The sequence below is a fragment of the Pseudoalteromonas sp. NZS100 genome (genome assembly GCF_015864815.1).
Classification (GTDB): Bacteria; Pseudomonadota; Gammaproteobacteria; order Enterobacterales; family Alteromonadaceae; genus Pseudoalteromonas; species Pseudoalteromonas distincta.
Genome location: NZ_JADYWM010000026.1, coordinates 1 through 46,061 on the forward strand (window position 1 = coordinate 1; position 46,061 = coordinate 46,061).

Annotated in this window: 41 protein-coding genes; 30 read left to right on the forward strand and 11 right to left on the reverse strand. The window is 39.0% G+C overall.

What is annotated here, in order from left to right:
• A partial coding sequence (locus tag I6E69_RS18760) for an integrase core domain-containing protein (protein ID WP_197121913.1) occupies window positions 1-540 on the forward strand: 540 nt, incomplete at its 5' end.
• A gap of 86 nt (window positions 541-626) precedes the next feature.
• Here the strand turns inward: I6E69_RS18760 and I6E69_RS18765 are convergent.
• Window positions 627-965: a zinc ribbon domain-containing protein YjdM gene (locus tag I6E69_RS18765; RefSeq protein ID WP_197121935.1), complete on the reverse strand. Its 339-nt coding sequence runs from the start codon at window positions 963-965 to the stop codon at window positions 627-629.
• 304 nt (window positions 966-1,269) lie between these two features.
• On the opposite strand from I6E69_RS18765, the gene I6E69_RS18770 reads away from it, so the two are divergent.
• From I6E69_RS18770 to I6E69_RS18780, 3 genes are read left to right on the forward strand one after another with little or no spacing between them, the layout of a single operon-like run.
• Window positions 1,270-2,664 (forward strand): RimK family protein, encoded by a 1,395-nt coding sequence (locus I6E69_RS18770; RefSeq protein ID WP_182694985.1) that lies wholly within the window; start codon window positions 1,270-1,272, stop codon window positions 2,662-2,664.
• 4 nt (window positions 2,665-2,668) lie between these two features.
• Window positions 2,669-3,781, forward strand: coding sequence for a GNAT family N-acetyltransferase/peptidase C39 family protein (locus I6E69_RS18775; protein ID WP_197121915.1), 1,113 nt, complete (start codon window positions 2,669-2,671; stop codon window positions 3,779-3,781).
• A gap of 8 nt (window positions 3,782-3,789) precedes the next feature.
• A complete protein-coding gene (locus I6E69_RS18780) occupies window positions 3,790-4,302 on the forward strand; it encodes an MgtC/SapB family protein (RefSeq protein ID WP_002960746.1) in 513 nt (170 codons plus the stop codon).
• A gap of 54 nt (window positions 4,303-4,356) precedes the next feature.
• Here the strand turns inward: I6E69_RS18780 and I6E69_RS18785 are convergent, their stop codons facing one another.
• Complete coding sequence (locus I6E69_RS18785) at window positions 4,357-5,367, reverse strand: GlxA family transcriptional regulator (protein ID WP_197121917.1); 1,011 nt, start codon at window positions 5,365-5,367, stop codon at window positions 4,357-4,359.
• Window positions 5,368-5,493: 126 nt separating this feature from the next.
• On the opposite strand from I6E69_RS18785, the gene I6E69_RS18790 reads away from it, so the two are divergent.
• Both I6E69_RS18790 and I6E69_RS18795 read left to right on the forward strand, forming a co-directional pair.
• Window positions 5,494-7,401 (forward strand): beta-ketoacyl synthase, encoded by a 1,908-nt coding sequence (locus I6E69_RS18790; RefSeq protein WP_096792990.1) that lies wholly within the window; start codon window positions 5,494-5,496, stop codon window positions 7,399-7,401.
• A gap of 181 nt (window positions 7,402-7,582) precedes the next feature.
• A complete protein-coding gene (locus I6E69_RS18795; protein ID WP_197121919.1) occupies window positions 7,583-8,608 on the forward strand; it encodes an energy transducer TonB in 1,026 nt (341 codons plus the stop codon).
• A 62-nt stretch (window positions 8,609-8,670) separates the two neighbouring features.
• Here the strand turns inward: I6E69_RS18795 and I6E69_RS18800 are convergent, their stop codons facing one another.
• Both I6E69_RS18800 and I6E69_RS18805 read right to left on the reverse strand, forming a co-directional pair.
• Window positions 8,671-9,855, reverse strand: coding sequence for a DUF1624 domain-containing protein (locus I6E69_RS18800; RefSeq protein ID WP_197121921.1), 1,185 nt, complete (start codon window positions 9,853-9,855; stop codon window positions 8,671-8,673).
• A 149-nt stretch (window positions 9,856-10,004) separates the two neighbouring features.
• Window positions 10,005-10,421 (reverse strand): MgtC/SapB family protein, encoded by a 417-nt coding sequence (locus tag I6E69_RS18805; RefSeq protein ID WP_002960738.1) that lies wholly within the window; start codon window positions 10,419-10,421, stop codon window positions 10,005-10,007.
• A gap of 513 nt (window positions 10,422-10,934) precedes the next feature.
• Between I6E69_RS18805 and I6E69_RS18810 the strand changes: the two genes are divergently transcribed.
• Window positions 10,935-11,309 carry a hypothetical protein gene (locus tag I6E69_RS18810; protein WP_008134020.1) on the forward strand — a complete coding sequence of 125 codons (375 nt, stop codon included), beginning with the start codon at window positions 10,935-10,937 and terminating at the stop codon, window positions 11,307-11,309.
• Here I6E69_RS18810 and fghA read toward each other — a convergent pair.
• Together fghA and I6E69_RS18820 are read right to left on the reverse strand one after the other, a co-directional pair.
• A complete protein-coding gene (gene fghA, locus I6E69_RS18815) occupies window positions 11,263-12,105 on the reverse strand; it encodes an S-formylglutathione hydrolase (RefSeq protein ID WP_138488989.1) in 843 nt (280 codons plus the stop codon). The two genes, I6E69_RS18810 and fghA, sit on opposite strands and share 47 nt — an antisense overlap.
• Before the next feature lie 72 nt (window positions 12,106-12,177).
• Window positions 12,178-13,299, reverse strand: coding sequence for an S-(hydroxymethyl)glutathione dehydrogenase/class III alcohol dehydrogenase (locus I6E69_RS18820; RefSeq protein ID WP_002960732.1), 1,122 nt, complete (start codon window positions 13,297-13,299; stop codon window positions 12,178-12,180).
• Window positions 13,300-13,433: 134 nt separating this feature from the next.
• Between I6E69_RS18820 and I6E69_RS18825 the strand changes: the two genes are divergently transcribed.
• The 8 genes from I6E69_RS18825 to hflX all read left to right on the forward strand — a co-directional run bounded on the left by I6E69_RS18825 (window position 13,434) and on the right by hflX (window position 21,877).
• Entirely contained in the window at window positions 13,434-14,306 is an 873-nt protein-coding gene (locus tag I6E69_RS18825; RefSeq protein WP_182755463.1) for a LysR family transcriptional regulator, read from the forward strand.
• Window positions 14,307-14,453: 147 nt separating this feature from the next.
• Complete coding sequence (locus tag I6E69_RS18830; RefSeq protein WP_024595632.1) at window positions 14,454-15,671, forward strand: lipoprotein-releasing ABC transporter permease subunit; 1,218 nt, start codon at window positions 14,454-14,456, stop codon at window positions 15,669-15,671.
• Window positions 15,664-16,362, forward strand: coding sequence for a lipoprotein-releasing ABC transporter ATP-binding protein LolD (gene lolD, locus I6E69_RS18835; protein WP_007375330.1), 699 nt, complete (start codon window positions 15,664-15,666; stop codon window positions 16,360-16,362). The genes I6E69_RS18830 and lolD overlap by 8 nt, the downstream gene beginning before the upstream one ends.
• Window positions 16,352-17,596 carry a lipoprotein-releasing ABC transporter permease subunit gene (locus tag I6E69_RS18840; protein ID WP_197121923.1) on the forward strand — a complete coding sequence of 415 codons (1,245 nt, stop codon included), beginning with the start codon at window positions 16,352-16,354 and terminating at the stop codon, window positions 17,594-17,596. Before lolD ends, I6E69_RS18840 begins: the two co-directional genes overlap by 11 nt.
• 14 nt (window positions 17,597-17,610) lie before the next feature.
• A complete protein-coding gene (locus I6E69_RS18845) occupies window positions 17,611-18,021 on the forward strand; it encodes a hypothetical protein (protein ID WP_197121925.1) in 411 nt (136 codons plus the stop codon).
• Window positions 18,022-18,131: 110 nt separating this feature from the next.
• Window positions 18,132-18,605 (forward strand): DUF1456 family protein, encoded by a 474-nt coding sequence (locus tag I6E69_RS18850; protein WP_002960721.1) that lies wholly within the window; start codon window positions 18,132-18,134, stop codon window positions 18,603-18,605.
• 372 nt (window positions 18,606-18,977) lie between these two features.
• A complete protein-coding gene (gdhA, locus tag I6E69_RS18855) occupies window positions 18,978-20,330 on the forward strand; it encodes an NADP-specific glutamate dehydrogenase (protein WP_149602774.1) in 1,353 nt (450 codons plus the stop codon).
• A 197-nt stretch (window positions 20,331-20,527) separates the two neighbouring features.
• Window positions 20,528-21,877 carry a GTPase HflX gene (gene hflX, locus I6E69_RS18860; RefSeq protein WP_002960718.1) on the forward strand — a complete coding sequence of 450 codons (1,350 nt, stop codon included), beginning with the start codon at window positions 20,528-20,530 and terminating at the stop codon, window positions 21,875-21,877.
• 152 nt (window positions 21,878-22,029) lie between these two features.
• Here hflX and I6E69_RS18865 read toward each other — a convergent pair whose 3' ends face one another.
• Both I6E69_RS18865 and I6E69_RS18870 read right to left on the reverse strand, forming a co-directional pair.
• Window positions 22,030-23,763: an AMP-binding protein gene (locus I6E69_RS18865; RefSeq protein ID WP_197121927.1), complete on the reverse strand. Its 1,734-nt coding sequence runs from the start codon at window positions 23,761-23,763 to the stop codon at window positions 22,030-22,032.
• A 185-nt stretch (window positions 23,764-23,948) separates the two neighbouring features.
• Window positions 23,949-24,395 (reverse strand): DUF3010 family protein, encoded by a 447-nt coding sequence (locus I6E69_RS18870; RefSeq protein ID WP_033029405.1) that lies wholly within the window; start codon window positions 24,393-24,395, stop codon window positions 23,949-23,951.
• Between the two features lie 354 nt (window positions 24,396-24,749).
• Here I6E69_RS18870 and thrS point away from each other — a divergent pair, with 354 nt between their 5' ends.
• From thrS to I6E69_RS18920, 10 genes are all read left to right on the forward strand, one after another.
• On the forward strand, window positions 24,750-26,660 hold the full coding sequence (thrS, locus tag I6E69_RS18875; protein WP_024606251.1) for a threonine--tRNA ligase: 1,911 nt from the start codon (window positions 24,750-24,752) through the stop codon (window positions 26,658-26,660).
• Window positions 26,661-26,719: 59 nt separating this feature from the next.
• Window positions 26,720-27,280 carry a translation initiation factor IF-3 gene (gene infC / locus I6E69_RS18880; RefSeq protein WP_002960714.1) on the forward strand — a complete coding sequence of 187 codons (561 nt, stop codon included), beginning with the start codon at window positions 26,720-26,722 and terminating at the stop codon, window positions 27,278-27,280.
• A gap of 211 nt (window positions 27,281-27,491) precedes the next feature.
• Window positions 27,492-27,692 carry a 50S ribosomal protein L35 gene (gene rpmI, locus I6E69_RS18885; protein WP_002960713.1) on the forward strand — a complete coding sequence of 67 codons (201 nt, stop codon included), beginning with the start codon at window positions 27,492-27,494 and terminating at the stop codon, window positions 27,690-27,692.
• Window positions 27,693-27,707: 15 nt separating this feature from the next.
• Window positions 27,708-28,067, forward strand: a complete 360-nt coding sequence (gene rplT, locus I6E69_RS18890; RefSeq protein WP_002960711.1) for a 50S ribosomal protein L20 — start codon at window positions 27,708-27,710, stop codon at window positions 28,065-28,067.
• A gap of 423 nt (window positions 28,068-28,490) precedes the next feature.
• The gene (locus tag I6E69_RS18895) at window positions 28,491-30,308 is read left to right on the forward strand and encodes a M14 family metallopeptidase (protein WP_197121929.1); all 1,818 of its coding nucleotides are present in this window, start codon (window positions 28,491-28,493) and stop codon (window positions 30,306-30,308) included.
• Window position 30,309: 1 nt separating this feature from the next.
• Window positions 30,310-30,951 carry an MBL fold metallo-hydrolase gene (locus I6E69_RS18900; RefSeq protein ID WP_197121931.1) on the forward strand — a complete coding sequence of 214 codons (642 nt, stop codon included), beginning with the start codon at window positions 30,310-30,312 and terminating at the stop codon, window positions 30,949-30,951.
• A 106-nt stretch (window positions 30,952-31,057) separates the two neighbouring features.
• Window positions 31,058-31,516, forward strand: coding sequence for an Lrp/AsnC family transcriptional regulator (locus tag I6E69_RS18905; protein WP_002960703.1), 459 nt, complete (start codon window positions 31,058-31,060; stop codon window positions 31,514-31,516).
• Between the two features lie 129 nt (window positions 31,517-31,645).
• The gene (locus tag I6E69_RS18910) at window positions 31,646-33,202 is read left to right on the forward strand and encodes a SulP family inorganic anion transporter (RefSeq protein WP_149592477.1); all 1,557 of its coding nucleotides are present in this window, start codon (window positions 31,646-31,648) and stop codon (window positions 33,200-33,202) included.
• A 249-nt stretch (window positions 33,203-33,451) separates the two neighbouring features.
• Window positions 33,452-34,528, forward strand: coding sequence for a sensor histidine kinase (locus I6E69_RS18915; protein WP_024596641.1), 1,077 nt, complete (start codon window positions 33,452-33,454; stop codon window positions 34,526-34,528).
• Window positions 34,521-35,345, forward strand: a complete 825-nt coding sequence (locus I6E69_RS18920) for a LytTR family DNA-binding domain-containing protein (protein ID WP_039489820.1) — start codon at window positions 34,521-34,523, stop codon at window positions 35,343-35,345. The genes I6E69_RS18915 and I6E69_RS18920 overlap by 8 nt, the downstream gene beginning before the upstream one ends.
• Window positions 35,346-35,409: 64 nt before the next feature.
• Here I6E69_RS18920 and pyk read toward each other — a convergent pair whose 3' ends face one another.
• A complete protein-coding gene (pyk, locus tag I6E69_RS18925) occupies window positions 35,410-36,846 on the reverse strand; it encodes a pyruvate kinase (protein ID WP_039489818.1) in 1,437 nt (478 codons plus the stop codon).
• Window positions 36,847-37,223: 377 nt separating this feature from the next.
• Here pyk and gndA point away from each other — a divergent pair, with 377 nt between their 5' ends.
• Window positions 37,224-38,597, forward strand: coding sequence for an NADP-dependent phosphogluconate dehydrogenase (gndA, locus tag I6E69_RS18930; RefSeq protein WP_039489817.1), 1,374 nt, complete (start codon window positions 37,224-37,226; stop codon window positions 38,595-38,597).
• 68 nt (window positions 38,598-38,665) lie between these two features.
• Here the strand turns inward: gndA and ansA are convergent, their stop codons facing one another.
• Window positions 38,666-39,676 carry an asparaginase gene (gene ansA, locus I6E69_RS18935; RefSeq protein ID WP_002962901.1) on the reverse strand — a complete coding sequence of 337 codons (1,011 nt, stop codon included), beginning with the start codon at window positions 39,674-39,676 and terminating at the stop codon, window positions 38,666-38,668.
• 82 nt (window positions 39,677-39,758) lie between these two features.
• Window positions 39,759-41,624 (reverse strand): signal peptide peptidase SppA, encoded by a 1,866-nt coding sequence (gene sppA, locus I6E69_RS18940; RefSeq protein ID WP_039489813.1) that lies wholly within the window; start codon window positions 41,622-41,624, stop codon window positions 39,759-39,761.
• A 219-nt stretch (window positions 41,625-41,843) separates the two neighbouring features.
• Here sppA and I6E69_RS18945 point away from each other — a divergent pair, with 219 nt between their 5' ends.
• From I6E69_RS18945 to I6E69_RS18960, 4 genes are all read left to right on the forward strand, one after another.
• On the forward strand, window positions 41,844-43,805 hold the full coding sequence (locus tag I6E69_RS18945; protein WP_197121933.1) for an FAD-dependent oxidoreductase: 1,962 nt from the start codon (window positions 41,844-41,846) through the stop codon (window positions 43,803-43,805).
• Between the two features lie 93 nt (window positions 43,806-43,898).
• On the forward strand, window positions 43,899-44,582 hold the full coding sequence (locus tag I6E69_RS18950) for a DoxX family protein (protein WP_039489809.1): 684 nt from the start codon (window positions 43,899-43,901) through the stop codon (window positions 44,580-44,582).
• Between the two features lie 129 nt (window positions 44,583-44,711).
• Window positions 44,712-45,260, forward strand: a complete 549-nt coding sequence (locus tag I6E69_RS18955) for an NAD(P)H nitroreductase (RefSeq protein ID WP_138489000.1) — start codon at window positions 44,712-44,714, stop codon at window positions 45,258-45,260.
• 203 nt (window positions 45,261-45,463) lie between these two features.
• On the forward strand, window positions 45,464-45,841 hold the full coding sequence (locus I6E69_RS18960) for a hypothetical protein (RefSeq protein ID WP_002962892.1): 378 nt from the start codon (window positions 45,464-45,466) through the stop codon (window positions 45,839-45,841).
• Window positions 45,842-46,061 lie beyond the last annotated feature (220 nt).

A 46,061-nucleotide genomic window follows, 5' to 3' on the forward strand; every position in this document is an offset into this window, starting at 1 on the left:
TCTCAAGATACATTTTACGTCGGTAATCTCAAAGGCGTTGGGCGTATCTACCAACAAACCTTCGTTGATACATACAGTAAAGTAGCGTTCGCTAAGCTCTACACCACGAAAACACCAATTACTGCGGCTGACATACTCAACGACAAAGTACTACCGTACTTCGAACAGTACGAGCTTCCAATGCTACGTATTCTAACCGATAGAGGCACTGAATATTTTGGCAAAGTCGAACATCATGATTACCAGTTATATCTCGCTATTAATGATATCGATCATACAAAAACCAAAGCTATGTCACCGCAAACAAATGGTATCTGCGAACGCTTCCACAAAACGATACTCAATGAGTTCTATCAAGTTACATTCCGTAAAAAGCTATATAGCTCATTAGAGGAATTGCAAAAGGATCTGGACGAATGGATGATTTATTACAATAATGACCGAACTCATCAAGGAAAAATATGCTGTGGCAGAACGCCACTAGAAACTTTATTAGATGGAAAATTGATCTGGGCTGAGAAAAATTTAGCTCAAATCTAGACTGACAGTCACCGATTAAAAAACGGGTAACTGTCAGATCAAGTCTGAGCTAGTACAAATTAGTATTGTATTGCTAAGTATTTATCTCAATTAACTTTTTTCACAAACTTCGCTGTTACCATCATTTCGCCAATGCCTTCTACTTTACAATCAAGCTCGTGATCTTTTTTATCAAGCACTCTTCTAACTACCGCTTTGGTGCCAATTTTAATTACTTGCGAGCTGCCTTTAATTTTTAAATCTTTGGCTACTGTCACTTTATCGCCATCATTAAGTAATGTGCCGTTGGCATCTTTAACTAAAATAGCGTCTTCATCGTTTGTATTATTTGGGTTCCACTCATGGGCGCACTCGGGGCAAATAAGCAGTTGTTGGTCCTCGTAAACATATTCACATTGGCATTTTGGGCAAGCAGGCAGCGACATTTTTAAACTCTCATAAGGTATTGTTTTGCGCATTTTAATCTGCATTTATAGGAAAATATAGTTAATCAATATTTTTCATCTTCACGCTAAAAATATCTCGTTTGTGCGTTTTTAAAAAAGGGCATATAAAGCACATGTCGCTTAAGCAATTTAAGCGCTAACTCGTACAGTAGGTACCTGTTAAAGCACCCATCATATTAAGTGATTCGCGCAATGCCCACTTAGTACGATGGGTGTTTCTATTTATAATGCTTAGTATTTTACTAAGCATGCTTTTTATATTTTGACTTAACTAGGAAAAGTCGTGTTTAAAACCTTAATTGTGGTTGATAACAACGAGCAAACGCTTGCTCAATCGTTCGAAAATGTAATTACGTTTAATACCTACTTACGTGATTACCCAAAACATAACGAACCAAAAACACGCATTATTAATCTGTGCGACTCAAGCCAATACTTGAGCAAAGGTTACTATTGCTCATTACTTGCAGAGGCGCGCAAGCACCAAGTTTTACCCAGTGTAAAAACCATTAATGCTCTTCGTAGTGGCCAAGCTCCTATGTTAAATGTGGGCCAAATAGACGGCACACTTTACTTTGGTAATGCCCAAAACGATTTACAATCAAAAGCGGCAAAGTCGGTATTTAAACAATACCCGGCGCCTATTTTATTTGTTGATGAGCAAGGCTTATTACAACAAGGCTCGATGTCGTCTTTAAGCGAGCAGCAGTACAGCGAATTTGTAGCAAAGCTAGATAACTTTACTAAAACACAGTGGCGTATTAGTTCGGTGCAACGTCGTTTTAGATGGGACATGGCAATACTTGTTGATCATAACGAAAAAGTACCACCGAGTGATAAAGACGCCATTGCACGTTTTATTAAAGCAGCGGCTAAACACGGTATTTATGCACAAGCATTAAGCTTTGACGAAATTGATAACATTGCCCAGTTTGATGCGTTATTTATTCGCCAAACTACAGCGATTGACCACCCAACGTATCGCCTTGCAAGCAAAGCGCAAAGCCTTGGTTTAGTGGTTATTGACGATGCTGAGTCTATTTTACGTTGTTGTAATAAAGTGTATTTACACGATGCATTTAATTATCAAAAAGTGCCAAGTTTAAAAACGGTTGTAGTGGCTGATCAAGCAAATGAAACGCTTGAGCAATTAGAAGAAGCGTTTACGTATCCGCTTGTTTTAAAAATGCCTGAAGGGTCGTTCTCAAAAGGTGTGTTTAAAGTTTCAAACCGTGATGAGCTTGCCGCTAAGCTTACAGAGCTGTTTGAATATAGCGCATTAGTGCTTGCACAAGAGTACATGTATACCGAATATGATTGGCGAGTGGGTGTGTTAAATGGCCGTGCAATTTATGCATGCCGCTATTTAATGGCGCGTAACCATTGGCAAATTTATAACCACGACGCTAAACGGTTTTTCTCTGGTGGCTTTGAAACTCTACCAACCTTTGAGTTACCAAAAGCGGTATTAGATGCAGCATTAAAAGCATGTAAAACAGTGGGTAGGGGTTTATATGGCGTAGATGTTAAAGAGCATCAAGGCAAAGCATACGTGCTTGAAGTTAACGACAACCCAAGTATTGATCACAAGGTAGAAGACGGCTATTTAGGCGATGAGCTATACATGATCATTATGGATGAGTTTAAACAACGCTTAGAAGCACGAGGTCGTGGGTAATAACATGAGCAACCTTGTTATTCGAAAGGCGTTTAGCAGTGATTTAAATGCACTGATTGACGTTGAAAATGCTTGCTTTAATAACGATAAATTGAGCCCGCGCAGTTTAAAGCGCTGGCTAAGTGCTAAGCACGGTATTTTACTCGTTGCCCAAAATGGCGAGCAAATATGCGGCTATGGGCTAGTGTGGTGCCATAAAGGGACGCGTTTAGCGCGTTTATATTCGCTTGCTGTTTTACCCACAATGCAAGGTAAGGGCGTTGCAAAGGCATTGCTTACCAGCCTAGAAAAAGAAACGTGTGAGCGTGGGCGTATTTACCTTCGTTTAGAAGTGGCTGTAAATAACGAAGGTGCGATAGGGCTTTATAAAAGCTTAGGTTACAGAGTGTTTGGTCAATACAGCGATTATTATGATGACCACAGTGACGCACTACGAATGCAAAAAAACATTCGACAAACGAGTGAGTTAAAAGTGGCGCGTTTAACGCCGTGGTATCAGCAAACTACCGAGTTTACGTGCGGACCTGCTGCCCTATTAATGGCAATGGGGGCACTTGAGCCAACAACTGAGCTTAGCCAATCACATGAGCTGGCACTTTGGCGTGAAGGTACTACCATTTTTATGACATCGGGTCATGGTGGTTGCCATCCGTTTGGTTTGGCACTTGGGGCTAATAAGCGGGGCTTTAAAAGCGAAGTAATGGTTAATACCATAGAGCCTTTGTTTTTAGATGGCGTACGCAACGAAAACAAAAAAGTGGTACTTGCCACCGTGCATCAGCAATTTGTAGATGGTATTGCACAGGCAAATATACCGCTTACGCATAAAGATGTAGAGCTTGAGCATATTGAGCAGTGGCTGAGTAAAGGCTTTAGTGTGCTGTTATTAATTAGTACATACAGTTTTGATGGTAAAAAATCGCCACACTGGGTGTGTGTTACGCACCTTGATGAGCACTGCGTGTATGTTCACGATCCATTTTGTGAGCCTGGAAACGATAAACAGCTCGCAATAGATTGCCAATATGTACCTATTGCACGAAGTGATTTTAGTAAAATGTCAGCGTTTGGTAGCCAACGTTTAAGAACGGCGGTGGCTATAGCTAATAAAATATAAGGTTAACAGTGACTTTTTTAGATTTAATTGATGTAGCCCCGTATTCGTGGGCAGCTATTGGTACTGCGGCTTTTTGTGGTGCTATTATTGGTATAGAGCGCCAGTTGCGTGGTAAACCTGTAGGCATTCGGACATCAGCCCTAATAACGCTGGGCACGTATTTGTTTTTATCCACTGCGTTTAATTTACAAGGGGATGTAATAGATCATTCTCGTGTAGTGGGGCAAATAATTACAGGTATTGGTTTTTTAGGGGCAGGCGTTATGCTCGCAAAAGATGGTGCGGTAGTTGGCGTTACATCAGCTGCAACCATCTGGGTGCTTGCATCAATAGGCGTTATGATAGCGACCGAAAACCTTGGCGCTGCAATAAAACTCTCGGTGCTAGTGGTCGGTATTTTATACGGTGTAGACGTACTCGAAGCTAAATTTAAAAGCTTAAGCAAAGGCGTACACACTAAAGTAAAAAACTATCAAAAGCGCTATTATCGAAAAGAATTTAACGAATCAGAACGCCACTAAAAGTGGCGTTTTTTAGTGCTATTGAAATTAGTACTATTCGAACAAGCACTATAATTAGCCAAACAACTTTCTCCTAACTACTTTTCTGTAACCACTGGGTGTTTGGCTTAATACTTTTTTAAACACGCGTGTTAAATGCCCTTGGTCATTATATCCAACTTCTAAAGCCACTTCTTGAATTGATAAATTTGATGATGCTAATAACTCTTTTGCGCCTTCTACACGTAGTTGTTGCCAATACTCAATTGGGCTTTGGTTAGTGGCGGCTCTAAAACGGCGGGTAAAAGTACGATAGCTTAAGCTAAATTGGGCAGCAACTTCTTGCAAGTTTAGCTCGGTGGCTAAATTTGTTTTTAGCCAAAACTGAATTTGCGCAATTAGCTCATCGGGGTGGCGGTCTACTGCACCTTCTAAGTAGCGTTGATCTTCGTAGGGTTTACGTATTTCGTGCGAAAAATTACGCTCTACATGCTGCGCGGCAGCTTTTGTGTAGTATTGGCTAATAATATGTACGATCACATCTGCAAGGGCATTAAGACTGGCCACCGTATACATTCGCTCTGACTGGGTTATAAAAAAGTCGGGCTTTAAGCGTACCTGCGGGTAGTCATGGCTAAATTGTTTGGCGTAATGCCAATGGGTGGTAGCAGGGTGGCCATCAAGTAAGCCAGCCTCTGCTAATAAACAGTTGCCAGTACCTACACCAATTATATGGCTGCCTTCGCTAAAGCTTTCACTTAGCCAATCAACTATTTCTTGATTTGTACGTACTACAGGGCGCGGATTTCGCCAAATACCCGGCACTATAATCAAATCGCTGTAGGGCGCGTTAGTTGTTATGCAATCAGGATTTATAGCAAGGCCTGCGCGGGTGGGTATAGATTCAGCACTTTTAGCCACTAAATTTATAGCAAGTGGCCTAAAGCTTTGCTTATCAAGATGCCCTTTAGCAAAGGCCTCGCCGGCTCTTAGCATTTCTATAGGCAGCGTTAAACTAGTCACTAACAAATGCGGATATACCGCTATAGCAATGTTTAGTGGTGGATTAGTGTGTTTATCAGTCATATAAATGCTCCGACCAGTACCTTTTGGCCTTTTGTGCTGAATATTTGGCTATTAAAGCACAATGTGTGGTGCATAATCCATTTAAACTGCCTCTTCTCCTTATAACACGTTTCTAAAAGGTAAATTATGACAGCATTACCCGTTATAGTAGGCATGGGTGGCATTAACGCCGCTGGCCGTACTTCTTTTCATCAAGGTTATCGCCGTATCGTGTTAGATAGTTTAAATGCTCAAGATCGCAGTGAAACATTTTTAGGCCTCGCCACACTGATGAATCTAGTAAGCGTTGTAAACGGCCAATTACAAGATACACAAGGTAATAATGTTGAGCAAAGCGACATAGAAGCACGCTTTGGTGAGCAAATTATTGCTGGTACACTTATTCGTAAAATTGAAAAAGAACACTTTGATGCCGATGCCACACCGTGGCAGCAAAAAATGACACTAACCGCATCAAGCGATAACGCAATTGTGTTTGAAACGCGTGCTCGCGACTTACCTGCACCTGTTCCAGCTAGTTGGCAAGTTGAAGAGCTTGAAGGCAAAAAAGTTAAAGTAACTATTGCAGCCGACTTAGACGTAAAGCACGACTCAACACGCGATAACCCAATTAAATCTGCTGGGCAATTTCCGACTGGGTTTGATCCGTCTGTTATGTATAACAGCCGCTATCAGCCTCGTGGTTTGCAAGCCACTATTTTTGCAGCTACTGATGCTATTAAATCAACAGGGCTTGATTGGCAGCATATTATGAATAGCGTAGAGCCAGATAAAATTGGTACCTATTCAGCATCGGTAATTGGCCAAATGGACGACAAAGGTCTAGGCGGTTTAGTAAAGGCGCGCCAACAAGGCGACCGTGTTAGCACTAAGCAGTTAGCACTGGGCTTAAATACAATGTCTACCGATTTTATTAATGCCTATGTTACGGGCAATGTAGGGACTACGTTTTCGACCTCGGGCGCATGTGCAACGTTTTTATATAATTTACGTGCAGCGGTTAATGATATACAGGCAGGGCGTACACGCGTTGCGGTTGTCGCAAGTGTTGAGTGTGCTATTACACCAGAAGTTGTAGAAGGCTTTGGTAACATGAGTGCACTTGCTAATGTTGAAGGGCTGCGTCGTTTAGATAACTTATCAAATGATGAAGAACCAGATTACCGTAATAGCAGCCGCCCATTTGGCGATAACTGTGGCTTTACATTAGGTGAGGGCGCGCAAGTTGCTATTTTAATGGATGATGCTTTAGCCCTTGAGTTGGGCGCTGATATTATGGGCAGCGTACCGGATGTGTTTGTAAATGCAGATGGCGTTAAAAAGTCGATTACATCACCTGGACCCGGTAACTATATTACAATGGCAAAATCAGCCGCACTTGCTAGCAGCTTATTAGGTAAAGAAGCACTGCAAGAACGTAGCTTTATTTTAGCCCATGGTTCTAGTACACCGCAAAACCGTGTAACAGAGTCTTTGATTTATCACAAAGTAGCACAAACGTTTGCTATTGATAACTGGAAAGTAACAGCGCCAAAAGCGTATGTTGGCCATACTATTGCACCTGCAAGTGGTGACCAGTTAGCGATTGCATTAGGCATATTTAGTCATAATATTATGCCGGGTATTACCACAATTGATAAAGTTGCTGATGATGTTTATAGCGACCATCTTGATATTCGTAATAGCCATTACGAGTGCGCTGATATGGATATTGCTTTTATAAATTCAAAAGGCTTTGGCGGCAACAATGCAACAGCGACTGTACTTTCACCAAAAGTAACAATGCAAATGCTTGCTAAGCGCCATGGCGATGATGTTATGACTAGTTACACACAGAAAAATAGTGTGGTTAGCGCTTCGCAGAAAACGTATCAAACGCAAGCAGATTTAGGGCAGTACGAGCTTATTTATCGCTTTGGCGACGGACTTATTGACGACAACGACATTGTAATAGACGAGCAAAGTATTCAGTTACCAGGCTTTGAAAAAGCAATTACGTTTAGCACAACAAACTCCTATCAAGATATGTTTTAAGCACACATACTTGTTAGCAAGGCGCTTTTTAAGCGCCTTTTTTAATTCCTCAAATATATTTATCTATTAAGTTTTTTCTAAGTTAAGCTCATTAAATGAACTAATTTTTTGTATTTACACTTGCTTTTATATCGATCGTTTGTTTCTATTATATAAACACTATCTAGGATGGATAAAATCGATGAAAAAACTCATATTAGCGCTTTCTTTTACTTCTGCTTTCACTCAACTCCCTGCGTTTGCTGACGACTTTGTCCCTGCAGAGGTGATTAATAAAAATTACGATCAACTTACTAATACCTCACCGCGTGCGTCTCGATTAGAAGGAATTAATTTAAGTAGTTATCTTGTTGATGAAAACGGCCAAGTGAGCGATATCGAAATTGTAGCTACAGCTGGTCAAAAAAAGTATCAAAGAGAAGTAATGGACTACGTGTCTAAGCTCAACTACAAAAGTGCAAAATTAAATGGCGAGACTATACCTGTAGCAAAAACTATTACTGTAAGTTCGCAAAATTTACATGCTGGTTTTTCAAATGACAAAGCGTCTCGCGGCTTTTTTAATGATTATGAACAAGCTAGTAAGTTAATCGATGAAAAGAAATACGATGAAGCTAAAAGCCGTATTGATGAGTTAGAAAACGAACATACGAAAAATACGGTTGAGATTGTTTTGCTTGCATGGCTTAAAAGCCAGCACAGCTATTTTGTACAAGATTGGAAGAGCTTTGATCAGCACATCAACGAAGCGTTTTTATTTCGAGGTAACCTACCAGATCAAATTCAAAAGCGTGTGATAAAAAATGCATTACAATGGTTTATATCAAAACAAGATTATGTACGTGCCTATGACGCAATAGATGCGTTAGGCAATATTGAATCCATCACTTTTACACAGCAAAATAAGGAGCAGTTATTAGCTCAAGTTAATGACATTTATAAAAGTTCTGGCGATATAAAACAACAAATAGAGCTATTGCCTAAGCAGGCGGTATTACCTTTATTGTCAAAAAGTGAAGTAGCGCTTGAAGCGCAAATGCCGCTAACTAAAGTCCAGTTACGCTGCGAGAACAAAGTAGTAAATTACGATATAAGCACAATTGATAAAATTGTAATTTCACAAAACGATGTGCGTTGTGGGTTATTAATTAAAAGCGCTCAAGCACAAACTGTTACGCTAAAGCAAAGTGGTGATAGCTTTTTATAAGTTTTACGTATTGGTTAATGACATAAAACCCCGCAAATATTATGCGGGGTTTGTGTTTTTACTTATATATATTTAGCAATTAAGCTATGTTTGTGGCTTCGCTTCCAAACAATGTATCGCTTAGCGAGTAGGGTTGTTAGCCCTATTACAACGGCTATGAATAAAAGTGTTGCTGTGTAACTCATGCCATAACCTTCAGGCAAACCAACGAGAGTATCTGCGTAGGTCATATCGCTAAAATTAAAGCCAAGAATAGGTATAAGTAACCAAGCAATAGCATGTAATAAATACAAATGCACAAGGTATGAAAACATACTTGTTTTACCCAGTACTTGTAAAAAGTTATGCGAAAAATCGGTTTTTAAACCACTTAATGCCTTTAAAGAAATAAGTCCAAGGCCAACTGTAAGTAACATGAACTGAAGCGAAAGCGGATACTTTGTTGGGTTCAGAAACGACATAACAGTGAGCAATGAGCTTGTATGTATAGCAAACTGTGACATATCACCGTATAAGTTAAATCCACGTAAAATGCCATAAAGCACAAGGCAAGTAACCCCTAATAACAATGCGTGATTCATCACTTTTTTACTGTATTGTTGCGCTTTGTAATAAACACCAGCGCAATATGCCAATGCCATTAAGCCAACAATGGGGGCAACTGGGTAGGTTGTTCTAATTTGAAAATCAAAAGGGAGATCAAGTACATTTTTTTGATGTGCAATAGACCAAGCAGTATGTGCAAATGTATTAGGCTCAAAGCTTGTTCCATCAAATAAATTATGCCCAAACACGAGTAATAAGCCTGCTACAAAAATGGCATAAATGCCCAGGAAACGCAGCAGTCCTAAAATAACAAAGCCCCAGCCGATAGCCCAAATAACTTGTGCGTATAGCATTGGGTATAATGGGTTAAAGCTCCAAGACCACGAAACAATAGTAAATTCAAACAAAATTAGCACTAAACCACGAATAATCAAGCTTTGTGAAAATGCTTTAGTGGATACATATTTATGCTCTGTTATAGCCGCAGATAGACCTGCTAAGAATACGAAGAGTGGTGCGCAAAAGTGAGAAACAAAACGCGTAAAAAAGGTAACGGGATCAGTCCCTGGAATGGTCATCGGATCGGTAACTGAGTAATTAAGGCAATAATACATACCATGGTCAATAACCATAAATATAATTATAATGCCCCGTAATATATCAATATGATGTAAGCGGTTATCGGTTGAAGGTAGCGACATAAGAGAGCTATATAGAGTGATTTAAAACTGCATTTATTATATGTTATATTGTATCAAATTGAAATCGTGTATTTATATTTTGCCAGTGATTATACACACGTAATACGACCAATATCTGCTCGCATTACTTGTAATAATACAGCTAATTATCACTTAAACTTTTTTACATACCTTAGCGTTATAAAATTAATAATGGCGAGCAAAATGGCTATTTCGTAACGGCTATAGGCTACAGCTATACCAATTAAGCCCATATTCCAAATACTGGCTGCGGTTGCTGTACCGGAGGTTGATTTATTATTTTTCAAAATTGCGCCACCGCCAATAAAACCAATGCCAGTAATGATGCCTTGTAACATTTTAGATTGAGCTTCTGCGCCATCTAAAACCGACATAGCTATTAATGCATACCCACACGATGCAACCGCAACAAGAGGAAAGGTACGAAGGCCTGCACCATCATGGCTACGCTCTCTGTCGTAAGCCATAGGTAGCGCAAGTAGGTATGCAATACCTAAATGTATTAAGTTATCGATGATTTCATTCCACTGTAAATCAATTTCCATTATTGAGCCTATGCGGGTTAATTTTGTTAATAATAAGCAAACAGTGGGCCATTGCATAAATAACTAATAATCAATGGTTTATTGTAGGAAGCTGAGTTTAATAAAAATTATTGAGGAAACTTTTACATGTTTTTATTACTATTTTACGCAATAGTTAATTTGATCTGAGTTTTAAAGCCCCGTATTCTTTTATCATATCTAAAAGACAGCTATGTGAATATCTTGCCTTTAAATAAAACATTAAGCACGCCCACTAAGCTTGAAAAAACAGCCTTACTATTTTGCGCTGGGTTATCTGTTTTTGCTTTTTTATTTCCTGAATTTCTCACAGAACACTTACAACCCGCTATTAATAAAATTTTAGGTTATTTAGGATCACCATTTTTTATATTGCAGCTGGTGGGTGTTACAAGAAAGTTTATAAATGATTTTAGGTAGTAATACTTACATTTTTTTACAGAGTTACAATAAAAAACGTATACAATTTAGGTAATATTTTGTTTAGGATGAATGATGAAAACAATTATTGTACTTTTGTTTTTTTATTGCCTTTCTGGCTGTACAGTTGCGGGAGCTATTATTGATGGGCAAGCACAATCTCAGGCGCGTAATGATAAAAATAGTATTAGCCCGGCGCAGTCAACACCTTATAAAAACCCACTAGAGCCAGTACCTACAGATAAAAACGGATTTAACTTTACTGATATGGGATTAAAGATAGATTCGGCTCTTGTTAGCCTAGTTAAAGGGGAAAGCACTACTACGCAAGTATGTAGGCAGGTCACTAAAAGTCTAAAAGAGTGTGTAGAGGTAGAAAAGTCATCTCTACACACTAATGAGTCTAAGCAGTTAAAAACTGATGATGAAATAATAAGTGTTGGTCAATAAAGCTGCTTATAAAAAAGTAGCTATGATCGTAGCCTGCTTGCATTTCAAGTGTAAGCGGGTAGCCTTTTTTATCTGCAATAGCGACTAGGTTTTCTGGCTTAAGTTGCTCTTGTAAAAAACCATCGGCATCACCTTGACTCACTAACATGGGTAAGTAATTAGCTTGCTCTGCGTTTTTCATCAGCTCGCAGCTGTCGTATTGCTTCCAAAGCGCTTTATCATTTCCTAAATAACCAGTAAATGCTTTTACACCCCAAGGGCATTCAATCGGATTTACAATAGGGCTAAAAGCCGAGGCACTTACAAAAGTAGTCGGGTTTTTAAGTGCAACCATTAATGCACCGTGCCCGCCCATAGAGTGACCGCTAATTGCTTTTGTGCTTGTTATTGGAAAATGTTGTTCAATCAATGCTGGTAATTCCCTAACAACATAATCGTACATATTAAAATGGGTGTTGTAAGGAGCTTGCGTTGCATTTACGTAAAAGCCTGCGCCTTGTGCAAAGTCGTAACTGTCTTCATTGGGTACGTTTTCGCCACGCGGGCTGGTGTCAGGCGCTACAATAGCAATGCCCAGCTCTGCTGCTTTTTTAAATGCACCGGCTTTTTGCATAAAATTTTCGTCGGTACAGGTTAATCCCGATAACCAATAAAGTACCGGTACTTTATTTGCTTCACTTGCGCCAGGTGGTAAAAATACGGCAAAGCGCATAGTGCAATGTGTACTTTGCGAGCTGTGAGTATATTGCTTATGCCAACCGCCAGACACTTTTACACTTGAGATATTTTCTAACATACTTAATCCTTAAAAGCCGTAAACTTAAAAGTATTACGGCTTATTAATAAGCTATTTTACGAATGCTGTTTATTAGTAATGAATGACTGTACGAATACTTTTGCCTTCATGCATTAAATCAAACGCTTCGTTAATATCTTCAAGGCTCATTGTGTGAGTAATAAAGTCGCTAAGAGCAAATTCACCTGCCATGTAACGCTCAACAATTTCAGGAAGTTGTGAACGGCCTTTAACGCCACCAAATGCACTACCACGCCATACACGCCCAGTTACCAGCTGAAACGGACGGGTTGATATTTCTTGGCCTGCACCTGCCACACCAATAATTACTGACTCACCCCAACCTTTGTGGCAACACTCAAGCGCTGAGCGCATGACGTCAACATTACCGATACATTCAAACGAGTAGTCAACGCCGCCATCTGTCATTTCAACAATAACTTCTTGAATTGGCTTGTCGAAATCTTTTGGGTTAATTAAATCAGTAGCACCTAGTTTTGTAGCTAAATCGAATTTAGTGGTGTTTATATCAACACCAATAATACGACCCGCACCAGCCATTTTTGCGCCAATAATCGCAGACAAACCAATACCGCCTAAACCGAATATAGCAACAGTGTCGCCAGGTTTTACTTTAGCTGTGTTGGTAACTGCGCCCATACCTGTTGTCACACCACAGCCTAGTAAGCAAATCTCTTCTAGTGATGCTTCTTTATTTACTTTAGCAAGTGAAATTTCTGGCAATACAGTGTACTCAGAGAACGTTGATGTCCCCATGTAGTGATAAATTGGTTGGCCGTCTTTAAAAAAGCGTGTAGTGCCGTCTGGCATAAGGCCTTTACCTTGTGTTTCGCGCACGGCTGAACACAGGTTAGTTTTACCTGAAGTACACATTTTACATACGCCACATTCTGCAGTGTATAAAGGAATAACATGATCCCCAACTTCAACACTCGTTACGCCTTCGCCAACTGCATAGACAACACCAGCACCTTCGTGACCTAAAATAGCAGGAAATATGCCCTCAGGATCTTGGCCTGATAATGTAAATGCATCGGTGTGACATACACCTGTAGCGGTAATTTTTACCATTACTTCGCCTTTTTTAGGCATCATCACATCAACTTCTTCAACACTAAGTGGTTGATTAGGACCCCAAGCAATGGCAGCTTTTGATTTAATAAATTCAGACATGTGTTTTATTTCCTTTAACTGGCTATTAAAAAATAATTGTAGACCCAATTTGCTTGGGTGATGTGCTTATTGTATTTGTTTCTCAAATAATGATAATCTCAATTTTATTAAAACACTTTTACAGTATGGTAATAATGGCGCGTTGGGATGGAATTGATGAGTTTATAGCGGTTGGGGAGGAGGGCAGCTTTACTGCTGCTGCAAAAATGCTTGGGCTTTCGGTTGCGCATATTAGTCGCCATGTTACGGCGCTTGAGCAACGTTTAAATACCCAGCTTTTAACTCGTACTACTCGTAAAGTGGTTTTAACTAAAGAAGGTGAAGTGTACTTACATCAAATAAAGCACTTACAACACGCTATGGACGAGGCAACTCAAGGTCTTGCTCAACAACAAAGTACACCTAAAGGTAAAATAAAGCTCACAGCACCCGTTATGTACGGAGAGAGTTTTATTATGCCCATAGTGCATAATTTTATGAAGGATCATCCTGAGGTCGAAGTTGTTGCCACACTAAGTAACGAGCAAGAAAACTTATTAGAGGGCGGATTTGATTTAGCCATAAGGTTAGGGCATTTAAAAGATTCGAGCTTAAAAGCGCGTAGGTTAAGTGCGCGGCGTTTTATTATGTGCGCGGCACCACAGTATTTAACGCGATTTGGTGAGCCGCACACTTTAGGCGAGCTAAACAGCCATGAATGTTTAATTGGGAATAGTAGCTACTGGCGCGTAAACGAAAATGGGCGCGATAAACACATTAAAATAGCGGGGCGGCTACAGTGTAATAGTGGTTGGGCGCTGGTGGATGGCGCAAAAAAGGGGCTTGGTATTGTACAGCTCCCAGACTACTACATTGAAAACGAAATTAACTCAGGGCAATTGGTGCCTATTTTAACACCCTATCAACCACAGCAAGAAGGGGTATGGGGCGTATATCCACCAAGGCAGTTTGTGGCCACTAATGTACGGGTATTGCTCGATTATTTAGTTAAAGGGCTGAAAGCTTAACCGCGAATTAATGGTTAAGCATGTATTGCTGTAAATATAGCCAAGTATCAGATTTTTAAATTATTTCTTACATTTTACGCCATACCCAAAGGCACTTTTTTCGTGCTACTATTGCTCAATACTTTTACGATAAGTGTTAAAAATAATATGTTTCAACCGGTTAGCTTATTTATAGGGCTTAGATATAGTCGCTCATCTAAAGGAAATGCGTTTATATCGTTTATTTCGTTTTTTTCTATTGCCGGTATCGCTATTGGTTTAATGGCATTATTTACGGTAAGTAGTGTAATGAACGGGTTTGAAAATAGCCTAAAAACCAATATGCTCGGACTTATTCCGCATGTTGAAGTTAGCGCAGGTAAACACACTGCCACCCAAATGGGCACCCTTAAAACCGACCTCGAACAATCTCCTTATGTTGATCATGTAAGCTTATATCGCCACGGTGAAGCTATTTTGCAAACAAATAAAGACTTGCACGGCGTTTTACTACAAGGCCTTTATAACGATAGTGGCTCTTTGTATAAAATTACCGATAAAATAGTGCAAGGCGATTGGAAAACTGTATTAAACAAAAATTACAACATTGCTATAAGCCGTTATTTGAGTCGTAAATTAGGCGTTAGTGTGGGCGATAAGCTTCGCGTTATTATGCCTAATGCTTCAACATATACACCTCTTGGGAGAGTACCCAGCCAGCGTTTATTTAAAGTTGCCGCAATATACGAAACCGGATCTGAGATAGATATGGCACTTGCGTTTACGAGTGGCGCTTCATTACAGCGGGTATTAAAGCTGGATAAAAACACCGCTCCAAATTTAAGTGTTTCATTGCACGAACCTTTCGAACTAGATGAATTTATTGAAGCAAGCCAGCGTATTTTACAAGATCATAATTATAGTGATTGGCGCAGTACCCAAGGTACTCTATTTGCAGCCGTTGCTATGGAAAAGCGCATTATGTCTATGTTGCTTGCCCTCATTGTATTGGTGGCTGTATTTAATATTGTATCGGCATTAACCATGATGGTAAGCGAAAAACAAGGTGAAGTGGCCATACTACAAACGTTAGGTTTAACACCTTCGCAAGTGCAAAAAGTGTTTATGGTGCAAGGCTTATATAACGGCGTAATTGGTACCGCAATAGGCGCATTTTTAGGTGTAATATTTAGTTTATATATAAATGAGCTACTTGCATTAGTGGGCTTAAACTTATTGGCGGGTATAGAGCTTCCGGTAAAATTTGATATTTTGAGTTTAGTAATAATAGCGTTTGCCAGTATTGCTATGAGCTTTTTAGCTACCTTATATCCTGCGCGTAAAGCCGCAAAAGTAAAACCAGCAGAGGTATTACGTTATGAATGATTTAGTAATTAGTTGTGAAAATTTAAGTAAGGTTTATCAAGATGGCAGCAACCAAGTTGAAGTATTAAAAGGCGTTGATTTAGCGCTGCAGCAAGGTGAAATGCTCGCTATTGTGGGGAGTTCTGGCTCTGGTAAAAGTACGCTTTTACACATACTTGGCACATTAGATACCGCAAGCTCAGGTAGCGCTAAAATTAAAAACCAAGAAGTTGCAAAACTTTCGCGAACAGAGCAAGCCGCATTTAGAAACCAAAACTTGGGCTTTATCTATCAATTTCATCACTTATTAATGGAGTTTAGCGCAGTTGAAAATGTGGCTATGCCATTATTAATTAAAGGCTTGAGTGCAAAAGAAGCCAAAGCTCAAGCGCTCGACATGCTCGAAAAAGTAGGCCTTGCACATCGCAGCTCGCATAAACCGTCTGCGCTTTCTGGTGGAGAGCGCCAACGCGTGGCTATTGCTCGTGCACTGGTTACAAAACCTGCGCTTGTGCTTGCTGATGAACCAACCGGTAATTTAGATAAACAAAATGCGATTAAAATTTACGATTTAATTAATGAGCTTAACCAAAGCTTAAACACCAGTTTTGTGGTAGTTACACACGATTTAGAACTTGCCGATAAGCTAGGCAAAATAGCTTATTTAGACGATGGAAAACTAGCTATTAAAGAGTCGCAGCATGTTGCTTAGTGCATTTTTAAGTAAACGTTTTAGAGCCTATTCAGGCCACAAAGATGAAAAAAACGGCTTTGTTAGTTTTATCGCTAAAGCGTCGACTATTGGTATTTTATTAGGTGTCGCGGTTTTAATTGTGGCACTGTCGGTAATTAATGGTTTTGAGCAGCAACTAGTACATAGATTACTAAGTGTTGTGCCGCAGGTTGAATATGTAGCACCAAGTAGACCCATTGCGAATTGGTCGCAAAAGGTTGAGGATTTACAAACACAACCGCATGTAACAGGGGCTGCGCCATTTATTACCGTTAACGGAATGGCGCAATATAAAAGCCAGCTAAAAGCGATAGAAATTCGGGGGGTTGAGCCATCGCTAGAGAGTAATGTATCGGCGGTAAACCAGTTTACCAGTGGTAAATTAGTCAGCCAGCTAGGCCTTGACGATGTAATTTTAGGTAAGCAAATAGTAAAACAGTTAGATGCAAAAGTAGGCGATAACATTACATTACTTATTCCGCAAATTAGTCAAAAAGGTCAATCATTATTAGCGCCTAAACGCGTAACACTTAACCTTGCAGGTGTTATAGAAATGGGCGGACCGATTGATAGTACCGCTGCATTTATACACATTAACAAAGCACAGCAAACATTGGGTTACGATGAAACCCAAGTAACAGGGCTGCGGTTAAGTGTTGATGATGTGTTTTCGGCGCATCAAATAGCGCTAAAAGTAGGGCAAACTATTGACGACTACGTGTATATTTCTAGTTGGTTTAGAACCCAAGGTAGCCTTTATCAAGATATTCAAATGGTGCGTACCATTGTTTATATTGTGGTGTTTTTAATTATAGCGGTAGCCAGTTTTAATATTGTGTCCTCCTTGGTGATGGAAGTACGCGAAAAACAAGGCAATATCGCAATTTTAAAAACCATGGGCGCGAAAGACAGTACTATTTTAGCCACCTTTGTGATGCAAGGCTTAATGCAAGCATTTGTAGGCGTGGCACTAGGGACACTAATTGGTGTGGTATTAGCGCTTAATATAAGTGAGCTTTTTACGTGGATAAGCCAATTATTTGGAGCCAATCCACTTGAGGGTGTTTATTTTATAGAGTTTTTACCAAGTAAATTAGTACTTGAAGACATTGGTATTACAGTGATTGTTACGTTTGTGCTTGCGATACTTGCCACTATTTATCCTGCATGGCAAGCAACGCGCGTAGATCCTGCCAAAGTGCTTGGTAATTAGTAAAAGGGTTTAACATGCGAGCCAGTTACAGTGCAATGCACTTTGACAGTGCAATGCACTTTGTTTATGTGCAATGGCTAAAAAAACGTTCAAAGTCAGCAAGTGGCGCAGATGGCGTTTTTGCCTTTTCGCTCACTTTATTATTAAATTTTATTATGCTAGCTGGGGTGTTTTTCCCGCATTTAATGGACACCATTACAAGTGTGTCTCGTGTGATAGTGTGCTTAATTGGCATTGTTTTATTGTTAGGGATTGCAATGTTGAATGGGCTTTATTTAGGAAGCGGTAGCAATTATATCAATAATGTAAAACGTGCTTTTAGGGCTAATTCTAAAAAACGCTACTTTGTAGCAATGATAATTTGGTTATTTGGTTCTATTATTTTGGTATTTCCTTTATTAGCACTAAGGTTTGTTTATCCTTAGCGTTAACAGTAATAAACAATAGGGCACTATAACGAAACCTGTTAAACTAGGTGCTTATTTAAAATTAAGCAATAACTGCTTGGTTGCTATACCTCACTTTGGGATTTACTTTGACTAATAACGATATTTTACGCCGCATTCGCTACACTTTTAACTTAACTGATACTGCTATGGTCAATGTTTTTGCATCAGCAGAGCATACGGTCACCAAAGAGCAAGTAATTGCATGGTTAACTAAAGAAGGTGAAGAGGCTTTTACCCCAATAAGTGATACTGAGTTTGCTAGCTTTTTAAATGGGTTTATTAATACCCAACGTGGCAAACGCGAAGGTGAGCAACCAGAGCCTGAGAAAAAGCTAAACAACAATATTATCTTTATGAAGCTACGTATTGCTTTAAATATGAAAGCAGAAGATGTTATAGCAACACTTGCACTTGTTGATTTTGATTTAAGTAAACATGAGTTAAGCGCATTTTCTCGAAAAGTAGATAACAAACATTACCGTGTTTGTAACGATCAAATATTACGTTTGTTTTTAACTGGCGTACAAAAGCAGCACCGCCCAGAAGAGTCTGCTGAGTAACTGGTTTTAGCTAATTAGCTTTTAGTTAGTGGGTTTTTTGCGAGCGCAATGCAGTATAAAGCCCATTAATTGTTATATTTTTAAACAAACCCATACCTAACCAAATACTTCTAAAATTCCCTTTTAAAATATAAAAACTCGCTTGGCACTGTTCTAATTTTAAATCTGTGAATTTAAATTCATCTTTAATACATAAAAATCAAACTTCCAATCAAAAATAATTCACGCAGCACGCGTTAAACATCTCAATTTTTCATGCTAAGGTAATAGTTAATTATATTAAATTAAGACTTTAAAGCATGAATCATAAACTTGATCACGTTTACTTTAACATCTGATAAATACTTTTATTATTAACACGGAAGAATAATTATGAATTATATCCATAGCACAATCGCACAATTAAAAAATAGTAGTCCTGCACAATGCGAGTTTTATCAAGCTGTTGAAGAAGTACTTGAATCACTCGAACCTATCTTAGAAAACTCAGAAAAATACAAAAAAAATGCCATTATACAACGCTTAGTTGAGCCCGAACGCCAAATTATGTTTAGAGTTCCCTGGGTTGATGACGAAGGCAATATTCAGGTCAATAAAGGCTACAGAATTGAGTTTAACTCTGCACTTGGCCCCTATAAAGGTGGCTTACGTTTTCACCCAAGTGTGAATGCCAGCATAATTAAATTTTTAGGGTTTGAGCAAATATTTAAAAATGCTTTAACAGGTTTACCAATCGGTGGTGGTAAAGGCGGGGCAAACTTTGATCCAAAAGGGCGCTCAGATGCTGAAATAATGCGTTTTTGCCAATCATTTATGAGCGAGCTCTATCGCCATATTGGCCCTACAACCGACGTACCCGCTGGAGACATTGGAGTAGGGGCGAGAGAAATAGGTTACTTGTTTGGTCAATATAAGCGTTTGACTGGGCGCTATGAAGGTGTTTTAACAGGTAAAAGCTTATTGTGGGGTGGATCGCTTGTACGAAAAGAAGCCACGGGATATGGCGCTGTTTATTTTGCTGACTATATGCTGCAAGCGCGCGGCGATAGCCTACAAGGTAAGCGCTGCTTGGTTTCGGGCGCAGGTAATGTTGCTATTTATGCAATGGAAAAGCTTTATCAAATGGGGGCAACACCAGTAAGTTGCAGCGACTCTCGTGGCACTGTGTATCATGAATCGGGTATAGATTTAAATCTTATTAAATGTTTGAAAGAGCAATCGCGTGATTGCTTGAGCGAATATAAACAAACTCACCCCGATGCTATTTATATTTCTGTAAATGACTACCCTAAAGATGGGCACGCTGTTTGGCGCTTTAATGCTGCCGCTGCTTTTCCGTGCGCCACACAAAATGAATTAACACAGGCGGATGCAAGCGCTTTATTATCCGGCGGTTGTTTATTAGTAAGTGAAGGCGCAAACATGCCTTCAACAAAAGAGGCTATTGATTGCTTTATTGCTGCAAAAATTGCGTATGGACCAGGTAAAGCGGCCAATGCCGGCGGCGTTGCGACAAGCCAATTAGAAATGGCACAAAATGCGAGTATGCAAAGTTGGACCTTTGAAGAAGTTGATGAAAAGCTAAAACAAATTATGAAAAATATATTTGTTACCGCCAACGATACCGCTACAGAATTTGGTGAGCCTGGAAATCTTTTATTAGGCGCTAACATTGCAGGCTTTAGGCGCGTCGCCGATGCAATGATTGAGCAGGGCGTCGTTTAATATTAAAGCTGAACATAAGGCTTTACTATAATGTGATTTTAAAACTAGCCATAAAATTGAGTATATTATGGTTAGTTTTAAATATTAACGCCATTAGTGAACTATAACCCTATAAAGCTGGGCTATAACAGCGTAGGATCAAGTTACTTTCGAATGAAAATTAGGTTTGCACTTTAGGTGCATTAAGACAAAAAATTATGCAACTAACTGCAAAACCATCACTTCCTAATGCGTTACTTATTTCTATTAGCACACCACAATTTAAAGGCGACGAAGCAACAGAGTCGCTTGCAGAGCTTGCTCGTTTGGTGACTACGTTAGGATTTAAAGTCGTAGGTACGCAATCGCAAAAGCAAAGCTCAACTCAAAAAGTTAATGTACTGGGCTCAGGTAAACTAGCTGAAATAGCACACCTTACCGGTAATAAAGGGATGGTTGAAAACGAGCAAGAAGATGATTTACTTGATGAAGACCCTTTAACCGAAATATCCTCAGAAATTCCATCAAACGATTTAGATTTTGCATGTGCTGATGTAGTGGTATTTGACTGTGATTTAACGCCTTCTCAACTGCGTAATGTTGAAAACCAATTAGGTGTAGAAGTATTTGATCGCACTGGTATTATCATTGAAATATTTAGTCGTCATGCGCGTACTAAAACTGCAAAACTACAAGTTGAAATTGCTCGCCTTAATTATGTAGCGCCACGACTGCGTGAAACATCAACAGGTGATAAAGAACGCCAAATGGGTAAAGGTGCGGGTGAAACCACACTTGAGCTTAATCGCCGTAAGGTGCGCGATCAGTTAGCAGAATTAAAGCGTGAACTTGTTAGTGTTCAAGATGTAATGATGGACAGACGTACGCAGCGCTCTGAGCTATTCTCAGTGGCTTTAATTGGTTATACCAATGCGGGCAAGTCATCAATGATGCGCGCAATTACAGGTAGTGATGTAGAAGGCGAAAACAAACTTTTTGCAACGCTAGATACTACTGTTCGCGCGCTGTATCCGATTACGCAGCCTCGTATATTGGTTTCAGATACGGTTGGTTTTATTAAAAAATTACCTCATGATTTGGTTGCTTCATTTCATTCAACGCTCGCTGAGGCACATGATGCGTCGTTATTGTTGTATGTTGTAGATGCTTCAGATCCTTCTTTTCGCTCACAGCTTGAAGTAGTACATAAAGTACTGGCAGAAGTTGGGGTAGAAGGTAGCAAAAAACTATTAGTACTGAATAAGTCAGACCAATTAAGTACTGAGCAGCAGCAGTCGCTAATGGATGAGTTTCCTGATGCGATGATGACCTCTACACGTAATCCAGATGATATTAGTAAACTGCACAAATACATTATTGGCATTGCTCAAGAGGACATGATTGAAGAAGAGATTGTTATCCCGTACACAGCCAAAGGTATTGTGGGCGAAATCCGATCGAGTATGAGTGTTGTTAAAGAAGAATATGAATACAGCCATATTAAATTAACAGTGCGCTCGAGTGCGATTGATTTAGAACGTTTAAAAAAGAGAATGCTGAATTTATAATAAATTCAGTACAATTCAGTACATAAAAAGCACAGCCAATTGGCTGTGCTTTTTAGTATTAGTCCTAACATACGTAAATTTAACGCTGCTAGCTCTGAACATAGCTCTGAGATAAATTCCCTATCCAGAGCCTCAGTTACTTAAAGACGAAACTAGGAAAAAGCGTTGTCGCTTAGCTCTTCTTGCATTTGCTCGCGCATTTTAAATTTTTGCAGTTTACCTGTTACTGTCATTGGGTAGTTTTCTACAAAACGGATATGTCGTGGCATTTTAAAGTAGGCTAGTTTGTCTTTTAAAAAGTCACGAATTGCTTGCTCATTAAGTACAGCATCTTCTTTTGGTTGGATCCAAGCGCACACTTCCTCGCCATACTTTTCATCGGTTATACCAAATATGGCAGCATCTTGAATGCCCGGGTAGGTGTAAAGTACTTCCTCTATTTCTCGAGGGTAAATGTTTTCGCCGCCGCGAATAATCATATCTTTTATACGCCCAACAATCGTGACAAACCCTTCTGTATCCATGACACCTAAATCGCCAGAGTGCAGCCACCCTTCGTCATCTATTGTGGCTTTTGTTTTAGCTTCGTCATTCCAATAGCAGCGCATTATGCCTGCACCTTTACTACACACTTCGCCAGGTTGACCAATTTTTTGAATGTTACCCAGCTCGTCAATTATTTTAACCTCGGTATGGGCAAGAGCCCGGCCAACTGTCGTTACTTGCCGCTCTATTGAAGAGTCTGTTTCGGTAATGTTGTTTATGGGGCTGCACTCCGTTTGCCCGTAAGCAATCAGTACTTGATGCATGTTCATTTGTGTTTGTACTTTTCGCATTACTTGCTCTGGGCATGTAGAGCCTGCCATTACACCCGTGCGTAAAGTGCTTAGGTCATAATCGGTAAAATTACTCAGCTCAAGCTCACTAATAAACATAGTAGGTACACCGTGCAGCGCTGTACATCCTTCTTGTTGAACTACATCGAGTGTGGTTTTTGCATCGAACGAATCACTAGGATAAATGGCTGCTGCACCTTTACTAACACACAATAAGCTACCCAATACCATTGCAAAGCAATGATATAACGGGATAGGGATACATAACTTGTCATCGCTCGTAAAGTGCATAGATTCGGCGACGAATAGCGCATTATTTAAAATGTTTTTATGAGTGAGCGTTGCGCCTTTTGGGTTACCTGTTGTGCCTGATGTAAATTGTATATTGATGTCTTGCTCAGCATTTAAGTTTGCACCTATTGCTTTTAATTCAAGCTCATGTGCTGATGTTGGCAAGTTAATAACATCATTAAAAGAGTACATACCAGGAGATGCTTCATCGCCAATGCGGATTATATTTTTAAGAGTGGGCAGTGCTTTTAAATTAAGTGTGTCTTTATCGCAAGTTGCAAGTTCTGGCGCTAAACAATTAAGCATTTCTAAGTAATCACTGCCTTTAAAGTTTGATGCTGTGATTAGAGTAGAGCATTCAACACTATTTAAGGCGTATTGTAATTCGTTAGGGCGATAGGCCGGGTTGATGCACACCATTATTGCGCCAATTTTTGCCGTTGCAAATTGGGTTAAGCACCACTCAATATTATTAGGAGACCAAATACCAACACGCTCGCCTGGTTTCACGCCAAGGGCAAGTAACCCCATAGCAAGTTGATTAACTTCTTTTTGAAATTCTTTATACGTTAAGCGAATACCCTGGTGATGAACTACAACAGCTAACGCCTTTGGGTTTTTGTCGACAATAAAGTCAAAGTACTCGCCTATAGTTGAATTTGTTAAAGGTGTGCTTTGTATACCTTTAAAATAGCTTTGCGATAACGGTAAGTGATTTATTTGTTCTACTTCTTTTGCCGCAATAGTGTGTGTGTGCATTGCTCTCTCCATGAAAATGTGTATGAGTTATGTAAACTACAAAGTTAAAATAAACACATATTGTCGACAAAGAGAAGTGTGGTTAGACTAATGTATTATTAGATTAATAAAAGCTAATACTACTTTTTAGACACAAAAAAACGCGTCTTACAATGTAAGTACGCGTTTTTAAACGAGTAATGAGTTTACATTTCGTCGCTGCGGTATGTTTTTTTCATGATGTAAACGTAAGCGTTTACAAAAGCATTTTCTTGGTACTTTTTAAGGCCTGTTTCTTCAAAGGCAATAGGTATTGGATTACGTTTAACTTGTTCTTTAATTTCTGTTGTAGAAAACACGCGAACGTCTAAGCCTTCAATTAATTGAATAGCAGTTTCCATTTTAAAGCCTTTTGCACTGCCAGCAAATTTACCTTTAGGCTGACGCTCACGAATTGCAACAGAATCAATTTGGTAATCTTGCATTAGTTTTGCAAAATCGAATTGAAATTTACGCATTACTTCAGTGTCGTTACCGTTACCTAAGGTAAAGCGTGTTTGGCGCACATCGCGAATATCAAATACGTCATTATCTTTACTTAAAATACAAAGTAGTACATCACTACCGGTAATTTCTACACCACATGTTCTCATGTCTATTCTCTAAAATAACTTAATTACGCAGTATTATACGCAACGCACATTAAAATGCGAGTGTGGGTATAGTTGTAGGCGCGTAATTAATGCATTGATGCTTTTATATTTTAATAAAATGATTTTTTTGCTTTAAAAGCTACATTTTGTGGATAAAACGGGTGGATTTCACCCCTTTAAACTTGTAATTAAATGCGCGGCACGCGACAATATATCTTTGTAGTTGAATAGACTCCTCATCTACATATATTAGTCAATGCTTATTCGTAAAAGCGTTGTCGAGTCATTCTCATTTAATTTATTAAAAATACACGTGATACATTGTAGGTGTCACCACTGTAGCAAGGATTTATAATGCCAGTTATTACTCTTCCAGACGGAAGTCAACGTAGTTTTGAAAACCCTGTAAGCACGCTTGATGTTGCAAACGACATTGGTCCTGGTTTAGCTAAAGCGACCATTGCGGGCCGTGTAAATGGCGACCGTGTTGATGCATGTGATAAAATTTGTGAAGATTCTCGTCTTGAGATCATTACCGCTAAAGACGATGACGGCCTTGAAATCATTCGTCACTCTTGTGCTCACTTAATCGGTCATGCAGTTAAGCAACTTTTCCCAGACGCAAAAATGGCAATTGGTCCTACCATTGATAACGGTTTTTACTACGATATCGATATGGAACACTCATTATCACAAGATGATCTTGAAGCAATTGAAAAGCGTATGCTGCAACTTGCAAAAACCAACTACGACGTAGTGAAAAAAACAGTAAGCTGGCAAGAAGCACGCGATACATTTGAAGCGCGTGGCGAAACATACAAAATAGAAATTCTGGACGAAAACATCGCTAAAGATGACCGCCCAGGTTTATATCATCACGAAGAATATGTAGACATGTGTCGTGGACCTCACGTTCCTAACATGAAATTTTGCCAAAACTTCAAAATAATGAAAGTGGCGGGTGCATATTGGCGTGGTGATTCAGAAAACAAAATGCTACAACGCATTTATGGCACCGCGTGGGGCGATAAAAAGCAACTTAAAGCGTATTTAAAGCGCCTTGAAGAAGCTGAAAAACGCGATCACCGTCGTATTGGTAAAGCGCTTGATTTATGGCATTGGCAAGAAGAAGCACCAGGCATGGTATTTTGGCACAACGATGGTTGGAGCATTTACCGCGAGCTTGAAGAATTTGTACGTGAAAAATTACGCGAATATGAGTACGAAGAAGTAAAAGGTCCAATGATGATGGACCGTTCACTTTGGGAAAAATCAGGTCACTGGGAAAAATATTCAGAAGCAATGTTTACCACTGAGTCTGAAAAACGTGAATACGCAATTAAACCTATGAACTGTCCTGGTCACGTGCAAATCTTTAACCAAGGTTTAAAATCGTACCGTGATTTACCACTTCGTATGGCTGAATTTGGTTGTTGTCACCGTAATGAACCATCAGGTGCACTACACGGTTTAATGCGTGTACGTGGCTTTACACAAGATGATGCTCACATTTTCTGTACTGAAGAGCAGATAATGGACGAAGTGTCAGCGTGTATTAAGATGGTTTATGATACATATGAAACATTCGGATTTGAGAAGATTGTAGTTAAGCTATCTACTCGCCCAGAACAACGCATTGGTGAAGACCATATGTGGGATAAAGCAGAGCTTGCTTTAGCTGATGCACTTAAGCTAAACGATATTGAATTTGATTATCTTCCGGGCGAAGGCGCGTTTTACGGTCCGAAGATTGAATTTACTTTGTACGATTGTTTAGACAGAGCGTGGCAGTGTGGTACAGTGCAATTAGACTTTGCATTACCGGGTCGTTTAGGTGCTACTTATGTAGCAGAAAATAACGAGCGTCGTACACCTGTAATGATACATCGTGCTATTTTAGGTTCTATTGAACGCTTTATTGGCATTTTAACTGAAGAGTACGCTGGTTTATTCCCGACGTGGCTTGCACCAAAGCAAGTGGTAATTATGAATATTACCGATAAACAGGCTCCTTATGTTAAAGAAGTTGTACAAAAATTAAATAAACTTGGAATTAGAGCCGCTGCTGACTTGAGAAATGAGAAGATTGGCTTTAAAATCCGTGAGCATACACTGAAGCGTATTCCATACTTGCTTGTTGTTGGCGATAAAGAAGTTGAACAGCAAGAAGTAGCAGTGCGTACTCGCACAGGTGAAGACCTTGGCAAATTTAATGTTGATGATTTTGTAGCTAAAATTAGTGAAGAAATTAAAAATCGACAGTAAAAATCGAGCGTGTAAGGCATTAACAAACAGCCATTTACACGCTTATATTATTGATATTCTTGGAGGAACGTACTATTAGAGGCGGCAAGAAAGGGCAACAAACAGCTCAAAAAAATCGTATTAACGAAGAAATTACAGCGCAAGAAGTTCGTTTAATTGACATTGAAGGCGAACAAGCTGGAATTCAGTCATTACAAGACGCGCAAACTATGGCCGATGCAGCGGGTGTTGATCTTGTTGAGATCAGTCCAAACGCTGAGCCGCCTGTTTGTAGAATCATGGACTACGGTAAGTTCATCTTTGAAAAAAGCAAAGAACTAAAAGAGCAGAAGAAGAAGCAAAAGCAAATCCAGATAAAAGAAATCAAATTCCGTCCTGGTACGGATGAAGGTGATTATCAGGTTAAGCTTCGCAACTTACGTAAGTTCTTAGAAGCTGGTGATAAAGCTAAGATTACTATCCGCTTCCGTGGTCGTGAAATGGCTCACCAAGAAATTGGTATAGAATTATTAAACCGTATCAAAGCCGATTTAGAAGAGCTTGCAGTAGTTGAGTCTTTCCCAAATCGTGTTGAAGGCCGCCAAATGGTTATGATGATGGCGCCTGTTGCTAAAAAATAATTTTTAAGCGATAATACGCACCGAAATTAGCTCAGGTCTGCAAGCAATATGCGAATATTCACCTGAGTTAACCGGTCTTAAAGCAAGATTGCGGCATTTATGTTGGGTCTTCACCGGAACATGGCAGTAAGTTAGGCCTAAAAGTGGAGCTATAGAAATATATCTCACGCCTGCTTACTAATTTAAAAGCAATACAATTGGAGTTATTGCAATGGCTTATAAGCTAAAAAGTCACAGTGGCGCTGCTAAGCGTTTCAAAAAGACTGCTTCTGGCGGTTTCAAGCGTAAACAAGCGCATCTTCGTCATATTCTGACTAAGAAAACTTCTAAGCGTAAGTTACACCTACGTCCTAAGATGATGGTTCATAAAAATGACCATGGTCTAGTTTCACGTATGTTACCGTTCGCTTAATAGGGGTTTTTAGAAATGGCAAGAGTTAAACGCGGCGTTGTCGCACGTGCACGTCACAAAAAAGTTTTAAAACAAGCAAAAGGTTACTACGGAGCACGTTCACGTGTTTACCGCGTAGCTTTCCAGGCTGTTACTAAAGCGGGTCAATACGCTTACCGTGACCGTCGTGCGAAGAAACGTACTTTCCGTCAATTATGGATTGCACGTATCAATGCTGCTTCACGTCAAAATGGTCTGTCTTACAGCCGTTTTATCAATGGTCTTAAAAAGACTTCTGTAGAAATCGATCGTAAGATCCTTGCAGATATCGCTGTTTATGACCAAGTTGCATTCGCAGCGCTTGTAGAAAAAGCAAAAGAAGGCCTAGCCGCTTAAGCTTTTTTATATAAGTATTAAAAAGGAGCCTATGGCTCCTTTTTTTGTGCCTGTAATTTAGTAACTTAAACCAATGAGTAATACCAATTCGCTTAATTAAATGATCTATTTTGAGGGCGGAAAAACGTGTTGATAGCTAGGCAAAAATTCGCTATTTAGTTGTTCTCGGCAATTGCTCCTGCATCCATGCAGTCGTAAATGAGAGTTTTTTAACGCAGATAGCGACATGGTTAGCCCCGCAAAATGATTAAGTATTATTGCGCATTGGTATAATACTTAATAAGGTTATAAAGCCTAAAAACACGGGTGTGAATGAGTGAAATGTATTTGGCTGCATTTTTTTGTTGAATCACCGCAGTTTCCTCATTATAAAAAATTTAGTTGATATAATTTATATAATTAAGGCGTTTGTTAGAGAATTTTATGTTTGCAAGTTTACTAATTTTATCTGCAAGTGTGGCGTATGACGCACACTTACCTCCACTCATTGAGTGGCAGGGGAAAAGCGTAGAGCTTTTACAAAAACAAGGGCCGTTAACTACTGACTTTGAGTTATCTGCAGGTGAAGCGTCGCCCGATTATGCAAATACAATGGCATTTGTAGATAGATTAGTTGCAGCAAACCCTACTCAGTTTCAATCTCAAACCATTGGCTATAGTAATAGTAAACGTGCAATAAAAATGCTAATTGCCAGTGAGCAAGGTTTTTTTGAAGCAAGGCAAATGGCTAATAGCACTAAGCCAACTATTTTTATTCAGGCAGGAATACATTCTGGTGAAATAGACGGTAAAGATGCCATGTTCATGTTACTCAGAGATATAGCGACGGGTAAGCGCCGTGACATTTTAAAAAAGGTAAACATATTATTTATTCCTATTTTAAATGTAGATGGTCACGAACGTAGCAGTGCATTCAATCGCATTAATCAACGGGGCCCTGCAAAAATGGGCTTTAGAACAAATGCTAATAACCTTAATTTAAATCGTGATTTTACTAAATTAGATACCCCAGAAGTTAGAAGTGTTTTAAAGGTTATTAACGACTACAACCCAAATTTATACATTGATGTACACGTTACCGACGGCGCAGATTACCAATACGATGTGACTTATGGTTACAATCCGGTATTTTCGAGCGAATCGCCTGCGGTATCGGATACATTAAACCAGTTTTTTAAACCTCTCATTGACGATACGCTAGCGAAGCAAGGACACATCCCAGGACCACTTGTTTTTGTTATGGATAAACGCGACTTTAAAAAAGGGTTAGCGGGCTGGGTTGCTACGCCACGTTTTTCAAATGGTTGGGGGGATTTAAAGTCATTGCCGACTATTTTAGTCGAAAATCATTCATTGAAGCCTTACAATCAACGTGTATTGGGAACTTATGTATTTTTAGATGGTGCTATTACTGCGCTATCAAAGCACAGTCATGAATTAGCTAATGCAGTAAAAAAAGAACAGGAATTTGTTCCTAAACAGTTAATAGTAAAGCGTGGCTATTCCAAGCAAGCTGATACGATTGCGCAGTTTAAAGGTATTGAGTATTCATCAAGCATGAATGCGCTCTCAGGCCAAAATGAAGTGAAGTATTTGGGTAAAGCACATACATATACCGACTTACCTATTTATTGGCAAAAAGATGTACAACATACAGTTGAAGTACCTAAAGCTTTTTTTATTCCGCCTGTATATCGCAATATAATTAAGAAACTAAAGTTACATGGTGTCTCTATTAATAAACTTGAAGGGGCAAACACACAGCCTTTGAAAGTTGCAAAGGTGGCAGACTACACGTTTGATAAAGCACCATTTGAAGGGCGTTTTAGAGTATCAGCAACTTTTGATTACGTCCCTGCTATAAATGTAGATTTAGATGGTTGGTACCAAGTAAATACCCAACAAAAAGCAGGCGAATTAGCGGTTCATTTATTGCACCCGGAAGCCCCTGATTCATTTTTTGCGTGGGGTGAGTTTAATACTATTTTTCAGCGTACTGAATATATGGAAAACTATGCGCTAATTCCGTATGCACGCCAAATGCTAAAAGATAACCCAAAGCTTGCGCTTAAGTTTGATGAAAAACTTAAAGATAAATCATTCGCGCGTGACGCAGAGGCACGATTAAATTGGTTATATGAGCAAAGTCCATTTTATGATCAAGCGTACTTAAAGTATCCAATACTTATGTCATTCGAAGAAGAAGTTGTTATCCCGGATCAAAAAAGTAAAGAAATCTAATATGCAAATTATAACCATACCCGTCACTGCATTTGCACAAAATAGTCGTATTATTTGGTGTAGTGAAACTAAACAAGCCGTAGTCATAGACCCAGGTGGCGACCCTGATAAAATAGTAGCAGCCCTTAATGAGCATAAACTAGAATTAAGTGCTATTTGGTTAACGCACGGGCATTTAGATCATGTGGGTGGGGCTGATATTTTACGTAATCAATTTAACGTACAAATTATTGGCCCACAAAAAGATGAGTACTTCTGGTTTGAAAACTTACCTATGCAAGCACAAATGTTCGGGTTTAAACCCATTGAGCCTTTTTATCCGGATATTTGGCTAAACCATAACGATACCGTGAGCGTAGGTAAACTTAGCTTTTTAGTGAAGCATTGCCCAGGGCATACACCTGGTCATATTGTGTTTTATCAACAAGAGAATGAATGCGTTATTGTAGGTGATGTTATTTTTAAAGGCTCAGTAGGGCGCACTGACTTCCCTAAGGGGAACAGTGAACAACTTATAGAGTCGATTAAGACGCATATTTTAACCTTACCTGATAATACTAAAATACTGGCAGGACATGGTAGCGACACTACGGTGGGATTTGAAAAGAAAATAAATCCTTTTGTAAGTGGTAAGTTTGGTTAAGTTACTTATTTTAAGTTTACAAACTGCATAAACATTAAAAATAAGCAGACTGAGTTTTAAAATGGTTGTATAATTTAACCAGTTTATTTGATAAATAAGAAATAAAATGTCTCTAAATCACGTAGATCGCCAAATATTGGCACTTTTACAACAAGATGCTAGTTTATCAACCGCAGAAATTGCAGATAAAGTAGGCTTGTCTCAATCTCCATGCTGGCGTCGAATCGCTAAGCTAGAGCAAGATGGTTATATAAAAAGCAAAGTGGCTCTTTTAGATGAGAAAAAACTTGGCTTTGATATGCTTGTATATGCACATGTGCGTTTATCAAATCACGGTAAAAAGAATCTTGCTGAGTTTGAAAAGCTGATCATGAGCTACGACGAGGTAACAGAGTGTTACACTATGGCTGGTACCATGGACTTTATGCTACGCATAATTTCACAAGGCATAGAAGGGTATGAGCATTTTGTGCGCGATAATTTACTAAGCTTAGAATACGTTCAAGAAGTACATTCTAATGTAACAATGACATGTGTAAAACGCAGTACTTCCCTTCCTTTGTAAAAGCACTTCTTTTAAAAGCTAAACCATTTTTAGTTTAGCTTAACCACATAATGACAATTGTTAACTGAGCGCTAATTTGGTAGAATTTAGCGCTTTTTTTGATACCCATTACACCATTTGAGGACCTCAATGTTTAACTTACTCAGTAGGGCGCCTAGCTCTGCTAAAAACGATATTCTATCTGGATTAACTGTGGCGTTAGCCTTAGTCCCAGAAGCAGTTGCGTTTGCATTTGTTGCAAATGTAGAACCTTTGGTTGGTCTATATGCCGCGTTTATCGTTGGTTTAATTACGGCTATTTTTGGTGGTCGCCCTGGTATGATTTCAGGTGCAACCGGTGCACTAGCTGTTGTCATGGTAAGTTTAGTGCTTGATCACGGTGTTGAGTATCTATTTGCAACTGTGTTGCTGATGGGAATACTGCAAATTCTCGCGGGTGTATTTAAGCTCGGTAAATTTATCCGTATGGTTCCTCATCCGGTAATGCTTGGTTTTGTAAACGGATTAGCAATTGTTATATTTTTAGCTCAGCTAGGGCAGTTTAAAGTGCCAGACGGTATGGGCGGACAAGAATGGATGACAGGTAATCCATTATTTATCATGCTTGGCTTAGTTGCATTAACCATGGCAATAATCCACTTTTTGCCAAAATTGACTACAGCAGTGCCTTCATCTTTAGTTGCTATTGTAACTGTAACCGGATTAGTGATTGGGTTTGATTTAGAGGCGCATACAGTATTAGATTTCTTAAAAGGAATGACTGGTGACGAAGCTGCAACAATCGCTGGCGGCTTACCTGAATTTCATATTCCTATGGTGCCTTTTAATTTAGAAACACTGAAAATTATTTTCCCATATGCACTTATTTTAGCGGCTATTGGTTTAATTGAATCATTATTAACGCTTAGCTTAATTGATGAGATCACAGAAACTCGTGGTCATAGTAATAAAGAATGTATTGGTCAAGGCGCTGCAAATATTACCTGCGGTATGTTTGGTGCAATGGGTGGTTGTGCAATGATTGGTCAATCAATGATCAATATTAACTCAGGTGGCCGCTCTCGTTTATCAGGTATAAGCGCTGCACTTATGCTACTTGGTTTTATTATTTTTGCCTCTAGCTTAATTGAAATGATCCCATTAGCTGCACTTGTTGGTGTTATGTTTATGGTAGTACTTGGTACATTTGAGTGGGCAAGCTTTAAAATGATGAAGCGCGTACCATTATCTGATGCATTTGTAATTGTTCTTGTGTCGGGCGTGACGGTTATTACTGATTTAGCGATTGCTGTATGTGTGGGTGTTATTGTATCGGCTCTAGTATTTGCTTGGCAGCATGCGAAGCAGATATATACAACTAACTACATTGATCAGGAAGGCGCTAAGGTGTACGAACTACATGGTCCGTTATTCTTTGGCTCTGTTAAAAACTTTTCTGAGTTATTCGATGTGAAAAATGATCCTAAAAATGTGATTGTTGAATTTAAACACAGCCGCGTATCTGACCACAGTGCAATAGAAGCAATTGATACACTTGCTGACAAATACACAAAAGCAGGTAAACAACTTCATTTACGTCACTTAAGTAAAGACTGTACGCAGTTGCTTCATAAAGCACGTGATTTAGTTGAAGTGAATGTGATTGAAGATCCAACCTACAAGGTAGCATCAGATAAACTAGCTTAATTTACACAAAGCTATTGATATTTAAAAAGCGGAAGGTGGATAACCTTTCGCTTTTTTAGTGTCTCGACTATTTGTTTGCGGTAAGACTCTTAAAAAGCAAGGCAAGCTGTAGTGCTATGCAAACTCATAAATCTATATAATAAGGCTATCTAATTTTGTGAAAATTAGCCCTACATAGGTAAAAATAATAAAAATAACAAACGCCTATTTTATGGAATTAGTTTTAACCATACGGAGTAAACATCTATTTTGAACTGGCAATCTTTAGTCGATAACAGGCAACGTTTTTTTTGGCTTTTGCAAATCGCGGGCTGGATTGGTTACGCGTTAGTAAATTATATCGGCTCTAAAGTATTTGAAATGCGTGATATATACGTATTTGTTATTTTATTGAATGCTTACGCTGGTTGTTTGATGACAGTGCCGCTTAGGTATATTTATCGTAAAATTTGGAATGCCTCGCCTTGGGTATTAATGATTGTAGTATTTGGTGCCTCTTATATAACGGGCACTCTATGGGCTGTCGTTCAAAAATTCAATCTATGGGAAATATACCGCCATGGTTATAGACCAGAGGAGTGGTTTTATTACCTGCAGCAAGGTTTAGATTCGGTTTATATTATTTTATGTTGGAGTGGTTTGTACTTTGGCGTTAAATATTATCAGTTATTACAAAGTGAGCGACAAAAAGCGTTAAAGGCCACAACGATGGCACACGAAGCGCAACTAAAAATGCTCAGGTATCAGTTAAATCCCCATTTTTTATTCAACACACTTAACGCTATTTCTACTTTAATTTTGGTTAAAGAAAACAAAGATGCTAACTTAATGGTAGCAAGGTTAAGTGACTTTTTACGTTACACACTTAATACCGATCCAATTAAAAAAGTACCGCTTGAGCAAGAGCTACATGCTCTCATGCTTTATTTAGAAATAGAGCGCGTCCGTTTTGATGAGCGATTGAAAGTAAATGTAGATATTAGCGAGCAAGCAAAAGAGGCTTTAGTACCGAGCTTAATTTTGCAACCAATTATAGAAAACGCGATTAAATATGCCATTGCCCATCTGACAGAAGGTGGTGTAATTGATATTAAAGCACAAGTATTTGCGAATGAATTATTACTAGAAGTGGGTGACAACGGCCCTGGCACTGAAATACTTGATGGCCAATTAGTTAACGCTCAAGGTGTAGGTGTTGCTAACACCAAAGATAGATTAAAAACGTTGTATGAAAATAATTATTCGTTTGTATTATCACATAATACGCCAAGTGGATTAAAAGTTAATCTGCGAGTACCTTTTGAGAAGGCTGTGAAAAATGACTAAAATAAAAACACTCATTGTTGATGATGAACCGTTAGCGCGAAAAGGTTTAGCGGTAAGACTTGAAGAATATTCTGATATTGAAGTAATTAAATTATGTAGTTCAGGCGCTGATGCAATTGAAATGTGCCAAAGAGAGAAAATCGATTTGGTTTTTTTAGATATTCAGATGCCAGGTATGAATGGCTTTGAGGTGGCAAGAGCGCTTAGCGAAAGTACAAAAGTATTACCTGCAATTGTATTTGTAACTGCTTTTGATCAGTTTGCTGTAAAAGCATTTGAAATTCATGCTCTCGATTACATTTTAAAACCCGTTGATGATAACAGATTAAAACAGGCGGTAGAAAAAGTGCATACTTATTTAAAAACGCAGCAAGACAACGCCCATAAGAAAAAACTAGCGAGTTTTGTAGCCGGTATTACTGGTAATAATTGCGAAGAAATATTAAAAAAATTAGCGACTGGCGATACCTTAACAGATAGACGTTACCCAGAATCGCTTGCAGTAAAAGAGCAGGGTGAAATTATACGGGTACCTGTAGCGACTATCCAATGGGTTGATGCTGCAGGTGACTATATGTGTTTACACTGTGAAGATGGACAAACGCATATACTTCGTAAAACAATGAAAGAGCTTGAGCAAGAGCTAGACCCTCAGTTATTTGTGCGTGTACACCGCAGTGCAATAGTAAATACAAAACAAATTAGTAAGCTGGTTACACAAGTAAGTGGCGAGTATTTATTAGTACTTGAAAACGGACAAGAATTAAAAGTGAGCCGTAGCTACCGAGATAAGGTTAAAGCGGCATTAGCAAGTTAAAGCCAACGCTTTTATTACAGGCACAAAAAATGCGAGCTAAGCTCGCATTTTTTATATTTAGTAATTATGCAACAGTTACAATTTTCATAGTGTTAGTTGCGCCCACAGTTTCCATTGAGTCACCGTGAGTAATAATTACTGTATCGCCAGACTGTAAAGAACCTTGAGAAACTAAAGTATCAAGTGCCGCTTTTACCATACCGTCTTTTTCAGTTTTTGTAGAATCAAAAAATACTGGGTAAACACCACGATAAAGTGCTGTTTGACCTAATGTACTCGCATGGCGTGAAAGCGAGTAGATTGGTAAGCCTGAGCTGATACGTGACATTAATTTAGCCGTGCTACCAGATTCAGTAAGCGTGATGATAGCTTTAACAGAATCTAAGTGATTAGCTGCATACATAGCAGAAAGTGCGATAGATTCTGCATTGTTAGAAAAGCGACTATCTAAACGATGCTTAGAAACATGCGTTTCTTTTTGAGATTCAGCACCTAAACAAACACGTGCCATAGTTGCAACAGTTTCTTCAGGGTAATCACCTGCAGCTGTTTCAGCTGAAAGCATTACAGCATCTGTTCCATCAAGAACAGCATTTGCAACATCCATAACCTCTGCACGTGTAGGCATAGGGTTATCGATCATCGATTCCATCATTTGCGTTGCTGTTACTACAGTACGGTTTAATGAACGAGCACGACGAATAATTAGTTTTTGCTTGCCCATAAGAGCTGCATCACCAATTTCAACACCTAAATCACCACGAGCAACCATTACAGCGTCAGACGCTAGAATGATGTCATCAACAGCTTCTTGTGTTTCTACGGCTTCAGCACGTTCAATTTTTGCAAGTAGTTGTGCTTTTGAACCAGCAGCTTCAGCAAGTGAGCGTACGTAGCGCATATCGTCGCCACTACGTGGGAATGATACGGCAATGTAATCTACGTCAATTTCAGCGGCAGTTATTAAATCTTCTTTATCTTTTTCAGTAAATGCTGGAGCAGTTAAGCCACCACCTAAACGGTTAATACCTTTATTGTTAGATAAAACACCGCCAACAGTTACAGTACAATGTACTAAGTGCCCAGCTACTTCATCAACACTTAGTTGAATAAGGCCGTCATTTAGGAGTAGTAGGTCGTTAGGGCTAACATCGTTAGGTAGTTCTTTATAATCAATACCTACAGAGTTAACATCGCCTTCGCCTTTTTCCATTTTTGCATCAAGAGTGAACTTTGCACCCACAGCAAGCGTTACTTTACCTTCTTTAAAAGTAGAAACGCGGATTTTAGGGCCTTGAAGGTCAGCAAGGATAGCAATATGCTTGCCTAATTTTTTTGCAATATCGCGTACAGCTTGCGCACGGTCTTTATGATCTTGGGCAACACCATGTGAGAAGTTTAAACGTACTACATTAGCCCCAGCGATAATAATTTTTTCTAAGTTGTTATCTCTATCGGTAGCAGGTCCAAGGGTAGCGACTATTTTCGTGCGTCTTAGCATCAATTTCTCCTGTTTGCTTGGTGAAAGCATGTTGACGTTATTTTGTTGAATTAAAACATCTATATTAGATTAAAATATTTTAATTATGTGCAAACTTCAAAGGTTTGCCACTATTTTATACAAAACTATTGTGTCATCATTATGACACCGGTGTCAGAATGCGTCAATGATCTTAATTTCAATTAGCGTAGCTTTTAGTCACCCCGAGAGCATTGATGTTTGATATAATTACGTAGCTTATTTATCTGTAATAAAAAAGCATGTTGTATGGGCTCATAGTTAGTATTTTATGACTGTATGAGTATAATGCACACGGTATTATTTAATTTATACACTGAATTTTCTAACCAAATAGTTGTTACCGAGGAGGACACTAGATGCAAGTTGCATTAGTAGGGTTAGGCGTTATGGGAAAAAATCTTGCCCTAAACTTGATTGAAAAAGGGATAACGCTAGTCGCTTATGATAAAAACCCACATGCGGGTGAAGAGTTACTAAGTTGTGCCAAATCACAAGGCATGGCTGATAGGCTTCACATTGTCTCTGATTTAAGTGACATGGTAAGGCGTTTAGAGGCACCTCGTTCTATTTTATTACTTGTTCCTGCTGGTGAGTTAGTTGATACAGTTTGTAATGAACTTGTAGAGGCCGGCGTTAATTGTGACGATATGATAGTCGATTGCGGTAATAGTAATTATAAAGATGGTATAACGCGTAAACTAAAATACCAAAATAAATTTGAATTTGCCACTATGGGAATTTCTGGCGGTGCAGAAGGCGCTCGTCATGGTCCTGCAATGATGGCAAGTGGTTCTGAAGGTGGTTGGGAACGTATTGAGCCATGGTTTGAAAAAGTAGCTGCTAGCTATAATGGCGACTCGTGTTTTGCACGTGTTGGCCAATCAGCAAGTGGTCATTTTGTAAAAATGGTTCACAACGGTATTGAATACGCACTGATGCAACTTATTGCAGAAGTGTACCAATTACTTCGTTTAGGTACTAATCGTTCTCCACAAGAAGTAGCTGAGATATTTAATGACTGGTCAGAAGGTCAATTAAATAGTTACTTACTGTCTATTTCTAGCCATATATTGTCACTTGAAAATCATAATAATGTACCGCTTGCGGACTTAATTGATAATAAAGTTGGCGCTAAAGGTACTGGTCTTTGGACTGCGCAAAATGCACTCGAACTTGGTATTGCTGTCCCTTCACTTGTTGCTGCTGTTCAAGCTCGTCATTTAACTAATGCATGTAACACAACGGCTGCACAAGAGATGACATATGCATCTAAATCAACGAACAATGTTGAAATTGATTTAGAAGAGCTAAAAGACGCGTTCTTACTTGCAAGCTTACTTGCGTATCGTCAAGGTCTAGCGCTAATTAAAGGTGCATCACGTACTCATCAGTGGAAAGTAGATTTATCTAAAACGCTTCAAACATGGCGCGCTGGTTGTATAATCCGTGCTGACTACCTTGATAGCGTTGCACAAGGTGTTGAATTTATTGACACTCTTGAAAAAGAGTCTAACTCTTTGCGCAAAATTACCGGTCAAGCAATAATGACTGGTTTAGCATTCCCTGTATTGGGAGCTACACAAACGTATTTAGCAACATTAACTACACCGAGTAATGGGCATTTAGTTCAAGCCCAGCGTGATTACTTTGGTGAGCATGGCATAAAAACCCACAGTGGTGAAATGTGTCATTTAACTGATTTAGTAGATATAGACGCTAAAGTTAGATAAAAAACAGTTGTTTAAAACGATAAAGGCACGCTATTTAGCGTGCCTTTTGTATTTTTAGCCTGTAAAAATTAACGGCTCAACTCACCACGTAAGTTATCTTGCATTAAATGACGAATCGTTTCGACTTCAAGCTTTTGGCTAAATAAATAATGTAACTTAGTTAAACATGCTTCAAGGGTCATATCGTACCCACTTATTACACCAATATTTAATAGCGCATTACCTGTTGCATAGCCACCCATGTTTACATGACCTTTTAAACACTGAGTTAAGTTAACAATTACGACGCCACGTTTACTTGCTTCTTCGAGTATTGACAAAAAGCTCGGATCTTGTGGTGCATTACCTACACCAAAACTCAGTAGCACCAATGATTTAATATTGCCATTGACCAAGCTTTTAACTACCTCTTGGCTAATGCCAGGATACAAATAAAGCACCCCGATAGGTTGAGGTGTAATAGGTGTAACTTGCAGCTCATTTTCAACATATGGGCTAAGCTGACCCTTAATAAGTTGAATATTAATACCTGATAACGCTAAGGGGTCTAGATTAGGCGAGGCAAAAGCATTAAACCCATCAGCGTGTGCTTTAGTTGCTCTATTACCTCTAAACAGTTGGTTATTAAAAAAGAGGCTTACTTCAGCAATAGGATAATTTGCAGCTAAATACATGGCATTAAGTAAGTTTACTTGGCCATCAGAACGTAATTGTGAGAGCGGAATTTGTGAGCCGGTTACAATCACAGGTTTAGTCAAATTTTCGAACATAAATGACAGCGCTGAGGCTGTATACGCCATAGTATCAGTGCCATGGAGCACCACAAAGCCATCATAATCTTGGTATTTATCTTTGATATCATTAGCAATAAGTTGCCAATGCTCTGGAGACATGTCTGAAGAATCTATAAGAGGGCAGTATTCGTGAATATCAAACAAAGGCATTTCATCACGATTAAATTCTGCGTTATTCACTACGGTTTCTGTTAAAAAACCTTCAGCTGGAATATAGCCTCGACTCGATTTTTTCATACCTATAGTACCGCCAGTATAAGCGATATAAATGCGTTTACGTTTCATAAAAAAAGCCCAGTAAAAAAACTGGGCCTAGTATAACGTTAAGCAGCTTTAAATACAGCTGATTAGGTGAAGCTATGCACTTTTATTGTGCAACGTTACACACTAAACAGCGTGCGTATACACCTTGTGGATCGTTGTAATCTTTAAGGTTTTCAACTTCAGTACTTAATTGGTTAATAACACTTTGTAAATTAGCTTGTGTTGCTAACACAGATGTTTTTTGTGTTTGCAAACCAAGCATAGATTTAATAGACGCATTACCAAAAATGTTTTGAATCATTTTTTCTTGCGAGCTTAAATCTTGTTTAATAGTTTTAACTTCATAATGATTAAGCTTGGCAAGTGCAGCCGCGGCTTCAATCGCACCTTGTTTGTCGCCTAGCTTATCAACCAAACCTAGTTCAAGTGCTTGAGATGCAATCCATACACGGCCTTGGGCAATTTTGTCAACCTGCTCAGGCGTCATATTACGCGCATCAGCAACAACATTTAAAAAGCGACCGTATGCTTCCTCAACGTTCATTTGAATTACTTGACCCATCTTTTCATTTAGTGGACGAGTGATAGAAAAGCCAGCCATTTCGGTTGTTGCAACGCCATCTGAATAAACACCAATTTTTGATAAGGTTTTCTCAAATGTCATAAACGTACCAAATACACCAATTGAGCCTGTAATTGTACTTGGTGCTGCCCAAATTTCGTTTGCAGCAGAGGCAATCCAATAACCACCTGATGCAGCCACAGAACTCATTGAAGCAATAACAGGTTTACCAGCAGCCTTAAGGGCTAATACTTCAGCACGAATAACTTCAGAGGCAAACATACTACCGCCACCAGAGTCTATACGTAGTACAACCGCTTTAACTTTATCATCCAGGCGTGCTTTACGAAGTAGGGCAGCTGTAGAGTCACCCCCAATTTCGCCCGCTTTACGCTCACCATCAACAATCGTACCTTTAGCAACAACTACCGCTACTTTTTCGGTAATAGGGTTATCAATTTCAATAGGCGGTTTAATTAAGCTTAAGTATTCACGAAATGAAACTTGCTTAAATGTCTTACCATCTTCTTGTGTGCCCACTAAATCAATTAATTGTTTGCGAACTTGCTGATTTGTTTTTAAAGAGTCAACCCACTGGTGATCAAGTGCATATTTACCTGCATCGCCATCGGCAGCTTTCATTTTTTCTAGATATACGTCCATTGTTTCGTCAAAATTTGACTCATCAAACGGGCGAACAGCGGCAACATCTTGTTTGTATTCGCTCCAAAGAGCGCCTAACCAAACGCGGTTAGCTTCTTTAGCTGCATCGGACATGTCGTTACGAATAAAAGGTTCTACTGCTGACTTAAATGTACCAACACGGAAAATATGCTGCGTTACTTCAAGCTTTTCAAGTGCATCTTTAAAGTAAAGCGGGTACATGCCATAACCTTCAATACCTACGCTGCCGTATGGGTGCATAGCTATTTCGTCAGCATGCGATGCAATATAGTATTGTGCTTGAGTATAGTAATAACCCGATGCAATTACTTTTTTGCCAGCTTGCTTGAAGGCATCAATAGCCTTTGTAATTTGCTTAAGTTTATTTAAATGTGCTTTAGGCATCTCTTGTAAATCAAGCAATATCACCGTGATACGATCGTCTTTAGTCGCTTCGTTTATTACTTCAACAATATCGTCGAGTAATATTTCGCTTGGTGCTTCAGAACCAGAGGTTGCATCACTAATTGCGGCTTCAACTGGGTCTATATATGTTTTCTCTTCAACAATAGGGCCATTTAAGTTAAGCCTGAGTACAGAGCCATTTTCAACTATTATTTGATCATCGTCACTTGAGAGTGACACAAAGAAAACAATTACCAGTAATAAAAACAAAATGTTTAGTATTAAGCGACGAGAAAAATTAATTCCAGCCCAAATACCTTTAAATACCTTTGCTATCAAAATAGCTCCTTAATTTGGTACAGTTAATACATTAGTTCCATCTTAGCCTAGAATAAAAATAAATTTAACTGCTAAATCGTAACGAAGTGTTTATGAACCTATATAAACGTAAGTTTTTACTGCTATTTTTAATTAAATGCATGCACATATTGCTTATTACTTGCCATTAAAGCAGAATTAGCTAATGTATACAGGTTAGACCAGTTAACGGGGCACAAGATGTTAGAACAACAATTACAACTAAAACACACACAATTACGTAACCGCTTAGTTATGGGCTCAATGCATACAGGTCTTGAAGAGGGCTGGCATAACCGCAAACGCTTACGCGCATTTTATGAAGCACGTGCAAAAGGTGGCACCGCGATGTTAATTACAGGCGGATACAGCCCTAATTTACGTGGCAAGCTAACACCTATTTCTTCCTCATTTAATAGTTATTACGATGTGTTTAAGCATCGCGCCTACACAGATGCTGTGCATAAACACGGTGGAAAAATTTGTTTGCAATTATTACATGCTGGACGTTACGCATACCATCCTTTCAATCAAGCACCAAGTGCAATAAAAGCACCTATTAATCCTTATAAACCTAAAGCGATGTCGCTTGGCTCGATTAAAAAAACAATTAAAGACTTTGCGTATTCTGCCTATATGGCTGAAAAAGCCGGCTACGATGGCGTAGAAGTCATGGGTTCTGAAGGGTATTTGATCAATGAGTTTATGGCGCCGCACACCAATAAACGCGATGATGAGTTTGGTGGCAGCTTAGAAAATAGAATGCGACTTGCACTTGAAATAGTTAAAGCTGTAAGAGCAAAAGTATCTGAAAAATTCTTAATTATTTTTAGATTGTCGGTCATTGATTTGATTCCAAACGGTTCAACACCAGAGGAAGTTGTTATTCAGGCTACCGAACTTGAAAAAGCGGGTGTTGATATATTTAACACTGGCATTGGTTGGCACGAAGCGCGTGTACCGACTATTGCGAGTATGGTGCCACCGGGTGCATTTAAAGAAGCATCAAAACGTTTAAAAGACGTGGTGAGCGTGCCAGTTATTGCTGTTAACCGAATTAATACTCCAGAAATTGCTAACGATATTTTAAATGCGGGCGAGGCTGATTTAATTTCGATGGCACGTCCGTTATTGGCTGATCCTGAGTTTTTTAATAAGTATGTAAACAATCAATCTAAACAAATTAATATTTGTATTGGATGTAACCAGGGTTGTCTAGATCACGTATTTAAAAATAAACGTGCTACGTGTTTAGTTAATCCACAAGCTGCATTTGAGCTAGATTACCCGCTAGAGCAAGCAGCCAAAGCTAAAAATGTATTAGTTGTCGGTGCAGGTCCTGCTGGTTTATCAGCAAGTTGTTACTTGGCTCAAAAAAGGCATAACGTCACGTTAATTGATCAAAAATCGCAAATGGGCGGTCAATTTAATTTAGCCATGCAGATACCGGGTAAAGAAGACTTTAACCATACACTTACTTACTTCACAAATGAGCTCGAGCGATTAAAAGTAACTGTGGAGCTTAGTAAAGCTTACGACGATTCAATGCTTAAAGATTATGATGATATTGTTTTTGCAACAGGCGTTAGGCCGCGTGAAGCCTCTATTAAATGTAGTGATGATAAGCGTGTGTTTGCTTATGACGAAGTCATACGCGGCGAAGTAGAACTGGGCAAATCAATCGCTATTTTAGGTGCTGGCGGTATTGGTTTTGATATGGTTGCTTTTTTAAGTGAACATAAATCACAATCTATTAGCGAGTTTAAAACGCAATGGGGGATTGAGTGTGATGCACAGCCTCATAAAGACGAGCGCCAATTGTATATGTTAAAACGCAGTTCGGGTCGTTTTGGAAGTGAGCTTGGTAAAACCACTGGTTGGATACATCGCCAAGTTGCTAAACAGCATGGTGTTAAACAAATTGCTGAGTGCCAATATCAAAGTTTTGATAAAAATGGGTTAACAGTTAATGTTGCTGGAGAAGTTCAAGTACTGCCGGTAGATACTGTTATTGCGTGTATAGGTCAGGTTTCTAATAGCGAAGTGCTAGAAGGTTACACAGATAACGCAAAAGTGCATGTGATAGGCGGAGCTAAACTGGCTGCTGCAATTGATGCTAAACGCGCTATTTTTGAAGCCCTACAAGTGGCGAGAAGTATTTAACCTTTGTAAATAAATTGAAATAGTTTATCAATTTATACGGTCTTTGTTGTTTATAGTCTATAACTTAATAAACATTGAACACACAGGATACGCATGAATAAACTAATCAGTTTTTATAACACAATATTGGGTAAACTATCGTTTTTAGATGGTTTACCTGCTTTACTATTTCGCTTAATCTTAGCTCCCGTTATGATCATCGCAGGTTATAACAAACTTGCTATAAGCACTGAAACAGAAGGCTTTCTAAATAACTTTTTAGCGTCGCCTGATGTCGTTCAATGGTTTGGTAATAGTGAATGGGGTTTAGGCTTACCGTTTCCTGACTTACTAGCCTTTTTAGCTGGATGGAGTGAGTTTTTAGGAGGCTGGTTGTTATTATTTGGCCTTTTAACTCGCTTGGTCAGTATCCCGCTTATGTTCACAATGGTTGTAGCGGCTACTTCAGTACATTGGCATAACGGGTGGTTTGCAATAGCGCCGACTAATCCAGAAACAAGTGCTGCGCAAGTACTTGATTGGTTATCTATACCTGGTGCAAAAGAAAGCCTCGAAAACTCACTAGAAGTACAAGACAGGATAGGGAAAATTCGAGGCTTAGTTGAAGAGCATGGCTTTCCTGATTACCTATACGAAAAAGGTAAACCATCTATTTTAAATAATGGCATAGAATTTTCGGCAATTTATTTTGCTATGCTCCTAAGTTTATTTTTTATGGGCGGTGGGCGTTTTGTTAGTTTTGATTACTGGTTAAAGCGAAACGTTATAAAAAAATAGCGCATTAAATGTATTTTATTAACGGCTGCATAGTTGACCCTTTGCGGCCGTTTTGCATTTTAATTTCTCGGTATTTATTATTTAAGGTTTTAAATGTTACTCTATCGTTTTGAATTTTGAGGAATCGTTATGAACGCTATCGAGCTTTTACTTACCCGCCAATCAGACTCTAAACTAACAGAGCCGGGCCCTACGCCTGAGCAGCTCGACATAATTAAGCAAGCAGCATTACGTGTTCCTGATCATGGCTGTATAGCACCGTGGCAGTTCATCATTGCTCAAGGTGATGCACGCAATAAACTGGGTGAAATTTATCATCAAAGTGCAGTGGCAGAGCAACAGACAGAAAAAGTAATTAACCGTGCTAAAGAGCTTCCCCTTCGTGCGCCGATGATTGTAATAGCAATTGCTAAATATCAAGAACACCCAAAAGTTCCTCGTATCGAGCAAGTACAAAGTGCAGGCTGTAGTGTATTAGCAATGCAACAAGCTGCATTTGCTCAAGGTTTAGGTGGTGTTTGGCGCACAGGTTACTTTGCACAAAGTAGAGCAGTCAAAAAAGCGCTTAACTTACATGAGCAAGATGAAATAGTAGGGTACTTATACATTGGTACTCCTCAAGTCGAGTGTAAAAAGTCACCTCGCCATAAACCAGAACATTATTTTAGTAATTTGTGAAATAGTATGAACTTTATGCAATTTGCATAGTCATAATTCATTAAGGTTACTAAGAGTAATATAAAATAGTTATTGGTTTGGCTGTGAGAAGCGCTTGGAAGCACAAAAGTTAATAATTCTTCTTCAGTTTGTTTTTTAATCGGTTGTTTTTTGATACATTATGGAAAGTCTTAATAAAAATAACGATAAAGAAGACGAAAACAATGGGAAATTTATTTTTACAGGAAAAAGAAAACTGGCTTGCGTGGTCAATTTGGGGAATTGTTGGTGCTTTTGTAACCTTGTATGTTGCAATGAGTACAAATGCAGCGCATTTTATAGCAGGCTCTGCAATAGGTATGCTAATACTGTTAACTTTGTGGATGCAACAGTCTAAACGTTTTGACTTTGGACGGGCATTTAAAGTGTGTTGTTATGTTTTAGCGCTAAGTGTACTCCCCGCTTTTATGTTTGTAATAGTGCCAAGTGATGATTTAAATCGGTTTGACTTAATTTTTCAAAGTGTAACATTCACGGCATTGAGTTTATTGGCTTGTTTGATTTGTTCTTGGATTGCTCGCAGGCCCAAACAATATTACTGAGTATTGAATTAATAAGCGTGTTGCAGTAAATAGCACAACAAAAGAGCAATGTGACTTGTTTTTAATCGTTTAATTATTATTTACGATTAATTTATATTTAGCTCTTTACAAGTAACACGTTTAACCATATTATTCGCGCCGTACGGAGAGATGGCAGAGTGGTCGAATGCACCGGTCTTGAAAACCGGCATGGGTTTATAGCCCATCTAGGGTTCAAATC

What these genes read in the sequence shown, in the direction of transcription:
- ansA (WP_002962901.1), bottom strand. Translation starts at nt 39,676, where the DNA reads ATGAAACGTAAACGCATTTATATCGCTTATACTGGCGGTACTATAGGT.
- I6E69_RS18845 (WP_197121925.1), top strand. Translation starts at nt 17,611, where the DNA reads ATGCGAGCCAGTTACAGTGCAATGCACTTTGACAGTGCAATGCACTTT.
- rpmI (WP_002960713.1), top strand. Translation starts at nt 27,492, where the DNA reads ATGGCTTATAAGCTAAAAAGTCACAGTGGCGCTGCTAAGCGTTTCAAA.
- hflX (WP_002960718.1), top strand. Translation starts at nt 20,528, where the DNA reads ATGCAACTAACTGCAAAACCATCACTTCCTAATGCGTTACTTATTTCT.
- I6E69_RS18945 (WP_197121933.1), top strand. Translation starts at nt 41,844, where the DNA reads ATGTTAGAACAACAATTACAACTAAAACACACACAATTACGTAACCGC.
- lolD (WP_007375330.1), top strand. Translation starts at nt 15,664, where the DNA reads ATGAATGATTTAGTAATTAGTTGTGAAAATTTAAGTAAGGTTTATCAA.
- I6E69_RS18810 (WP_008134020.1), top strand. Translation starts at nt 10,935, where the DNA reads ATGAAAACAATTATTGTACTTTTGTTTTTTTATTGCCTTTCTGGCTGT.
- gdhA (WP_149602774.1), top strand. Translation starts at nt 18,978, where the DNA reads ATGAATTATATCCATAGCACAATCGCACAATTAAAAAATAGTAGTCCT.
- I6E69_RS18825 (WP_182755463.1), top strand. Translation starts at nt 13,434, where the DNA reads ATGGCGCGTTGGGATGGAATTGATGAGTTTATAGCGGTTGGGGAGGAG.
- I6E69_RS18805 (WP_002960738.1), bottom strand. Translation starts at nt 10,421, where the DNA reads ATGGAAATTGATTTACAGTGGAATGAAATCATCGATAACTTAATACAT.
- I6E69_RS18820 (WP_002960732.1), bottom strand. Translation starts at nt 13,299, where the DNA reads ATGTCTGAATTTATTAAATCAAAAGCTGCCATTGCTTGGGGTCCTAAT.
- I6E69_RS18870 (WP_033029405.1), bottom strand. Translation starts at nt 24,395, where the DNA reads ATGAGAACATGTGGTGTAGAAATTACCGGTAGTGATGTACTACTTTGT.
- I6E69_RS18910 (WP_149592477.1), top strand. Translation starts at nt 31,646, where the DNA reads ATGTTTAACTTACTCAGTAGGGCGCCTAGCTCTGCTAAAAACGATATT.
- I6E69_RS18895 (WP_197121929.1), top strand. Translation starts at nt 28,491, where the DNA reads ATGTTTGCAAGTTTACTAATTTTATCTGCAAGTGTGGCGTATGACGCA.
- I6E69_RS18785 (WP_197121917.1), bottom strand. Translation starts at nt 5,367, where the DNA reads ATGACTGATAAACACACTAATCCACCACTAAACATTGCTATAGCGGTA.
- rplT (WP_002960711.1), top strand. Translation starts at nt 27,708, where the DNA reads ATGGCAAGAGTTAAACGCGGCGTTGTCGCACGTGCACGTCACAAAAAA.
- I6E69_RS18960 (WP_002962892.1), top strand. Translation starts at nt 45,464, where the DNA reads ATGGGAAATTTATTTTTACAGGAAAAAGAAAACTGGCTTGCGTGGTCA.
- I6E69_RS18830 (WP_024595632.1), top strand. Translation starts at nt 14,454, where the DNA reads ATGTTTCAACCGGTTAGCTTATTTATAGGGCTTAGATATAGTCGCTCA.
- pyk (WP_039489818.1), bottom strand. Translation starts at nt 36,846, where the DNA reads ATGCTAAGACGCACGAAAATAGTCGCTACCCTTGGACCTGCTACCGAT.
- I6E69_RS18900 (WP_197121931.1), top strand. Translation starts at nt 30,310, where the DNA reads ATGCAAATTATAACCATACCCGTCACTGCATTTGCACAAAATAGTCGT.
- thrS (WP_024606251.1), top strand. Translation starts at nt 24,750, where the DNA reads ATGCCAGTTATTACTCTTCCAGACGGAAGTCAACGTAGTTTTGAAAAC.
- I6E69_RS18800 (WP_197121921.1), bottom strand. Translation starts at nt 9,855, where the DNA reads ATGTCGCTACCTTCAACCGATAACCGCTTACATCATATTGATATATTA.
- I6E69_RS18950 (WP_039489809.1), top strand. Translation starts at nt 43,899, where the DNA reads ATGAATAAACTAATCAGTTTTTATAACACAATATTGGGTAAACTATCG.
- gndA (WP_039489817.1), top strand. Translation starts at nt 37,224, where the DNA reads ATGCAAGTTGCATTAGTAGGGTTAGGCGTTATGGGAAAAAATCTTGCC.
- I6E69_RS18765 (WP_197121935.1), bottom strand. Translation starts at nt 965, where the DNA reads ATGTCGCTGCCTGCTTGCCCAAAATGCCAATGTGAATATGTTTACGAG.
- I6E69_RS18840 (WP_197121923.1), top strand. Translation starts at nt 16,352, where the DNA reads ATGTTGCTTAGTGCATTTTTAAGTAAACGTTTTAGAGCCTATTCAGGC.
- I6E69_RS18865 (WP_197121927.1), bottom strand. Translation starts at nt 23,763, where the DNA reads ATGCACACACACACTATTGCGGCAAAAGAAGTAGAACAAATAAATCAC.
- fghA (WP_138488989.1), bottom strand. Translation starts at nt 12,105, where the DNA reads ATGTTAGAAAATATCTCAAGTGTAAAAGTGTCTGGCGGTTGGCATAAG.
- I6E69_RS18905 (WP_002960703.1), top strand. Translation starts at nt 31,058, where the DNA reads ATGTCTCTAAATCACGTAGATCGCCAAATATTGGCACTTTTACAACAA.
- I6E69_RS18795 (WP_197121919.1), top strand. Translation starts at nt 7,583, where the DNA reads ATGAAAAAACTCATATTAGCGCTTTCTTTTACTTCTGCTTTCACTCAA.
- I6E69_RS18955 (WP_138489000.1), top strand. Translation starts at nt 44,712, where the DNA reads ATGAACGCTATCGAGCTTTTACTTACCCGCCAATCAGACTCTAAACTA.
- I6E69_RS18790 (WP_096792990.1), top strand. Translation starts at nt 5,494, where the DNA reads ATGACAGCATTACCCGTTATAGTAGGCATGGGTGGCATTAACGCCGCT.
- I6E69_RS18775 (WP_197121915.1), top strand. Translation starts at nt 2,669, where the DNA reads ATGAGCAACCTTGTTATTCGAAAGGCGTTTAGCAGTGATTTAAATGCA.
- I6E69_RS18920 (WP_039489820.1), top strand. Translation starts at nt 34,521, where the DNA reads ATGACTAAAATAAAAACACTCATTGTTGATGATGAACCGTTAGCGCGA.